The organism is Thalassospira lucentensis, assembly GCF_050516545.1.
In the GTDB taxonomy this organism is placed as follows: Bacteria; Pseudomonadota; Alphaproteobacteria; order Rhodospirillales; family Thalassospiraceae; genus Thalassospira; species Thalassospira lucentensis_C.
This window is the reverse complement of the sequence record NZ_CP191544.1, coordinates 617,843-675,513: the sequence shown is the minus strand read 5'-3', so window position 1 is coordinate 675,513 and position 57,671 is coordinate 617,843. Positions and strand designations below refer to the sequence as shown.

51 protein-coding genes and 1 other RNA gene (2 of these 52 running past the window's edge) are annotated in these 57,671 nt (G+C 51.8%); 25 read left to right on the top strand and 27 right to left on the bottom strand.

Annotated elements, in window-relative coordinates; all coding sequences use genetic code 11:
• The 5 genes from ACQ0MK_RS02940 to rodA form a co-directional block, all read left to right on the top strand.
• Positions 1-167, top strand: partial view of a rod shape-determining protein gene (locus ACQ0MK_RS02940; protein WP_350044042.1) — the end only. Its footprint begins 874 nt before the window's first position; 167 of the gene's 1,041 nt are visible here — the last part of the coding sequence; the start codon falls outside the window, past its left edge; it ends in the stop codon at positions 165-167.
• Positions 168-292: 125 nt separating this feature from the next.
• Positions 293-1,288 (top strand): rod shape-determining protein MreC, encoded by a 996-nt coding sequence (mreC, locus tag ACQ0MK_RS02935; protein WP_430474755.1) that lies wholly within the window; start codon positions 293-295, stop codon positions 1,286-1,288.
• Positions 1,285-1,800, top strand: a complete 516-nt coding sequence (gene mreD, locus ACQ0MK_RS02930) for a rod shape-determining protein MreD (RefSeq protein ID WP_430474754.1) — start codon at positions 1,285-1,287, stop codon at positions 1,798-1,800. Before mreC ends, mreD begins: the two co-directional genes overlap by 4 nt.
• A gap of 197 nt (positions 1,801-1,997) precedes the next feature.
• Positions 1,998-3,884, top strand: coding sequence for a penicillin-binding protein 2 (gene mrdA, locus ACQ0MK_RS02925; protein WP_430474753.1), 1,887 nt, complete (start codon positions 1,998-2,000; stop codon positions 3,882-3,884).
• Between the two features lie 3 nt (positions 3,885-3,887).
• Positions 3,888-5,051 carry a rod shape-determining protein RodA gene (rodA, locus tag ACQ0MK_RS02920; protein ID WP_430474752.1) on the top strand — a complete coding sequence of 388 codons (1,164 nt, stop codon included), beginning with the start codon at positions 3,888-3,890 and terminating at the stop codon, positions 5,049-5,051.
• Here the strand turns inward: rodA and ACQ0MK_RS02915 are convergent.
• The 3 genes from ACQ0MK_RS02915 to ACQ0MK_RS02905 form a co-directional block, all read right to left on the bottom strand.
• Positions 5,048-6,526, bottom strand: a complete 1,479-nt coding sequence (locus ACQ0MK_RS02915; protein WP_430474751.1) for a diguanylate cyclase — start codon at positions 6,524-6,526, stop codon at positions 5,048-5,050. The genes rodA and ACQ0MK_RS02915 overlap by 4 nt on opposite strands.
• A 53-nt stretch (positions 6,527-6,579) precedes the next feature.
• Positions 6,580-7,632 carry an ABC transporter substrate-binding protein gene (locus ACQ0MK_RS02910; protein ID WP_430474750.1) on the bottom strand — a complete coding sequence of 351 codons (1,053 nt, stop codon included), beginning with the start codon at positions 7,630-7,632 and terminating at the stop codon, positions 6,580-6,582.
• A 325-nt stretch (positions 7,633-7,957) separates the two neighbouring features.
• Entirely contained in the window at positions 7,958-8,158 is a 201-nt protein-coding gene (locus tag ACQ0MK_RS02905) for a hypothetical protein (protein ID WP_430474749.1), read from the bottom strand.
• 290 nt (positions 8,159-8,448) lie between these two features.
• Between ACQ0MK_RS02905 and ACQ0MK_RS02900 the strand changes: the two genes are divergently transcribed.
• The gene (locus ACQ0MK_RS02900; RefSeq protein ID WP_430474748.1) at positions 8,449-9,600 is read left to right on the top strand and encodes a M24 family metallopeptidase; all 1,152 of its coding nucleotides are present in this window, start codon (positions 8,449-8,451) and stop codon (positions 9,598-9,600) included.
• A gap of 135 nt (positions 9,601-9,735) precedes the next feature.
• On the opposite strand, the gene ACQ0MK_RS02895 is transcribed toward ACQ0MK_RS02900, so the two are convergent.
• Together ACQ0MK_RS02895 and ACQ0MK_RS02890 are read right to left on the bottom strand one after the other, a co-directional pair.
• Positions 9,736-12,270, bottom strand: a complete 2,535-nt coding sequence (locus ACQ0MK_RS02895) for an ATP-binding protein (protein ID WP_430474747.1) — start codon at positions 12,268-12,270, stop codon at positions 9,736-9,738.
• 31 nt (positions 12,271-12,301) lie between these two features.
• Positions 12,302-13,192: a phytanoyl-CoA dioxygenase family protein gene (locus ACQ0MK_RS02890; RefSeq protein WP_430474746.1), complete on the bottom strand. Its 891-nt coding sequence runs from the start codon at positions 13,190-13,192 to the stop codon at positions 12,302-12,304.
• A 126-nt stretch (positions 13,193-13,318) separates the two neighbouring features.
• On the opposite strand from ACQ0MK_RS02890, the gene cobD reads away from it, so the two are divergent.
• Positions 13,319-14,419, top strand: coding sequence for a threonine-phosphate decarboxylase CobD (cobD, locus tag ACQ0MK_RS02885; RefSeq protein ID WP_430474745.1), 1,101 nt, complete (start codon positions 13,319-13,321; stop codon positions 14,417-14,419).
• An 11-nt stretch (positions 14,420-14,430) separates the two neighbouring features.
• Here the strand turns inward: cobD and ACQ0MK_RS02880 are convergent, their stop codons facing one another.
• Entirely contained in the window at positions 14,431-16,029 is a 1,599-nt protein-coding gene (locus ACQ0MK_RS02880; RefSeq protein ID WP_430474744.1) for a sigma-54-dependent transcriptional regulator, read from the bottom strand.
• Between the two features lie 168 nt (positions 16,030-16,197).
• Here ACQ0MK_RS02880 and ACQ0MK_RS02875 point away from each other — a divergent pair, with 168 nt between their 5' ends.
• Together ACQ0MK_RS02875 and ACQ0MK_RS02870 are read left to right on the top strand one after the other, a co-directional pair.
• The gene (locus tag ACQ0MK_RS02875) at positions 16,198-16,503 is read left to right on the top strand and encodes an STAS domain-containing protein (RefSeq protein WP_430474743.1); all 306 of its coding nucleotides are present in this window, start codon (positions 16,198-16,200) and stop codon (positions 16,501-16,503) included.
• A 4-nt stretch (positions 16,504-16,507) separates the two neighbouring features.
• Complete coding sequence (locus ACQ0MK_RS02870) at positions 16,508-18,571, top strand: SpoIIE family protein phosphatase (RefSeq protein ID WP_430474742.1); 2,064 nt, start codon at positions 16,508-16,510, stop codon at positions 18,569-18,571.
• 22 nt (positions 18,572-18,593) lie between these two features.
• Here the strand turns inward: ACQ0MK_RS02870 and ACQ0MK_RS02865 are convergent, their stop codons facing one another.
• From ACQ0MK_RS02865 to ACQ0MK_RS02855, 3 genes are all read right to left on the bottom strand, one after another.
• Entirely contained in the window at positions 18,594-19,205 is a 612-nt protein-coding gene (locus ACQ0MK_RS02865) for a tetratricopeptide repeat protein (RefSeq protein WP_430474741.1), read from the bottom strand.
• Positions 19,206-19,372: 167 nt separating this feature from the next.
• Positions 19,373-21,235, bottom strand: a complete 1,863-nt coding sequence (locus ACQ0MK_RS02860; protein WP_430474740.1) for a putative bifunctional diguanylate cyclase/phosphodiesterase — start codon at positions 21,233-21,235, stop codon at positions 19,373-19,375.
• A 396-nt stretch (positions 21,236-21,631) separates the two neighbouring features.
• Positions 21,632-22,336, bottom strand: a complete 705-nt coding sequence (locus ACQ0MK_RS02855) for a helix-turn-helix transcriptional regulator (protein WP_350046272.1) — start codon at positions 22,334-22,336, stop codon at positions 21,632-21,634.
• A 124-nt stretch (positions 22,337-22,460) separates the two neighbouring features.
• Here ACQ0MK_RS02855 and ACQ0MK_RS02850 point away from each other — a divergent pair, with 124 nt between their 5' ends.
• Complete coding sequence (locus ACQ0MK_RS02850) at positions 22,461-22,898, top strand: VOC family protein (RefSeq protein WP_430474739.1); 438 nt, start codon at positions 22,461-22,463, stop codon at positions 22,896-22,898.
• A 36-nt stretch (positions 22,899-22,934) separates the two neighbouring features.
• Entirely contained in the window at positions 22,935-23,330 is a 396-nt protein-coding gene (locus ACQ0MK_RS02845; RefSeq protein ID WP_350044023.1) for a VOC family protein, read from the top strand.
• A gap of 66 nt (positions 23,331-23,396) precedes the next feature.
• Here the strand turns inward: ACQ0MK_RS02845 and ACQ0MK_RS02840 are convergent, their stop codons facing one another.
• Entirely contained in the window at positions 23,397-24,032 is a 636-nt protein-coding gene (locus tag ACQ0MK_RS02840; RefSeq protein WP_430474738.1) for an alpha/beta family hydrolase, read from the bottom strand.
• Entirely contained in the window at positions 24,022-24,981 is a 960-nt protein-coding gene (locus ACQ0MK_RS02835; RefSeq protein ID WP_430474737.1) for a glycosyltransferase family 2 protein, read from the bottom strand. The genes ACQ0MK_RS02840 and ACQ0MK_RS02835 overlap by 11 nt, the downstream gene beginning before the upstream one ends.
• Before the next feature lie 258 nt (positions 24,982-25,239).
• On the opposite strand from ACQ0MK_RS02835, the gene ACQ0MK_RS02830 reads away from it, so the two are divergent.
• On the top strand, positions 25,240-26,367 hold the full coding sequence (locus ACQ0MK_RS02830) for an AbrB family transcriptional regulator (protein ID WP_430474736.1): 1,128 nt from the start codon (positions 25,240-25,242) through the stop codon (positions 26,365-26,367).
• A gap of 13 nt (positions 26,368-26,380) precedes the next feature.
• On the opposite strand, the gene ACQ0MK_RS02825 is transcribed toward ACQ0MK_RS02830, so the two are convergent.
• The 5 genes from ACQ0MK_RS02825 to ssrA all read right to left on the bottom strand — a co-directional run bounded on the left by ACQ0MK_RS02825 (position 26,381) and on the right by ssrA (position 31,995).
• On the bottom strand, positions 26,381-27,814 hold the full coding sequence (locus ACQ0MK_RS02825) for a methyl-accepting chemotaxis protein (RefSeq protein WP_430474735.1): 1,434 nt from the start codon (positions 27,812-27,814) through the stop codon (positions 26,381-26,383).
• A gap of 239 nt (positions 27,815-28,053) precedes the next feature.
• The gene (locus tag ACQ0MK_RS02820; RefSeq protein ID WP_430474734.1) at positions 28,054-28,974 is read right to left on the bottom strand and encodes a DMT family transporter; all 921 of its coding nucleotides are present in this window, start codon (positions 28,972-28,974) and stop codon (positions 28,054-28,056) included.
• 172 nt (positions 28,975-29,146) lie between these two features.
• Positions 29,147-30,763 carry a fumarate hydratase gene (locus ACQ0MK_RS02815; protein ID WP_430474733.1) on the bottom strand — a complete coding sequence of 539 codons (1,617 nt, stop codon included), beginning with the start codon at positions 30,761-30,763 and terminating at the stop codon, positions 29,147-29,149.
• A 173-nt stretch (positions 30,764-30,936) separates the two neighbouring features.
• Positions 30,937-31,542: an SspB family protein gene (locus ACQ0MK_RS02810; RefSeq protein WP_430474732.1), complete on the bottom strand. Its 606-nt coding sequence runs from the start codon at positions 31,540-31,542 to the stop codon at positions 30,937-30,939.
• Positions 31,543-31,628: 86 nt separating this feature from the next.
• Positions 31,629-31,995: a transfer-messenger RNA gene (gene ssrA / locus ACQ0MK_RS02805) on the bottom strand.
• Positions 31,996-32,387: 392 nt separating this feature from the next.
• Here ssrA and ACQ0MK_RS02800 point away from each other — a divergent pair.
• From ACQ0MK_RS02800 to ACQ0MK_RS02780, 5 genes are all read left to right on the top strand, one after another.
• On the top strand, positions 32,388-33,182 hold the full coding sequence (locus ACQ0MK_RS02800) for a thymidylate synthase (RefSeq protein WP_430474731.1): 795 nt from the start codon (positions 32,388-32,390) through the stop codon (positions 33,180-33,182).
• A complete protein-coding gene (locus tag ACQ0MK_RS02795) occupies positions 33,182-33,709 on the top strand; it encodes a dihydrofolate reductase (RefSeq protein ID WP_350046280.1) in 528 nt (175 codons plus the stop codon). Before ACQ0MK_RS02800 ends, ACQ0MK_RS02795 begins: the two co-directional genes overlap by 1 nt.
• Positions 33,710-33,842: 133 nt before the next feature.
• Positions 33,843-34,424 carry a TetR/AcrR family transcriptional regulator gene (locus ACQ0MK_RS02790; RefSeq protein WP_430474730.1) on the top strand — a complete coding sequence of 194 codons (582 nt, stop codon included), beginning with the start codon at positions 33,843-33,845 and terminating at the stop codon, positions 34,422-34,424.
• A 172-nt stretch (positions 34,425-34,596) separates the two neighbouring features.
• Positions 34,597-35,220 (top strand): class I SAM-dependent methyltransferase, encoded by a 624-nt coding sequence (locus ACQ0MK_RS02785; RefSeq protein WP_430474729.1) that lies wholly within the window; start codon positions 34,597-34,599, stop codon positions 35,218-35,220.
• Positions 35,221-35,353: 133 nt separating this feature from the next.
• Positions 35,354-35,911, top strand: a complete 558-nt coding sequence (locus ACQ0MK_RS02780) for a peroxiredoxin-like family protein (protein WP_430474728.1) — start codon at positions 35,354-35,356, stop codon at positions 35,909-35,911.
• Positions 35,912-36,003: 92 nt separating this feature from the next.
• On the opposite strand, the gene ACQ0MK_RS02775 is transcribed toward ACQ0MK_RS02780, so the two are convergent.
• The 6 genes from ACQ0MK_RS02775 to cyoA all read right to left on the bottom strand — a co-directional run bounded on the left by ACQ0MK_RS02775 (position 36,004) and on the right by cyoA (position 41,943).
• Positions 36,004-36,642 carry a glutathione S-transferase family protein gene (locus ACQ0MK_RS02775; protein WP_430474727.1) on the bottom strand — a complete coding sequence of 213 codons (639 nt, stop codon included), beginning with the start codon at positions 36,640-36,642 and terminating at the stop codon, positions 36,004-36,006.
• Positions 36,643-36,802: 160 nt separating this feature from the next.
• Positions 36,803-37,603 carry an SURF1 family protein gene (locus ACQ0MK_RS02770; protein ID WP_430474726.1) on the bottom strand — a complete coding sequence of 267 codons (801 nt, stop codon included), beginning with the start codon at positions 37,601-37,603 and terminating at the stop codon, positions 36,803-36,805.
• A gap of 91 nt (positions 37,604-37,694) precedes the next feature.
• A complete protein-coding gene (locus ACQ0MK_RS02765; RefSeq protein WP_350046285.1) occupies positions 37,695-38,078 on the bottom strand; it encodes a cytochrome o ubiquinol oxidase subunit IV in 384 nt (127 codons plus the stop codon).
• On the bottom strand, positions 38,075-38,695 hold the full coding sequence (cyoC, locus tag ACQ0MK_RS02760) for a cytochrome o ubiquinol oxidase subunit III (protein ID WP_350046286.1): 621 nt from the start codon (positions 38,693-38,695) through the stop codon (positions 38,075-38,077). Before cyoC ends, ACQ0MK_RS02765 begins: the two co-directional genes overlap by 4 nt.
• A 10-nt stretch (positions 38,696-38,705) precedes the next feature.
• Positions 38,706-40,712, bottom strand: coding sequence for a cytochrome o ubiquinol oxidase subunit I (gene cyoB, locus ACQ0MK_RS02755; protein WP_430474725.1), 2,007 nt, complete (start codon positions 40,710-40,712; stop codon positions 38,706-38,708).
• 91 nt (positions 40,713-40,803) lie between these two features.
• A complete protein-coding gene (cyoA, locus tag ACQ0MK_RS02750) occupies positions 40,804-41,943 on the bottom strand; it encodes a ubiquinol oxidase subunit II (protein ID WP_430474724.1) in 1,140 nt (379 codons plus the stop codon).
• 442 nt (positions 41,944-42,385) lie between these two features.
• On the opposite strand from cyoA, the gene ACQ0MK_RS02745 reads away from it, so the two are divergent.
• Together ACQ0MK_RS02745 and ACQ0MK_RS02740 are read left to right on the top strand one after the other, a co-directional pair.
• Entirely contained in the window at positions 42,386-43,726 is a 1,341-nt protein-coding gene (locus ACQ0MK_RS02745; protein WP_350046288.1) for an MFS transporter, read from the top strand.
• A gap of 218 nt (positions 43,727-43,944) precedes the next feature.
• Positions 43,945-45,804 carry an autotransporter domain-containing protein gene (locus ACQ0MK_RS02740; protein ID WP_430474723.1) on the top strand — a complete coding sequence of 620 codons (1,860 nt, stop codon included), beginning with the start codon at positions 43,945-43,947 and terminating at the stop codon, positions 45,802-45,804.
• Between the two features lie 195 nt (positions 45,805-45,999).
• Here the strand turns inward: ACQ0MK_RS02740 and ACQ0MK_RS02735 are convergent, their stop codons facing one another.
• Positions 46,000-46,692 (bottom strand): glutathione S-transferase family protein, encoded by a 693-nt coding sequence (locus tag ACQ0MK_RS02735; RefSeq protein WP_430474722.1) that lies wholly within the window; start codon positions 46,690-46,692, stop codon positions 46,000-46,002.
• Between the two features lie 154 nt (positions 46,693-46,846).
• Between ACQ0MK_RS02735 and ACQ0MK_RS02730 the strand changes: the two genes are divergently transcribed.
• Entirely contained in the window at positions 46,847-47,545 is a 699-nt protein-coding gene (locus ACQ0MK_RS02730) for a glutathione binding-like protein (protein WP_430474721.1), read from the top strand.
• A gap of 62 nt (positions 47,546-47,607) precedes the next feature.
• On the opposite strand, the gene ACQ0MK_RS02725 is transcribed toward ACQ0MK_RS02730, so the two are convergent.
• Positions 47,608-49,299 (bottom strand): cache domain-containing protein, encoded by a 1,692-nt coding sequence (locus ACQ0MK_RS02725; protein ID WP_430474720.1) that lies wholly within the window; start codon positions 49,297-49,299, stop codon positions 47,608-47,610.
• 270 nt (positions 49,300-49,569) lie between these two features.
• On the opposite strand from ACQ0MK_RS02725, the gene ACQ0MK_RS02720 reads away from it, so the two are divergent.
• The 3 genes from ACQ0MK_RS02720 to zigA all read left to right on the top strand — a co-directional run bounded on the left by ACQ0MK_RS02720 (position 49,570) and on the right by zigA (position 52,652).
• On the top strand, positions 49,570-50,784 hold the full coding sequence (locus ACQ0MK_RS02720; RefSeq protein ID WP_430474719.1) for an alpha/beta hydrolase: 1,215 nt from the start codon (positions 49,570-49,572) through the stop codon (positions 50,782-50,784).
• A gap of 22 nt (positions 50,785-50,806) precedes the next feature.
• Positions 50,807-51,322, top strand: coding sequence for a TspO/MBR family protein (locus tag ACQ0MK_RS02715; RefSeq protein WP_430474718.1), 516 nt, complete (start codon positions 50,807-50,809; stop codon positions 51,320-51,322).
• A 118-nt stretch (positions 51,323-51,440) separates the two neighbouring features.
• A complete protein-coding gene (gene zigA, locus ACQ0MK_RS02710) occupies positions 51,441-52,652 on the top strand; it encodes a zinc metallochaperone GTPase ZigA (RefSeq protein WP_430474717.1) in 1,212 nt (403 codons plus the stop codon).
• Between the two features lie 112 nt (positions 52,653-52,764).
• On the opposite strand, the gene ACQ0MK_RS02705 is transcribed toward zigA, so the two are convergent.
• The 3 genes from ACQ0MK_RS02705 to ACQ0MK_RS02695 all read right to left on the bottom strand — a co-directional run bounded on the left by ACQ0MK_RS02705 (position 52,765) and on the right by ACQ0MK_RS02695 (position 55,546).
• A complete protein-coding gene (locus ACQ0MK_RS02705) occupies positions 52,765-53,604 on the bottom strand; it encodes a DUF3750 domain-containing protein (protein ID WP_430474716.1) in 840 nt (279 codons plus the stop codon).
• 101 nt (positions 53,605-53,705) lie between these two features.
• Positions 53,706-54,470, bottom strand: a complete 765-nt coding sequence (locus ACQ0MK_RS02700; protein WP_430474715.1) for a hypothetical protein — start codon at positions 54,468-54,470, stop codon at positions 53,706-53,708.
• Positions 54,471-54,559: 89 nt separating this feature from the next.
• On the bottom strand, positions 54,560-55,546 hold the full coding sequence (locus tag ACQ0MK_RS02695) for a helix-turn-helix domain-containing protein (RefSeq protein ID WP_430474714.1): 987 nt from the start codon (positions 55,544-55,546) through the stop codon (positions 54,560-54,562).
• 316 nt (positions 55,547-55,862) lie between these two features.
• Between ACQ0MK_RS02695 and ACQ0MK_RS02690 the strand changes: the two genes are divergently transcribed.
• Positions 55,863-57,080, top strand: a complete 1,218-nt coding sequence (locus ACQ0MK_RS02690) for an amino acid ABC transporter substrate-binding protein (protein ID WP_350162543.1) — start codon at positions 55,863-55,865, stop codon at positions 57,078-57,080.
• Between the two features lie 80 nt (positions 57,081-57,160).
• Positions 57,161-57,671: the 5' portion of a branched-chain amino acid ABC transporter permease gene (locus ACQ0MK_RS02685; protein WP_350043055.1), read on the top strand. The gene runs 362 nt beyond the window's last position; only the first 511 of its 873 coding nucleotides appear in the window; its start codon is at positions 57,161-57,163; its stop codon lies beyond the right edge, outside the window.

Genomic DNA, 57,671 nt, shown 5'->3' with positions numbered 1-57,671 from the left:
TTACCGGTGGTGGCGCATTGCTTGGCAATCTTGATTATGTTCTGCGCCACGCGACCGGCCTTCCGGTTTCGATTGCAGACGATCCTCTTTCCTGTGTTGCACTGGGTACTGGCCGCGCACTGGAAGAGAAAAAGATGCTGCGTAACGTTCTGCACACAGCTTATTAATAAAATCAGGCTTAAAATAACTTCACCGGGTCGTATCCACTCTGGACGCGACTCGGTGATTTCGTTATGGTTGAATATCCCCATCGGGATATAAGACAACCTTCTGGGAATTAGCGGGGAATACATTGGCACAGCATGGCGGTCCGCAGCAGCGAATATTTTCGCCGTTACGCACGGCGGTTCACCGTTTCGCTTTTATATTGCTGATTTGTTCGGCCTTCGGACTGATGTTGCTGGGCAAAGCTGATACAGTTTTAATCGAACGTATCCGCGCCGCATCTGCCGATCTTGTTTCCCCGGTTATGAACATCGCTTCCCGCCCGGCTGCTAGTATCAATGAAATCACCGACCAAGTTTACAACCTCGCCCATCTGTATGAGGAAAATGAACGTCTGCGTCGGGAGAACCACCAATTGCTGGCATGGCAGCAAGCCGCACGCAATTTGTCACATGAAAATGCCCGTCTGCGCGACCTTGCCCGTTACACGGCCCCCCCCGTTCTGCATCTTGTGACGTCACGTGTTATTGCCGACATGGGCGGAGCCTATGCCCACAGTGTAATGATTTCCGCTGGTTCGCGTGATGGTGTATCCAAAGGACAAGCTGTTATTTCGGACGAGGGCCTTGTTGGACGTGTTGCCGAAGCCGGTTATCAGGCGTCCCGGGTTCTCTTGATCACTGATATCAATTCACGCGTGCCGGTCATTGTTGAAAATTCCCGTGATCGCGCGTTTCTATCGGGTGACAATACCAACCGGCCGCTTTTGACATTCCTGACCGCCGATGCCGCCGTCGCACCCGGTGATCGCATTTTGACATCCGGCCATGGCGGCGCATTTCCACCGGGCATTCCAATCGGGGTTGTTTCATCGGTTTCGGAAAATTCGGTGCGCGTCGCACCATTGTTCCGCCGTCATCAACTTGAATATCTGCGTGTTGCCGATTACGGCCTGCAAGGTATTCTAAGCGATAAGCGCATCCGCGAAAGTCAGGCACCGGTCAATACAAACGACACCCAACTTGCGCCAGATATCCCAACCGGCGTTGGCATCGTCCCATCCGCGCCAGCAGATGTAGATACACATGCAAAACCGCAAATGCCGGCAGGGGAACTTCCGTGAAACCCGGCGTCTGGCATCGAATGGACGTTATCGCACGCGGTTTACTTCCGGCATTCAGCGTCTTTATCCTTCTTCTGATCAATTTGTTGCCGGTCAGCATTCCGCTTCTATCGACCGCATCACCGGCCCTTTCCCTGATGGCGGTGTTTTACTGGTCTGTGAACCGGCCTGACCTTTTAACAGCCGTAACTGCCTTTTTCCTTGGCCTGTTGCAGGATCTTTTGATGGGCTTGCCACTTGGCGTCAGTTCGTTGGTCTTATTGCTGGTTCAAACCGGATCCGCCAGTCAGGGGCGTTTTTTCCATAACAAGCCGTTCAGCGTCATGTGGTGGGGATTTGCCTTGGTCGCGATACCAGCCCTTTTGGTTCAATGGTTGCTGAGTTCAGCGCTGATTGGTGCGTTTTTGCCGATCAAGGCAACCGTGGTCAGCTATATACTGACCGCCGTTTTATTTCCCATTGTCGCCTGGGCCTTGGCACGCGCACAAAATAGCCTTCTGCGCTATGTATAAGTCGGCTCACCACCCCGAAAATCATTGCAAAATTGATGTTTTGGCAACAGCTATCGGCTATGCTTGAACAAGATGGTTTCCAAGTCCAATCAAGACAGATAAAACGGGCCGAAATCAGCGAAATTTAACCGCATCGGTTAAAGAGACAAGACAGGTATTCTTCGCCCATGTGGCATCGTGATTCAGACAGGTTCAGAATGTTCACCCGACGTGCCCTGATACTGGGTGCTGGTCAGGGTGTTTTACTGACCGGTTTGGCTGTACGGATGTATTATCTACAGGTGCTTGAAAGCGACCGCTATCGCACCCTTGCCGATGAAAACCGGATTTCTCACCGTTTACTACCACCACCACGCGGATTGGTAACGGATCGGTTTGGCGCACCTTTGGCCGTAAACCGGCAGAATTATCACATCATGATTGTGCGTGAGCAGACACCAGATGTCCGCCGCACACTCGAAATCCTTGATCAAATCATTGAACTTGGCCCCGATACAATCGAACGTGTTGAACGCGATGTTGAACGCAGACGTTCCTTCGTTCCTGTCACCGTGCGCGACAATCTGACATGGGATGAAGTTGCCCGTGTTGGCGTAAACGCCCCTGACCTTCCCGGTCTGATCATTGATGCCGGACGGTCGCGCGACTATCCCGAAGGCCCGCATCTTGCCCATACGTTGGGATATGTTGCGGCTGTCTCGGAAAAAGAACTGACAGGCGACCCTTTGCTTGAACTGCCGGGCTTTACCATTGGCAAAAGCGGTGTTGAAAAGGTCTATGACCTTGCACTGCGCGGATCAGCCGGGACAAGTCAGGTCGAAGTGAACGCCCTTGGCCGGGTTATTCGCGAACTTGAACGTGAAGAAGGCGAAAGCGGCAATACCGTTGTCATGACGCTTGATCTTGAATTGCAACGGTATGCCAACCAGCGCCTTTCTGATCAGGAAAGCGCATCAGCCGTGGTTATGGAAATCCATACCGGTGAGGTGTTGGCACTGGCATCGCACCCTGCTTATGACCCGAATGCCTTTACCACCGGCATTTCACACAAATTATGGAACAGTCTGGTCAACAATCCTTATGCGCCTTTATCAAACAAGGCGGTAAACGGAACCTATGCCCCCGGCTCCACTTTCAAGATGTGTGTCGCCCTTGCCGGGCTTGAAGCCGGGATTATCACCCCGGGGCAACGGTTTTTCTGCAATGGTCATCTTGATCTGGGCACATCGCGATTCCACTGCTGGAAACGTGGCGGGCATGGCTGGATGAACATGCATGACTCGCTCAAACATTCTTGCGATGTCTATTACTACGAAATATCGCAAAAAATTGGCATCGACCGGATTGCCGCCATGGCTAACAAGCTTGGTCTTGGCGAAGATACCGGAATTGATCTTCCCAATGAACGCAGCGGCCTGATCCCGACCAAGGACTGGAAGGAAATCCAGCTTGGTAAACGTTGGCAAGGTGGTGAAACCCTGATCGCATCGATTGGTCAGGGATACGTTTTGACAACCCCGCTTCAGCTTTGCACCATGACCGCACGTCTTGCATCGGGCAAAGCTGTGCGCCCGCATCTCACACGTGATCATGTCACCCCCGATGGTGTCACCACGCGCGAGGCCGAAGAATTCCCGGAACTTCAAGTCAGCCGGGCAAGCCTTGCACGCATTCGCGATGCCATGAATGGAGTGACCAACGAATTGCGTGGCACAGGTCATGGTTCACGCATCTCGGCCAAAGGCATGGAAATGGCTGGCAAAAGTGGTACCAGTCAGGTGCGCCGCATTACCATGCGTGAACGCCAAACGACCGGGGTTCTCGACAATGATGATTTACCGTGGAAATACCGTGATCATGCATTGTTTGTTGCTTTTGCCCCGGTTGAGAACCCGCGCTATGCCTGCGCAGTCGTGGTTGATCATGGTGGTGGTGGATCAAGTGTTGCCGGCCCGATTGTGCGTGACCTGCTGCTAAAGGCCCAGGAACTGCAATCTGCCCGTCAGGGTATTTCTGCAGCCAACCAGCCCAATAGCGCGCAACGACGTTCGGAAGCAGCCCAAAACAATGAAGACGAGGGCTGATCAATGGCCATGAGTAAATACCGCATTGGCGAAGATCCGGATTACGTCCCGATTGGCCGACGTTTGTTGTTGCTAAACTGGACTTTGGTCCTGTTGATCGCAGCCTTGTCGGGTATCGGCTTTGCCATGCTTTATTCCGCTGCCAACGGATCGTTTGAACCATGGGCTGAACGCCAAATGATGCGGTTTGGTGTTGGGGCAGCCTTGATGATTATCATTGCTGTGACTGATATACGGGTCTGGCTAAAGCTTGCCTATTTTTCCTATTTCGTCGCACTGGTCTTGCTTGTCGGGGTTGAGATCAAAGGCGATATCGGTATGGGCGCGCAACGCTGGATCAATCTTGGTTTCTTCCAGCTCCAGCCATCTGAGTTGATGAAAATCTCCCTAGTATTGGCACTGGCGCGCTATTTCCACGGCTTGACGGTTGAAGATTCCGGGCGCATTCCGCTTTTGATCCCGCCGCTCTTGATGGTGCTGGCACCTGCTGCCCTTGTCCTACGCCAACCTGATCTTGGTACTGCCTTGTTGCTGATTGCCGGTGGTGGTGTGATTTTCTGGCTTTCCGGGGTACGGGTGTGGAAGTTTGCCCTTATCCTTGGCAGTGCCTTGGCAGCTATCCCAATTGGCTGGCAGTTTCTGCGGGACTATCAAAAGAACCGTGTTCTGACGTTCCTTAACCCGGAAAATGATCCGCTCGGGGCGGGGTATCACATCACCCAGTCAAAAATCGCATTGGGGTCCGGGGGGCTATTTGGCAAAGGCTTCATGCTTGGTTCCCAAAGCCATCTGAACTTCCTGCCTGAAAAGCAGACCGACTTTATCTTTACCATGCTTGGCGAGGAGTTCGGTTTAGTTGGTGGATTGGCCCTGCTATCTCTTTATACGTTGGTGATCGCCTATGGCTATATTATCGCGCTTAGATGCCGCAACCAGTTCGGTCGTCTGGTCGCGATTGGCGTGACCTCGACCTTCTTCCTGTATGTCTTTATCAATATTGCGATGGTGATGGGTCTGATCCCGGTGGTTGGTGTGCCATTGCCACTGGTATCGTATGGCGGAACGGTCATGATGACCATTCTGGTCAGCTTTGGCCTGTTGATGAGCGTATCAATCCACCGCGATATCCGAATTTCCCGTCAGGGCAACGACGACGGTCGGAATTAATCGTCTGCTAAGATGTCAGACGACACAGCGTTTGTATGTTCCCGCAATTCATGGAAATCGGCCACTTCACAGCGATTACGCCCGCTTTCCTTCGCAAGATACAGCGCGCTGTCCGCCATCGAATAAAGCGTTGCCGAGATTTCCGAAATCTCCCGGTTTTTCAGGGCATCGAACTGACGGATCACGTCATCGCTAAAATCTGCCATTCCGGATTTTGATGGCAAGCTGGAAACACCAAAGCTTGACGTGAATGAAAGGGTGTTGCCGCCAAACTCAACGCGGGTTTCTTCAAAGGCAACACGCAGGCGTTCCGCAAGCTTCATTGCCCCGTCAAATTCTTCCCCGGGCAGCAAAACGGCAAACTCTTCCCCGCCCAACCTTGCTGGCATATCAATCGTGCGTAAGGTTCTTTCCATTGTTTTGGCAAGTTCAACAAGCACAGCGTCGCCTGCTTGATGGCCGTATGTATCGTTAAAGGCCTTGAAACGGTCAATATCGAGAAGAATGATGGAAACGGGTGTATCCCGGCGACACCAAATCGAAATGGCTTCTTCCTGACGGCCAAGATATGCTCGCCGGTTTGGTAGTTCCGTAAGGGGGTCTGTCGATGCCAGAACTTCAAGTTTTTGCATCGCTTCGTTCAATTCTTTGGTGCGCTGTTCGACACGCGCCTCCAAATTAATGTTGGCACTTTGCAGTGCATCCCGTGCTTTACGCAATTGTCCCACTTGCCCACGGATCATACCAAACAAACCAACCGTCACAGAACCCAACAACTGAACTTCATCGTCATAACGATGATGGGGCGGCATTTCCAAAGGCCTCTTGTCATCTGTCGGGTCCGACTTCACCAGATAGTTGCCAAGACGCACCAGCGGACGGGAAAAGACAAAATAACTCATCCCTGCAAAGACAGCGGCCATAAGCACTGCCAAAACCATGGTGGACAAAAACGACAATGACAAACGGCTCATATATGCTGAAACAAAGACTTGCGGGTTCAGGTCTACGACCATTTCGCCGATGGTTGTTGCTGGTTGCTTATTCGGGTCGCGGACCGGAACAACGATGGTTTGCAGCCCGCCAAACATTTTTTCGGCCCATCGCGATGTCGGTATTTCACCGGCAGGCCGTTTTGTTTCAAAAAAGATCCCGTCTGCTTCATTAAGCAAAGTAACACGGGCGATTGAACGATTGTTCATCATGCCACGCGCCATCACTTCAGCCAACTCGAGGTCGCGGTTTGTAAGTATCTGGTTTGCAACAGCAATGCTTGAGGCTATCGAACGTTGGGTTCCCTGCTGATATACATCTTCAAGCCATTCGTAGTCCTGATAACCACGAACACCAACAATGATGAACCCAAGTATGGCCGCAAGAAACAATGAATATTTAAGCTGACGTGCGGCAATGGTACTGCCCAGCTTCAAGCCGACGGGCACGTCATCATGCTTTTGATCCGACTGCTTTGCCACCGTTTCTCACCTCATCTTCGTCATCTCAATACCGACAAACATAACAATGAAGATTATCGGTCGCTCGGGGGATGCAGTCCAAATTCATATTCGGCTCCTGACGGCGAATTGGCAAGACTAAACCGGGTAAAATCGATTTTGCGCCAATCTCGCATCACCAGGACTTTTTCAAAGTAGGCTATGTTTTCCCGCGTGATCGCCTCCATCTTGAAAGACACTTCAGGATGATCTTTGAGCGTTTGAATCCCATTGATATAGTCATGCAACAAAACCATGACCCAGGCCCCCGCGAAGAAATGCCCGCCATGGGTTAGGGTCATTTTTCCTGCGGCAACGTTTTGCACCCCATCGGAAGACCAGTTCAAACCACCAACGAATACGTCTTTCCCTGGCATACGTCGTGCTTCTTCAAGGGCCGAAATCGCCCCAAGCGCAATGTCATCATTCGCCGCCCAGACCGCATCAACACATTCCCCACGGTTGAGCCAGGCAGATGTTTGACGATATGCCTCGTCAAAAGACCAGTTTGCGACAAGCCGCCGCTGTTCTTTGAGATTCGGGAACTGACGTAACGCACGATCCAAACCGTCAAGCCGCTGTAAGGATGCCGGCGTTTTGCGATCACCGACGATCGATAACAAACACACTTCATCAGGCGACTGGCTGTTATTGGCCTTCTGGGCAGCATCGATCAGTGATTTTGCAATTTCAAAACCGGCACGCTCATTGTCCGGTGTCAGGGTCAATATCCAGTTTTCAATGTCTTTGACGGGGCGCCCAAAGGCGTTCTTTTGTGCCTCCGTCAAATCATTGAGCAACATGATCACGGGAATGCCACGCGCGTTGGCTTCAAGAATGATGCGCGTGCCTTGCTGGTGTTCATTCACAGCAATGATGTAATCAGGCAAAGGCTGAAGTGCGAATGCCTGTGTCGCACTTTCAGCCATCATCTTCCAGTCGCGGTCACTGTCAAATACAATAAGTTCATAGCCAAACTGATCGGACGCCGCCTGCATCGTATCGCGCACGTCTTTCCAAAAACCGCGATCACCATATCCCGGATTGATAAAGGCAACCCTGACCGGCTCCTGTGCATTTTCAGCCATGACGGACTGTGCATGAACAGGTAATAGCACCAAGAACCACACACACAAACCCAGCAACCACGCCCCGTAGCTTCGCAACTCGCATACCCCAAAAGACAGACTGTTCGACGACAAAGGTATTTTACAAAAACCTTATAATCAGCCGGGATAAACAATTGAACCTGAAAGGTCAAATTGTGCGATCATCATTGCAACATGCTTTAGCGTCCAGCCACGCAAAAAAGCCCGCAGTCTGGCCAATTTCACAATTGTCCTATGACCGCTGACGGATACATCAACAGGGTGATCTGGATTATTCCTATAAGGGTTTCACAGGTTGCGTATTTTACGGCGAACCTGACTGAGCACGGCTAAGGGCACGCGCCAGTTCTTCATTGGTCATATTCGCGCGGTCTTCAATACCGTGCTGCTGGGCCAGATGATAAAGATCATCCCGACGCCATTTGTCAAAACCGGGTTTTCGATGCTTGCGAAACGCGGGTTCTTCCCGTTCGATCTCGCCAGAGAGTCTTTTAAAGCTCGCCACTCTTGCCTCCTGTATGGGACGGTCACAAGCGATTGCGGCACAAATCTCTCCCCTGAATGTAAAAGTGCCGGAACATTTCATTTAGGGCCGTTTCCTGGAATTTCTATTCCCCGTCCTTATTTTTTAGTCCTGCTTTCGAGTAAGCAACTGGGCAGCAACAAAAAATAAGTTCCTCCCCACGCATCACAATTACATTTTACCGTCAATTTGTCGTTGAATTGATGTTTTTTCTATTTGGTTCAGAATATCTCTGATAGCATCGCGCGAAAGACAATATCAGGGGGCCTCAGATGGCACTACATTTTGACCGCGAAGAACTGGCAACCCGCCGCGCGCGTACCATCAAGAAACTTGAACAGGCCGGGCTAGATGGACTTTTGATGTTTCGTCAGGAAAGCATGTTTTACCTGACGGGCTATGACACATTTGGCTATGTGTTTTTCCAATGCCTGTATTTGGGTGCAGATGGTCGTGTTTCATTGATCACCCGCGCTCCGGACCTACGTCAGGCACAGCATACTTCTGACATTGAAGATATCCGCATCTGGATCGACGGCCCGAATGTGAACCCGGCTTTTCAACTGCGCGATATGCTGGCTGAACTTGGTTGTTCGGGTAAAAAGCTTGGCGTTGAATATGATGCCTATGGTCTGACCGCTGCCAATGGCAAAAAACTTGACGCTGCACTGGATGGATTTTGCACGTTAGAAGACGCTTCTTGTCTGGTTTCTGAACTACGTGTGGTCAAAAGCCCGGCTGAACTTGACTATATCCGAAAAGCCGCCGGATTAGCTGATGACGCATGGGATGCAGCCCTTGATACTGTCCATGCCGGTGCGTTTGAAGGTGACATTCTTGCCGCCATGCAAGGTGCGATCTTTGCCGGTGGCGGTGATTATCCCGGGAATGAATTCATTATTGGCGCCGGGCGCGACGCGCTTCTATGTCGGTATTTCTCCGGCCGTAAGAACATTGCCCCGAACGATCAGATTACGCTTGAATGGGCGGGTGCCTATCGTCACTATCATGCCGCCATGATGCGTACGATCCCGGTCGGCAACACCCTGCCCCGCCATGTCGAAATGCATAAGGTGGCAACGGATGCCATGGCCGCCTGCCGAGAAGCCCTTCGTCCGGGTGAACCTATCGGCAAGGTCTTTGATGCCTATGCCCATACCTGTGACCAAGGTGGCATGTTTGCCCATCGTCTGAATGCGTGTGGCTATTCCATGGGGACGACCTTTGCCCCGAACTGGATGGATTGGCCGATGTTTTACCATGACAACCCGGTTATTGCCGAACCGGGCATGGTGTTCTTCCTGCATATGATCCTGATGGATAGCGAAAATGGCGTTGCCATGTGCCCCGGTCATTCGGTGATTGTCACCGAAAATGGCAATGAATGTGTTTCACGCCACAGCCTTGATCTGATCACACGATAAAGCCCATAAGATGTTTAGAACAAAGAACGGGCCGCCACATAATTGGCGAGCCCGTTCTTTTTATATTGCGCTATGGGATGGGTTATAGTCACACATACCACATTGCTGCACTTCTTCCTGATTCTGAAGCCAGCCCTAACGCAACGCGGCTTGCATCGCGGCCACCGTGTCCTCGGCCAACTTATCAAGTGCCGTTATCTGTGCGAGCAATTCCTCGCCAAAATTGCCTTCATATGTTTCTAGCTTGCGTGCTTCTGCTGCAAGTTTCCGCCCTGCCATATTTGCGGCCATCCCCTTTATGGTATGACCAGCCCGATGCAGCATTTCGCTGTCACCATTGTTTACGGCTTCAATGAGCCTTTCTCGCTCCTCCTGATAGGAAGCAGGGAGCAAGCCAACCAACATGGCAAGCTGTTCCTTGCCAAGGGCTGCGCATACTTCGTCAAACCGATCTTGATCAATCAAATCCATGTTCATCTCTTTCGTCGCAGATGCGTTTTCAATATCGTAGGTCTCTGCAACTTCCTCAACCAAAGCAGGTTTATTCAGTACATCTATATCACCGCCCAGTACCTGATCACTGTGATTATCATCCCGATCAGCAACTACTTTGAATTGCTGTGTGGCCGTTTCCAATGGCTTGGCATTTATGTATAGCTCCGCACTTTGATCTTCATTGTTCTGGCTCACGCCGTGCACCCGACCGCGTAAGAACCGCAATAGCGTACTATAAAGCTTTCGTTCTTCGACCGGCTTGGTCAAAACTTCGTCCATGCCTGCTGCCAAAAAATCGCGATGGCGCGTAGAAGATGCCTCTGCCGTCAGACAGACAATAGGAATACGTAAACCACCATTAAACCGTTCAATTTCACGAATGTGGCGGGTTGCTCCTTCGCCATCAAGAACAGGCATATGGGCATCCATCAAAATAAGATCAAAGTCCCCGTCGCGAAAGGCGTGAACTCCTTCACGCCCATTAGCGACCAATGTGACTTCCACACCATGTCGCTTAAGCATACCGCCAACAACGTTGGCGTTGATCTCGTTATCTTCAACAACAAGGATTTTTGCACCGGCAAGAACTGTCTCCCCACTGTCATCGGCTTCTGCGATATTGCCTACAATGTGGCCCTCGGTATGTTCAAACTTGAATGGCAGCCAGACATCAAATCGCGTCCCTTGATGTTCGACGCTGCTGACCGTCATTTTACCGCTCATCAATTCCGTCAAACTAAACGCAATCGACAACCCCAACCCGGTGCCGCCATATTCACGCATTGTCGAATTGTCCGCCTGGGTAAAAGGCGCAAAAATCTGCTTCTGCCGCTCGTCGGAAATACCGATCCCCGTATCAATAACAGCAAAGTGAAACAACATTTCACCATCGCGTAAGGCGCGGAAATCTTCAAGTGATGGTGGACTTTCTTCGACCATCGCAACTTCAAGCGTGACAGATCCCTTTTTGGTGAACTTCACCGCATTTGACATCAAATTCCATAATATCTGACGCAGGCGAACCTCATCGCCGATCAACATCAGATCATTAAACACCCCGTCATCGACGACGACAGCAAGGTTCTTTTCTTTGGCGACAGCACCAACAAATTGTTTCAGATCATACATGATGTCCGATGGGTAAAACTGGCGGTTCTCAAGCTCAACCCGGCCAGCTTCGATTTTGCTCATATCAAGGATATCGTTCAGCAAAGCCATCAGGGTCCGGCCCGAAGACAAGATACCATTCACCCGTTCCAGCTGCATTTTTGTCAGGTCACTTTCGCGCAACAACTGCGCAAGCCCCAAAACGCCGTTCAACGGTGTTCTGATTTCGTGACTCATGGTTGCCAGAAATTCGCTTTTTGCCGAACTTGCCTGATAGGAACGCAGAAAATGGCCGCGCATCGACAGCAAAATGTAACAAAGGATCAGGCTGTAACTCAGCATTCTTGATGGAATGATGAAGCTTGCGGCCAGTTCAGCACCATTCGGCGCCAGATAAAACAAAGCCAAATGATTAAACACACCAATCATCATGCTGATGCACAGCAGGGCTTCCATCATCGAACGGCGGACAAAACAACGCACGAGATACCCTGCGGCCCCAATAAACGCCATAATCAGGCCTGGCATCAAAATCAGAGTGGAAATATCCTGAAAAACATATTCAAACCCGAAATTCACATTTGGTAAAAACGATATCACCCCTCCCATCGACAAGGAGGCGACGGCAAAGACGGTCAAGCTCGCAACAATCACCTGCTCCTGTACGAAAATCTGATCATCCTTGTTCGCGTAATGCCAGCTTAGAACAAACATCAAAGAAGCCATTACCCGTGCGACCAGAACCAAAAGTCCGGTGAAAGTACCAAGCGCCTGTTCGCTGCCCAACATATCATCGGGACCAAATAACCGTGGTAGTCCGACCGAATCACCCAACAGCAAAAGCCCCATCATAATCACGAGGCAGACATATTGGGCGCGACGCGTCAGCTCATAAACCATCCAGCCAATGGCTACGGTTAACAGCGCAATGATTTCGACCACGGCAATGACTGAGAAGGTGATTTTGCCAACAATTTCGTCGGACAAAGAAGAATAGAAAATGAAAATAGGCGTAATCGTCAGGAAAGTGATCAGAGTAAACCCTGCATAGGCCAATAATCGGACCATATATTCGTCTTCCCTCGCCCCCGTCGGGATTTTAACCACCCCGACTTACTGAACAATATTCCAGAACTGCCTTCGCCCAATTTACAGTATCGGCGTCTATGGACTGCATATGCTGGTATTTTTCGAACTGGCTCGCAATCAAGCTCAACCGATCCAAAAATTTCGGTGCTGTCTCCAAGCTCAGAAGTTGATCCGCCAAAGGATCAAAAACTGCGTTCTGGAATTCAAGTGACAAACTTATCCGCGGTTCCGACGCATGTTTACTTGCACGTCCACCCCAGTGGTATAAATCCTGCCGCCATCCCATCACCGCCCCCGGTCCGGTGGGTAGCGCCCTTACATCCTGTAAAAAAACATCTTCTGGTTTAGTAATATCTAAACCATAACACTTTTCAAAAGAACGCGGCAACACGTACATGCATCCGTTATCTGGGCTCGCTTTGCTCAGCGGGACCCAAAGAGACATGCTGATCAGCATGTCGTCATCAACAACACTTTCGCCCTGATAGTCACGGTGGGGAGGCCAGCCACGGCCATCTTGACCGGGATCGACATGCCATGCCCAAAAATGCGGAAGAAGCGCAACACGGTCACCAAGAAAGTGGCTGAGCAACGGCTTTAAACGCCTAAACACTTGCCATGCCTCATCATATAAATAGATCAAGGCTGGCGACAGCCCCTTGGAAACAAGGGTCTCAACGCCTTGGCGCAGCTTTGCCAACTCATCCTTTGGCAAAATATCTTCGATCAGAAAATACCCCTCATCCCAAAACCGATCTGACAGCTTCCCACCATCAAAACCACCATCGTCGGCACCGATTTCGTCAACATCCACAACTGGATCAATCCCGGTGGAAATCGTCAATTGGGGATTAAGCCGCTGCCATATCTCGGGCTGGGTGGCGTTTTTCGGTGTGATCATCGGTCAATGTCCGGTATTGAAAGTGGCCGGACGATACGCAGTGCGCACATTGATGGCAAGTCCCCTTCGATCTCCCGGTACACTGCGCGGCACAATGCACGACACATACTGAGCTTGGCAGCAATCATGGCAGACAACACGCTTACACCGCTAAAAACGGCTCCGATCAATCACGGCGGCGCAATTGATGCCGCGGCAGAAAAATATGGAATTCCGTCCACCGAATGGCTTGATCTGTCGACCGGGATCAATCCGTTGGGTTACCCCGTGCCCCAAATAGACCTTGCCCATTGGCAACGACTGCCACTGGCATCAGAACTCGACGGATTAAAACGCGCTGCTGCACACTATTACGCCCTGCCGGGCCCCGATTATCTTGCCTGCACACCGGGCACCCAGTCGCTTATTCAAACCATTCCATTCTGGCTCAAAGATCAGACGACGATTAGTAAGGTCCATATCATGGGACCAACCTACGGCGAACATGCCCGATGCTGGCAACGTGCAGGACATGATTGCGCGATTGATGAAACCACGCCCGGTAAACGTCTTGCCCGTGCGACTGAAATTCTGACTTCCGCTGAAAATGGTAGCGTTGTCATTCTGGTCAATCCAAACAACCCTGACGGCGGCATCCTTCCGCCATCTGACATTGCGGATCTGTCCCGTCTTGCTCAACAACGCGATTGCTGGTTGATCGTCGATGAGGCATTTATGGACTGCCAGCCCGATTTATCGCTTTGCCCGATGATAGACGACCTGCCCAGAACGATTATATTACGTTCGTTTGGCAAGTTCTTTGGGTTGGCGGGCGCACGTCTTGGATGTGCGGTTATGGCACCTGATCTGGCGCGTGATCTTGCCGAACGCGTTGGTCCTTGGGCAATCCCCGGCCCAACGATCGCGATCGGGACAAAGGCCTTTGCCGATGATATTTGGCAGGAAGAAACCCGTATTCGTCTTACGACGGACGGTCTTCACCTTGATGAATTGATTGCAAATAAAACCGCGCTCACGCTATTTGGCGGAACGGATTTGTTTCGATATTATCACGGGACAGATTGCCAAAAACTGGCCGAATATCTTGCCCTGTGCGGTATTCTGGTTCGATTGTTTGATCATGACCGGGAAAAAGTTCGTTTTGGCTTTCCCGGCACCAAGCAAGACTGGCAGCATCTTGAAACCGCCCTGACAGATTGGGCCGATATTCAATCAAGTCAATGCTGATCGGGTTGCCCCTAATCGCCGCCTTCTTCCCAAGATTGTTTCTTGCGATAGATTGTCGATGGACTGACACCCAATGCATCGGCTGCACGCGGGATTGATCCACCGCATCGTTCTATTGCTTCTTCAATCGCTTGTTTTTCGACCTGCCAAAGTGGGCGTATTTCAGAATACCCCAACCCACCAGCGCCCAGCATTTGGGGTGATGTCGCAACGCCGTCATTTGATGCCGCCCCGACACCGACAAGCTGATTGGTTTTGCCAGACTGGTGGTTTTCAACGACCTTGCGCATTTGCCGCGCACCCGCAAGAAAGGCCAAGGCTTCTGGGTCACCTTCCCACAACCGTCCCGTACCGCTGATATCTCCTGAGACCACGGGATGAGGTGGTGGTGCTTCGATCGTCGCCGATCCGAACTTATCATCGTCTGTGCCGCTATTGACCGGTCGGGGCACCATCGAAAGTGTGACTTCCGTACCGTTATTCAGAACAACGATATTACGAATGATATTTTGCAACTGGCGAATATTTCCGGGCCAAGCATAGCGGGCAAACAGGGCCGAAACTTCCGCACTGAAACGTTCGAAATCACGGTGTTCTTCGCTGGTATAGCGTTCCAGATAGAAATTGGCGATCTGCAGTATGTCTTTATCACGATCGCGCAAAGGCGGCATATGCAGCGGAATTACGTGCAAACGGTAATAAAGATCTTCGCGGAACCGGCCGGTTCGAACTTCTTCAAGTGGGTCACGGTTGGTTGCACAAACAAACCGTACGTCAACTGATTCAATCGAACTGCCTCCGACCTTCTGAAAGGTCCCGGTCTGAATGAACCGCAAAAGTTTGGTTTGCAGCTCCAAATCCATCTCGCAGATTTCATCAAGAAACAGCGTACCACCTGCGGCACGGTGTGCTGCCCCTTCCCGGTCAGCGACCGCCCCGGTAAACGCCCCTTTGACGTGCCCGAAAATCTCACTTTCCATCAGGTCTTTGGGAATAGCACCGCAATTTAGCGGAATAAACGGGTCCTTCGTTCTTTCAGAACGCCGATGGATGGCTTCAGCCGCCAGTTCCTTACCTGTCCCGGATTCCCCGGTGATGAATACTGTCGCCCGGCTAGGGGCTGCATTTTCAATGATGCGATAAATATCACGCATCGTGTCCGACCCGCCGATGATGTCGAAATACATCTCGTCCGCATCAGCACCGTCCTGTTCCACATCAGAGGCATCGGGAACCGCCGGGGCACCGGCCAACGCATTTGATACCGTTTCACGCAGCTTGTCGGCTGTGAAAGGCTTCAAAAGAAAATCCCAAGCACCCTCGCGCATTGCTTCAACGGCAACATTGACCGAACCATGGGCCGTAATCACAACAACTTTGCATTTCGGGCATATTTGGGCTACGGTTCGAAGTACTTTGCGGCCATCCATATCGGGTAAAATTAAATCAAGAACAAGCACATCTGGCGGGTCTTGCCGCAAGAAATTGATCGCATCTGTGCCGTTAACCACATGATCAACCAAATGGCCATCTGCGCGTAGATAGTCCTGATACACTCTCGCAAGCGAAAGTGTATCTTCTACAATTACAATGCGTGCCTGCTCTGGCATTTTTGTGTTCTTGCCCCGATATAGCCACTATGACCCAACATACATATAGAGCTGTGCCTGTCACAACTGCTAACAGTCTTGCAGTGGCTGCCTAAACGATACACAATCAGAATATGATTAAAAAAGGCATAGTTTAACGACGTTATATGCTGTCAGGAGTACCAGAACTTGAACTACAAGACAGAATTTGCCAATGGTACAACCTCGGTTGAGCTAACCGGTCGCTTTACATTTGGTGACCATTCCAGTTTTCGCAAACTGATTGAAGAAATCCGTGCCCACCAGGCAGAGACCCATATCCTTGATGTTGCTGGCGTGGAATTTATTGATTCCGCTGGACTTGGGATGTTGCTGCTTGCACGCGATGAAGGTGAAAAATCCAATACCACCGTTATCCTTCGCGGCGCGCAGGGGCAGGTAAAGCGCATGTTGGAAGTCGCCCGTTTCGACACATTGTTCAAACTGGAAGACTAAATTGATGGCCGTTGGCAGCGAAAGCCACACAAACCATTGGATTGCCCTTGCGCAATCTCTTGCGCAAGGCGATGTGGCACAAATGCTTGCCAGCGGCACCATCTGGGAGCAGCCAGATCATGTTTCCGTGAAATATGCAGTCGGCCAATCCCCTGAAGACTTCCCGCAAAACAAACATTACTCAGCTTGCTTTTTACCGTCACAGGTGAGCCGCGACTGGCTTGGCAGCTTAATCCGTTTAAATTGCGAAATATTCGTCGAATGCTCGCTTGAAATGGATCTTGACGATCTCACGCCCCTTGTATCCCCTAAGAATGCCCCCAAAAGTGCACTAACGGTGTGCCTGTCAACACGAAGCGCCTATCATCTGCCTATTGCGCGCAAATTCGTAACCGCACTGCGCCACCGCGGCTTGATTGGCGAAAAAAGTGCCCCAACAGTTGAGATGGCGGTTCAGGAATCCTTTGCCAACTCACTTATTCACGGCAGTCTTGAACTGGATACAAGCGGTCACTTGTCGATGGACAGCTTCACGGAATTAGGCGAAGAAACCGAGCGGCGCCTTGCCTCCAAGCAGCATGGTGCCCGTGCAATGGTTCTCACGGCACGCAAACGGAAAAACGGCCACATCCTTATCTCCATTCATGATCAGGGCAAAGGCTTCACCCCGCCAAACAAGAAAGAGATAAAGGATGTTGCAGCCCATGAATCGACATTCGGGCGCGGTCTTCCTTTGGTCCGAAGCTTATGTCATTCAGTGAATTTTTCACGTGGTGGTCGTACGATTGAACTCGAGTTCGACCATGATAACACCGACATATTGCCTGCCGATGCCAATTTCCTGGCAAATTTGGAAGAACGTGATCGTCACGGTCATGATGTGGAACTTCGCAATCCACAGAATGCGACCATTCTGATTGCAGATGACACAATGTTGTCACGTGAAATTATTGCATCCTATTTGCGAGCAGATGGCTTCACTAATCTTGTTTTTGCCAAGGATGGCGAAGATGCACTGGACCAAATCAAGGCACATTCCCCTGATTTGATCATCCTCGACATCATCATGCCGAAACTTGATGGCTATGGTGTCTGTAAGGCCGTTCGTGCAGATCCTGCATATGCAGAAATACCCATCATTGCCCAAACAGCGCTTGAAGAAAATGAAGGTCGGACACGGATATTCAATGATGGCGCAACCGATCTTATTTTAAAGCCATTGAACAAGGCGGAATTGATTGCACGTATAAGAATTCATCTTGAGAACCGCTTGCTGGTCAAACAGTTACAAGCTTATCAGGAACGAACGCAATCCGAGCTTGAACTTGCCCGTGACATGCAAGAAAACCTTAACCCTGCGCCAGAACATTACCGTGGTACGGGCATCGATTACGGCTTGCGCATCAGCGCAACTTTTCAAATGTCATCGGAACTCGGCGGAGACATGTGGGGACTGGTGCCAATCAATTCACATCAGCTTGGCGTTTACATCGTTGATTTCGCCGGACATGGATTGGGGGCGGCACTTAATACATTCCGTCTACATTCGCTGATTTGGTCGGAACAAGTGCGTGATAGAAACCCAAGCGAATATCTTGAGGTCCTTAACCGTCACCTCAAGGGACTTTTGCCCATTGGTCAATATGCAACCATGCTTTATGGCATCATTGATTGTCATGAAAATACATTCACCTATGCCAGTGCTGCCTGCACCTCGCCGGTTCTTGGCAACAGTTCCACGGGTGAAGCACGCTATCTTGATGGGACGGGCGTACCACTCGGCGTTATCCGCGATGCGCGCTATGAAAACCGCAAGGTCCCCTTCGACAAGAACAGCTTTTTGTTACTGTACAGTGACGCATTGATCGAAACCACCCTTGATGACGGACAGTTCCTAAGCGAGGAAAAACTTCTTTCGATGCTGCGCGAGACCGTGCTGGAAGGTGGGAAAGAAGTGGACTTGGCTGCACAGATCGCTGACCAATTTATGGATCGCGCCCCTGCACAGCTTTCTGACGATTTCACAATCGTATCACTGCAATCTGCCGCAGTTCCAAGCGCGACCTAAATACGGCGCACCAGAATTTTCCCTAGGAAATGTAGCTCCCACGGGCAGGTGATGAGCGAACAATATCGCCGAATGGCTCTGCATCGCCCCAGACAAATGTCGAATGATCGACAATGACTTCCGCGCGATCCTTGACCACGATCTCACGTTTGGCGGCAATCCGTCCTGAGATCACCGTGCGCACCAAATTGGCAAGCCCTTTGCGAGCACCCGCATGCTCGGGATCATGGCTAAGAACCGTGCCCAATTGATCAAGGGCGCGCATTTTATCGCAGCACCCGACAAGATCTGCGGCCAAGACGCGTAATTCACGGGCATCCGGACGCAAGCTGATCGCGATTTCAAGATGTTCAAGTGCCGTTTCACGCCGCCCTGTCTGGGTATAGGTGCGCGCCAGCCCCAGATGGGTCGCAGCATCAAGATCATCAAGCAAAAGAGCCCGACCAAAGGCGTTCAACGCCAATTCGCTTAAGCCCAGATCAAGCAGGACATGCCCCAAGACCCGAAGTCGTGCCGGTTGGCCGGGTAAACTGTCAACCAGATGCCGCAAGCGATTTCGAATTTCAGGCGCAAGGTCAATCTCGCTTGTGATGGCCATTTCAAATGGCTGCGAAATCTGTGTCTGCGATGACATTGCCGAATGTCCCGTTCCCGCCAAAATTCGGGACCGATTAACGCATCAAGGTGAACGTATTGGTCCCGCGGAACATAGATTACCGCCATCTGGTTGCAGGAAGATTAACCGAGTCGTAGCTTCTGACATCTTGCCAAGAAAAATTACAAACCGGTTTGGGGATCAAATCAAGATTTAAGTGTTTGATGCAACGGCGTAAGTACGGCCTCGCGGTTGGGACGGGCAAACAAATACCCCTGCATCAATCGGCCGCCCAATGCATGGATAGCATCGCGCTGACTTTCCGTTTCAATGCCTTCAAGCACACACTCGATGCCAAGATTGGCACACATATCAATCACTGTCTTAACAATGCGGCGGCTGCGTTCATTGACCGGTAAGGGGGTGACGAAACTTCGATCAACCTTAAGCGTATCGAATTCCAGTTCATGCACATAGCGCAGGCTGGAATAGCCAATCCCGAAATCATCCAGCGCAATCCGCGCACCATGTGTGCGCAAGTAACGAATGCTGGTACGGGCTGCGGCGAAATCACGTAAGAACGCGGTTTCCGTCACCTCGAATGTCAACCGTTTTGGATCAATGCCATGCTCTTTGATTTCATCAATCAGCCATTCCACCGTATCCGATAATACGATATCGCGGGCTGAAAGGTTGAACGACACCGAAACATCCGTCGGCCATGTTGCCATATCGACCAACAGTTTTTCGAACAAAACGCGGGTCAGGAACCCGACCTGACCGGTCTTTTCAGCAACAGGAAAGAATGTGCCCGGCGACACGCGGCCCATCAAACCACTGTCCCACCGCGCCAAGGCTTCGACCGAATTGACCTTCCCCGTATCTGTGTCGAAAACCGGTTGATAATGAAGGGTCAATTCTTTGGACAGATCCGCTTTGCGCAAGGCCTGTTCAATCTGGGAATCATGGCGGATCAGAGTTTCGTGGTGGGCTGCAAACAACACGGCTTCACCCGGACAGTTTTTCTTGGCGTGATACAACGCAAAATCTGCCCGTTCAAACAACCCGTTTGAACTGCGCGCCACCGTCGGATAGGTCGCAAGCCCCAAGGATGCCGAAACCTGAACCGTCACACCACTTAATGCAAAGGGGCGGTTTAATGCCGCACAAAGCTGCCCGCCCATTTCGATCAGATCAATTGCATCTTTATACTCGGTCAGGAGGATACCGAACTCATCTCCGCCCAATCGGGTTAAAAGCGTATCTTCCCCCAAAATGCGCCGCAGACGTTCGCCTGCCTGCATCAAAAGTTCGTCGCCGATCGGGTGACCATGCACATCATTGACCGGCTTGAACCCGTCAAGATCAATCATCGCCACAGCAAACCGATCTGTCGCCTGTGCCCCTTTGACGGTCTTATCAAGGGTCACGAAAAAGGCACGCCGGTTGGAAAGCCCGGTCAAAGGATCAATCAACGCCAATACTTCGTTCTGGCGCGACAATTCAATTGTTCTCTGGTGCTGATTTTCAAGATCAAGCTGCGTATCAACCAGACCGGAGAAGTTGGCATAATAACTTCTGATGATTTGAATAATCATCAGCGACACCAGCGCCATATTGACGGCAATCGCGACGTAAACTTCGTTGCCACTAAACCCGAAAAACAGAACGAATGTACCAAGCACAATCACGACAACCAACAAGGCCGCTGGTGGGAAATTCACCAGACAAAAGATACAGCCGACAACCGTAATCGAGATAAAATATGCAACATGACCCTGCTGATAAGGATCACCATATCCAAACATCGTGATTGCCCAGGTCGTAAAGAGTATGGCAATGACCGCAGCCATTACTCTAATTCGCTTCAGGTTGCGGACGCAGGCATCAATATCGTCAACAACCACACTGGCCCGGCTCCAGGAAATAGCCCGCACCACACAAATCACGCCAAGAATGATCACGGCATAAACAGTCAACCAGTCTGGCGCGATCCCATAATGGGTGTAGGCAAGTGCCACTGCGTTGGCCAGCAACAGCATGTATAGAACCGGAATCAAACGTGACAACGCCTCTACCTGAGCACGGATCAGCTCAGGTTTTTCGGTCTGTATCTTGATTAAGTTGGCAAATCCTTGCCAAAAAGAACCGGAAGCCACGGTATCAAAAACCCAATGCGTTCATTACCATAGCAAAAGACTACACAGAAAACGCGGCAGAGAACATACCTTCATCACCTATTCGTCATACAAAAGGTAAATTTTCCATATATCGATGGATATAAAGGCCAGATTGATCTCTTAAATCGCGCAGAGTCCGGCAGAAAGTTATTTTATTACCTGACGTAATCTACCCCAATGGGACAATAAAAGCGCCATCTCGATAAGGGCAAAACCGGCCCAATATTCACCGGGCAGGGCATACCACAAAGGGATACGAATTTTTCTACCAGCAAAAACAACGTATTAGCGCCCGATATTATTCAGTATCTCGCCCTCGACCCCCTCGGAGATCAGATAATCGCGCAATGAACGCCCCGGAACGGGCCGGAATTTACTGGTTGAAATTTCCATGATGACAATCCGGTCGGCACGAAAAACACGGAATGCTTCGCGCAACTCACACCAACACGCCAAAAGCCACGTGCTGCCAAAAAACAACATCCCCAACGGCCAGACCCGGCGTTTGGTATGATCCCCCTTGGCATCGGTGTAATCGATATCAATAAGGTTGCGTTCACGGATCGCACGGCGCAGATCGGGCATGGATATCGCAATCGGCTCCTGTGCGATCTCGGCCACCGCAATCGGCACGCCGCCAATCAGTCCGCGCATTTTTTCCGGCAAAACCGCCTCGATCTTGGTCAGGGCATCGCCCGCGGCACGCGCCATTTGCGGATCGGTCCAGCTTTGTACCATCCGGGCGGCGACCACCAATGCTTCGATCTCGTCAGCATCAAACATCAAAGGTGGCAGGTCATAGCCATCGCGCAGGATATAGCCCACCCCCGCCTCACCTTCGACCGGGACACCCGATGCCGCAAGGTCGCGAATATCGCGGTAAATCGTGCGTTCGGAAACTTCAAGTTCCTCGGCCAAATCACGCGCACGGCACAGTTTGCGGCGGCGCAAGATTTGGACAAGGCGAAATAATCGGTCGGCCCTTCTCATGATCGCTCCTTCGTCATCCTGCCCTGATAATTATCATAACGCTCCTGACAGGCTCCTGTCAGGAGGGATGTGCAATCATGAAGAAATCGGGACAGGATTAATCACAAACGTCAGGAGCATGACGATGAAAGTTACCAACTCATATCCAATCATCATCACCGAAAAATTCGCCCAAAGCCGCGCCTTTTATAAAAAACTCGGCTTTACCCCGGTCTTTGACGGCGAATGGTATTGCCAGCTTGTCTGGGCAGATTTTCCATCTGTCCAGTTGGGTCTGATGAAACCGGGTCATGATACCCAGCCTGCCATTTTCCAGTCCGCCACCTTGGGCGAAGGCAGTGTCATGTGCCTTGAAGTCGAAGATGCATCTGACGCCGCTGATGAACTGCGTGCTGCCGGTTTTGAATTCGCTGTTGAACTGCGTGATGAACCATGGGGGCAGCGCCATTTTGCCCTGCTTGATCCCAACGGGGTCCGGATTGATGTCGCCAGTCAGAATGGTGAAGTCGCACCGGAATATGCCCAGCACTTTCTCGACGACGCCCAAGCTGTCTTGGCCTAAACCCCTTCGCGCCCAAAAATCACGAAAGAATGCCCCATGATCATTGATCACATTTCCTTGCCAGTTTCCGATTTCGAGAAATCAAAGGCCTTTTATCTAATGGCCCTGGCCCCACTAGGGATTGGCATCCAGTATGAAGAAGATGCCAAAACCACAGGCACCACTGATTTTGCAGGTTTCGGAACCGAACACGGCCCCGAATTCTGGATCGGTGGCCTGATGAAGGCCGACCGGCATATGAGCCACGTCGCCTTTAAGGCCAAAGATCGTAAAAGCGTTGATGCCTTTTATGCGGCTGCCCTTGCAGCTGGTGGTATCGATAATGGCGCACCGGGTTTACGTCCGCATTACGGGGAACATTACTATGGTGCCTTCATTATTGATCTGGACGGGGTGAATATCGAAGCCGTTTGCCATCTTCCCAACGGCTAGGAAAGAACACCCAATTTTCTTCCCCTGCATGAAAACGAAACAGTCCGTCAATTGGCGGGCTGCTTCTCATTTCACCATGACATTGGCGAAGTCCGAAATCGCCTTGGCGGCATCGGTTATGTTCTGGCTTTGCGTTCGACCTGAACTTTTGCGTGGTTTGAAATCATGTTCCCCATCCTCAACCCAGTGAAGTTTGATGGCATCAGATAAACCATATCCTGCCACTTCATCGGGATTGCCAAACGGATCGCGAGTGCCATGGCAAATCAGCGCCGGTGTTTTCAAGCCCTGCAGATGTTCGGTGCGCAATTTTTCAGGCTTCCCCGGCGGATGAAACGGATAGCCAAGGCAAACAAGCCCCGCCACCCCAAGGTCATCCGCAACCATGCTGGCCATCCGCCCGCCCATCGATTTGCCGCCAATGATCAGATGGTTGGGATCGCCAAGCTGGCGCACAGCCTCACCAAAGAATTCCAATAAAACCGGCCCACGATCAGGCCCGCGTTTTTTGCCATCAATCCGGCGCTTGGCCATATAGGGAAACTCAAACCGCGCAACCCGCCACCCATTATCGGCAATAGCTCCCGCCATTTCATTCATAAACGGACTGTCCATCGGCGCCCCCGCCCCATGGGCAAGAACAATGGTCAGCTTTACGTTTTCATCGCCATCAAACAGGAATTCAATCCGATCATGGTTCATGGCTGATGTCTTTCAATTCTGGCAGATCGGTTTTTTGTGGAATGCGTAAAACACTTCCTTCGCCAAAGGCAGAACAAAGTGAAACCAGTACATCACCGCTAACCGGCACACCAAGCCGCGACAGGACATATTGCTTTCCAGCCGGGCCCAACCCGCCCTTGCCCAGCTTTTTCTTCTCCCATTTCCGCACCCGGGAAAGCACCTTCTTGGCGATCAGTTTTCGCTTGGATGCAGGCAAATCAGGCTGGTCTTTAAGGAAATAGGCCAATGCAATGCTGGCATCATGAATGACTTGCGCCTGATTGTTCATGATACGGCCCGGCTCATCCTCTGGCCCCAGACAGACAACATGCTTGATCTGGCCAAGCTTGCCCAATGCAGCCAAGCGGATAAACAAACTGTGGTCTTGCGAAAAAATCCGCGGATCGCAGCCACCTGCGCGCTCAAACACTTGTCTTTTAAACAAACAATGGCTGACCCGGGCAAACCCGCGGTCAAGAACGGTGAAAAGCGGATCGTCAAACAGGATGGTTTCAAGCGAAGCAAGGTCGGTTTGGGGAAACACCGGCCCGGTTTGCATATCGTAATAATCTGCCGATCCAAAAATGAAATCCAGATCATCGGCAAGCGCCCGGCTCAACAGAAGTTCGGTGCAATAAGGGGCAAGCACATCGTCTGAATCAACCAGTTTGATCCAGTCCCCTGTGGCAATCGACACCGCATTGTTGGTGGCAATCGCCGGGCCGTGATTTTCCTGTGCAACGATGCGGACATTCTCAAGACCGGCCGTTTCACTGCGAATGATCTCAACCGAGCTATCGCTTGACCCATCATCAATAAAGATGAATTCACGATCAAACGCGCCTGTTTGTGCCTTTAACCCGTCAATCACGGCGGGTAGAAACGGTGCCTTGTTAAAGACCGTTACGACAAAGGATATCTTCGGCACACTTCCCCCTTGGCTTTCTCTGAACACCCGGCACATTCGATCCTGTTACACATACGAAACTTGCCATCATCTGTCCAAGCGCAATCATTAGCGCAGGGCTGTTTTGCGTGACCGCCTGTTCGCAAAGTCTCGATTCCCAAATGATTATAAGGTTATAATTATCAAACCTGCCCCGCCGACACGCCCCAACCGTCGGCACACCACCCAATCGCGCCACCCGCGATAATCCGCCTTCCTTCTTTGCAAAGGCCAACATTCGTGTCACCAGATCATATAGAACCCCCTGTTTTTCCGCCAAAAGAACGCCTAGGTCGCCTGCCCAAAGCCGCCCAATGGTTCCTCATGGTTTCGGTATCCTTGGCATTTTCGGTACTGTTGCATCACTGGAACGTTCCGGCGTCCCTTTTGGTCGGGCCCATGATCATTGGTATTTTCATGGGTACGAATGGCGCGACCATCACCCCGCCCAAGCCGCTTTATCTTGGTGCGCAGGCCATTCTTGGCACCATGATCGGTGGATCAATGACCATTGGCATCCTGACATCCTTTGCCCAGGACTGGCCGTTGATCATTGGTGTGACGACCATAACCTTGCTGGCCAGCAGCTTTCTCGGCTGGATCCTGTGCGTTAAACAGGTTTTACCCGGAACAGCAGGCATTTGGGGATCATCGCCGGGGGCTGCATCGGCAATGGTCATCATGGCAGAGGCCTTTGGCGCCGATGCCCGCCTTGTCGCCTTTATGCAATATGTCCGGGTGGTGATTGTGGTGGCTGTGGCCTCAAGTGTTGCCAATTTCTGGGTTGATCCCGCCCTGCTCGCCGCAATGGGGCCGCATGACTGGTTCCCATCGTTTGATCTTGGCGGCTTTGCCATCACACTTGGTCTTGCAGCGGTCTGTTGTTTTATCGGCGAAAAATCACGCCTGCCGTCGGGACCACTGTTGGTTCCGATCATTGTCACCATGATCTTGCATGTCAGCGGCGTTCTTGACGTTGTTTTACCCGAATGGTTCCTTGGCCTGACCTATGCCATGATCGGCTGGGTGATCGGGCTCAAATTCACCCCGCCCGTGCTCCGCCATGCTGCGCATGCCTTTCCCAAGGTTTTGCTGTCCATTGTCGTTTTGATCGGATTTTGCGCCGGGATTTCCGCATTGCTGGTGGTTTTTCTGGACGTCGATCCGCTTACGGCCTATCTGGCAACAAGCCCCGGCGGACTTGATTCGGTCGCCATCATTGCCGCCAGCACCAATGTCGATCTGTCCTTTATCTTGGTCTTACAGGCCACAAGGTTCTTTATGGTTCTGGCATTTGGACCACCCCTTGCCCGATGGGTAGCAAAGCGCACAGCCCACCTGCCCTCAGTATCCAAAAGCGACCTATAGGGGCGTAACGCCCCTACATCACAAGGATCTTGCCAACAAATCCCTCGACCCGGGTGCTGAGTTCCGCCCCTTGCGCTTCCAGGTTTTTGGCAGCATACCCCAGTTCGTTTGAAACGGTATCGGTATGCTTGATCGCACCACTGATTTCGACAACACTTTCCCCGACCAAGCGGGCTTCGCCGACGGCGGCATCGGCATCCGAAGCCACGGAAATACAAATCCCGGCCTGCTGATCGGTTTGCGTCGCCGTGGCTTCTGCGCGGGTTTGCAGATCATCCATGGCAACAGCGATCTGTTCAATATCACCGCCTGCCTGGGTGATCGCATCAAGCATCGAACTCATCCAGCGCGATATTTCATCCGTCGCACTCGCCGATTGTCCGGCAAGGGCTTTGACTTCCTTGGCAACGATCGCAAATCCCTTGCCAGCTTCGCCGACACGTGCGGCCTCGATCGAGGCATTAAGCCCCAGCATCTTGGTCTGTGCGGCAATCGCAGCAATGGATGACAACATCTTTTCGGCATCCGCTGCCCGATCCTGCAAGGTAGCAAACCCATCGCGCATATCGCGTGCCTGACGGCCAATCTCATGGGTGGTTTTAACCGTTTCGGCGGCATCCGCCCCCACCACAACCAATTGACCTTTCAGGGTTTCCATCTGATCTGCGACATTTTCAATACGCGAAAGGGCACGACGAGCTGCCTGATCAATACCATCGCTGCATGTTCGGGTCTGTTCGGTACTATCGCCCAAAACATCCAATGCACTGCGCATCTGACTAACCGCAGCACCCAGCATTCCAACCGTGCCCTGAACCTGACTTTCGAAATCAGATGCCAATTGTTCCCGCGATTTTAAAACCTGTTCACGTTCAAGCACACGCGCAACCTGCCCACCGACAAAGCCAAGAAGTTCAAGCAGCTCGTCATCAAGTGCCGCAACATCCGGGCTGAAAAATTCAATCACCCCTTCGGTACGTCCCGAAAGTTTGACCGGCAAGGCAAAGCAGCCACGCAGCCCATTGCGCGCTGCAGAACCGGCACGTAAGAACCCATCCTTTTGCGTAACATCGCCAATGCAAACTGCCGTGCCATTTGCCGCGACCGAGCCAATAAGACCCTGCCCCAAGGCAAAGACGGTTTGTTCCGACTGCATGCGAAACTCGGCGATTGTCGATTCCGCGATTGTAGAGCTGATTGACCAGATACCTGCCGATGATAATTGATCACCGTCACGCAAATAAGCGTGGCCCACCGGCCATTCGCAATAATCACAAACAGCATGCAGAATATCGGAAATCGCATCGTTTCGTGCGCTTGCCTCATCGGCAACCGAACTTACCTTGCGCAACAGCCGCAAAATATCTGCCAGCCCCGTGCTTTTTTTCGCACGACGCATATCTAGATCGTTTTCAGGGGAAATAGAACGAATAAGACCGGCAATCATATTAGGTACTCCGAGGCTAAACAGTTCGGCATTCCATCAGGAATTCCAAACAAGTTGCGCAAGCCTCGTTGCCTGCCGATCAATATTGGAGGTGAATGGCTTCGTTGCCTTCACATTTCGCTATATTAGCGCAATACCGCACACGCGAAAAGTCCCTTTCGCATGCGCGGTAAAGTTTACCCCGGCACCTAACGCCCGCAAACGGCACTCTGTGCGGAAATATGTTTGCTGTGAAAGGCTTAACTCTTTTTCCGGCGAAAGACACCAGATGCCGTCATCACGCCAAGGATCACCAAAACCACCGCAAGAACCAATGGAAGGTTGCCATCTTCCCCCAACAGAACCACACCGCCAAGTGCGGTTAAGGCCGGTGTCATCGCACCAAAGGCCGACGCCCCGGTCGATCCGATATGGCGCACGGCAAGACCATAGGTAATCACGGCAACACAACCGGCCAAAAGCCCCTGTGCGACAACCAACATCATCACATCCCCCGTTGGGGCATCTGCCAATGTCGTACCAGTGAAAAGCGCGATGATCGCCATTATGACAAAAGACCAAAAACCAACAAAGGATGCGGCTTCAAGTGCACCCAAGCCACTTTGGCGCATGGCATGGGTATAACACGCCCACATAAACGCCCCGGCCGAGACAAGCCCATAGCCAAGCAGCATATCACTGCTGACCTCGCCTGCCGGTTTGAGCGCAACCAATGACAAGACGCCAACAATCACCGCGCCATATCCCGCAATGCGGGTTTTTCCCGGACGTTCACCAAACAGGACAACTGCTATCAGAACCGCCCAAACCGCCATCACACCCGGCAATAAAATGCCGACATGGCTGGCTGGTACGAATTGCAACGCACTGGCCACCATCAGGGTATAAAACGCGCCCGAGCCAACCAGCATCATAAGCCCGTTAATCAACGATAATCCTTTGGGCCAGATGCCTTTTTTGATCCAGATGGGGGATAACAGGACAAACGGCACGACAAAGCGTAAAAGGCCGATATCAACGGCTGTAAAGCTTGACGTCATGGCATAGCGGGTGGCAATCAGCCACCCCGCCCAGATGCAGACAGTGGCAAGAGCAGATGTCACACCGACAAAGCGGCTTTCCGTCGCACTGGTGGCACGAAGCGCGGAAGTTTCAGACATATCGGGTTATCCAGTAAGGAGTTGATTTACTTTAGCCTAAATCAGAGCATGTGCCCCAAATTGACGCAAGCCCCTTGACCACGGGTCAGCTATGCATAAGCTCTGTGCCCAATGAAAAACGGCGCAAGGTTTCCCCTGCGCCGTTTTCGTCATATTGGCAATCAAACTGAAATCAGATGCCGAATTCAGAGAAGAAATCATTGCCCTTGTCATCGATAACGATGAAGGCAGGGAAATCTTCGACTTCGATTTTCCAAACGGCTTCCATGCCAAGTTCAGGATATTCGTGAACTTCGACCTTCTTGATGCAATCTTGGGCCAGACGAGCTGCCGGACCACCGATCGAACCAAGATAGAAACCGCCATATTTGTTACAGGCATCTTTGACCTGCTTGGAACGGTTGCCTTTTGCCAGCATGATGAACGAACCGCCAGCGGCCTGGAACTGTTCAACATAGGCATCCATACGGCCCGCCGTGGTCGGACCAAACGAACCAGAAGGCATACCTTCAGGGGTTTTGGCCGGACCGGCGTAATAGACCGGATGGTTTTTCAGGTATTCCGGCATTTCTTCACCGGCATCAAGGCGTTCCTTGATTTTGGCATGTGCAATGTCACGGGCAACGATGACGGTCCCGGTCAGCGACAAACGGGTTTTAACCGAATACTGTGAAAGCTGCTTGCGGATTTCATCCATCGGACGGTTCAGGTCAACCTTGACCACTTCGTCTTCAAGATGCTCGTCCGTAACATGCGGAAGGTATTTCGCCGGATCATGTTCGAGATCCTCGATAAAGATACCGTCTTTGGTGATCTTGCCCAAAATCTGACGGTCAGCAGAACACGACACACCCAGACCAACCGGACAGCTTGCACCATGACGCGGCAGACGGATCACACGCACATCGTGGCAGAAATACTTGCCGCCAAACTGCGCGCCGATGCCCATTTCGCGGGTCATCTCAAGAACCTTCTGTTCCCATTCAAGATCGCGATAGGCCTGACCATGTTCACCGCCTTCGGTCGGAAGGCTGTCATAATAACGCGCCGATCCCATTTTAACGGTCTTAAGGCAGGCTTCGGCAGACGTCCCGCCAATCACAATCGACAGGTGATACGGCGGACAAGCCGAGGTCCCCAATGTGCGAATTTTCTCATCAAGAAACTTGCGCAGGCTTTCAGGGTTCAAAAGCGCTTTGGTCTGCTGGAACAGGAAGGTTTTGTTGGCCGACCCGCCGCCTTTGGCCATGAACATGAATTTATATTCATCGCCCTTGGTCGCATACAGATCGATCTGGGCTGGCAGGTTCGACCCGGTGTTCTTTTCTTCGAACATATCAACAGGGGAAACCTGCGAGAAACGCAGATTATGTTTCTGATAGGCCTGCCAGATGCCCTTGGAAAGCGCTTCTTCATCGGAACCATCGGTGATGACTTTGCCACCGCGCTTGCCCATGACGATTGCCGTTCCGGTATCCTGACACATCGGCAGAACCCCGCCCGATGCGATCGATGCGTTCTTCAAAAGATCCATCGCCACGAATTTGTCATTCGGGGTGGCTTCGTCGTCATCAAGGATTTTGCGAAGCTGTGCAAGGTGGCCCGGACGCAACAGGTGCGAACAATCAAAAAACGCCTGAAGGGTCAGTTTTTCAATCGCTTCGGGTTCGACTTTCAAATAGGTCTCGCCATTAACGTCAACGGTCGAAACACCTTCATCCCCGATCTTGCGATATGGGGTGGTGTCCTTACCCTGTTCGAACATGGGTTTATAGACAAAATCACTCATGGGAAGGCTCTCGTCTCTCTCAAAAACAAGGTGGGTTTGTTCTTTATGTGGCTGTTCTTAGCGCCAAACGCTTCGAATTTCCATGATACATTAGGGTCAGGACCAGAATGCGGGAAAACACCTTTGCCTGCGCACAAAAAAGGGCGGAATAAACCCACCCTTTTTAAAAATCGTTATTTTTTGCGGAATGCATCCAGTGCAATGACCTCGCCGGTTTCACTCGAATCCGGTTTGGATTTTTTGCGTGATTTCGAAGGTTCGGCAACCAGGGTCGGTGCGATTTCATCCCCGTCAAGCAAATCTGCATCAAGATCGTCATCTTCGTCATAGGCGAAATCGTCGTCATCCATTTCTTCTTCAACGCTGAAGGTCAGCATGAAGTTGGCGGACGGATCGACAAAGGCCAGCATCGCATCAAACGGAACAACCAAAGTCGTCGGCATGCCATCAAAGCTCATGCCGACTGAAAAATGATCGTCTTCAGACTTCAGATCCCAGAACCGGTGCTGCAAGACAACAGTGATATTGTCAGGATGCGCTTTGCGCTGATTTTCAGGCAACATAACGCCGGGATGATTGGTCTGGAAGGTGATGTAATAATGATGCTCGCCGAAAAGGCCTTCTTCGGCCACACGCGCAAGAATGTCTTTCACCACGCCGCGCAGCGCTTGATCGACCATAAGATCGTAACGGAATTCTTCCGGGTTCTGCATCAGTAATCCTGTATCTGGCGGGCACACCGCCAATGTGCGGTCCAGCCCGTCATTATAATATAGCATTTGATCACGCTGTTTACATCACAACGCATTCGATCAGGGTTTGATCCCTGAACTCTATTCATAACGGAGCTGGAAAGAAATACAAGAGTGGGGCGTTCTGTTGCTAGGTGCCCCGTCCCCCACCAAATTACCGCTCCCGGCAACCGGAATTTCGCTTTGGTGCTAGTACCGCTTACGCAGCAACAGCAACCGGAGCATTGTTGTCGTTTGCATTTACAAACATTGGCCCGATGCGGTGGTACCATGCCGAGCGCCCACATTGACTTTTACTGCTCACGTCGATCCTATTTCGGCCCCACGAAGTTTGCCTGAGTCGGACAAACAAAATAATGGTGGAGCCGCCGGGTACCGCCCCCGGGTCCGTAAAGCCTATTCTGTCACGCAGTTTAGCGCCGTAGACGGGTTGCCCCGACAGGCCCTATATAGGTCAAAACCCACCCGTTTCACAAGGGGAATTGGGAAAAAGTTTTTACAAAGCCCTTAGGATCCAAACTCATTCACATGACCGCCCCGGCAACTGATATAAGAGAAAACACTCGGAAAAGACCGCCGAGCGGGGTGATCCCCGGTCAAGGAATTTGACACAGAGTTTTCTCTTATATCAGTTGTCCTTCGGATCACCCGGATTTGCACGGCCTGCTTTGTCGCAAAACCTTGAAAGATGTATATCTTCCTGCGGTTTTGCTTCGTGTATCCGCACAAATCCGGGTGACCGGGGCGATTTATGTGAATGAGTTTGGACCCTAAATCCACAGCACTTTTGAAAGCGGTTCTGCACGGCTTGCCCACATCTTCCGACCTGACTATGCTGCGACAAACACGATTCCAAAAATGCAGGACACAGCATGCAGCAATATCTCGATCTGATGCGCTTGGTGCGCGACACAGGTACGCGCAAGGAAGACCGCACCGGGACCGGAACCGTATCGGTTTTCGGTCATCAGATGCGGTTTGACCTTGCCAAGGGCTTTCCGATGATCACCACCAAAAAGCTGCACTTAAAATCGATCGTTCACGAATTGCTGTGGTTCCTTGATGGCGACACCAATGTCAAATATCTGCAAGACAACGGCGTACGCATCTGGAACGAATGGGCTGATGAAAACGGTGACCTTGGCCCGGTGTACGGTGGACAATGGCGTTCATGGCAAGGGGCCAATGGCCAAACCATTGACCAGATCACCGGCCTGATTGATCAGATCAAAACCAACCCTGATTCGCGCCGCCTGATTGTTTCTGCGTGGAATGTGGCAGATGTGCCAAACATGGCGCTGCCGCCCTGCCATTGCCTGTTCCAGTTCTATGTCGCTGATGGCAAACTATCGTGCCAGCTTTATCAACGCAGTGCGGATATCTTCCTGGGTGTTCCGTTCAATATTGCCTCTTATGCACTTCTGACCATGATGATTGCGCAGGTTTGTGATCTGGGGCTTGGTGATTTCGTCCATACCCTTGGCGATGCGCATCTTTACACCAACCATCTTGAACAGGTGGAATTGCAGCTATCGCGTGAAACCCGGCCGCTTCCGATCATGAAGATCAACCCGGATGTCAAATCGATCTTTGATTTCAAATTCGATGATTTCGAATTGGTCGGCTATGACCCGCATCCCCATATCGCCGGTAAGGTTGCTGTCTGATGCCAGCCAACAATAACGACCGGATCGAACGTGTTGCCGTGGTTGCATCGGCCGAAAATGGCGCGATTGGCAAAGATGGCTGGATGCCGTGGGAACTGCCCGAAGACCTTAAACGGTTTAAGGCATTGACCCTTGGCAAGCCGATGATCATGGGCCGCGTCACGTTTGAGGCGATTGGAAGGCCGTTGCCAAAGCGTGTGACCATCGTTGTCACCCGCGATAAAGACTGGTCATTCGATCATGAAAATGTCCGCGTGTGCCACGATGTCGAAAGCGCGATCAAACTGGGCGATAAAATTGCCGCGACTGATGGTGTCAATGAAGTGATCATTGCCGGCGGGGCACAGATTTATAAGCTCGCCCTGCCCTTCACCACCCGGTTTGAAGTAACCGAAGTCCACGCCGAAATTGATGGCGACACTTTCCTTGATCCATTACCGTCTGATCAATGGACGGAAAGCGCCCGTCAAAAGATTACGAACCCGGATGGCCCGGATTACAGCTTTGTCACGCTTGATCGCCGCTAACGCATAGGCTGCTCGCGATCACCACACGATCACGTGACACTGCAATAGTTGATTTTAGTAATCATAACCGCCATCTTTAGATAAGTTACAGAACACTCGTTCCAGATATCTGATAAACATGCAAGGAACTGCCATGTCCCGGCCACGCGCATTTGATGAAGAAAGCGTTCTTGATAACGCCATGAACATCTTTTGGAGCAAAGGGTTTGAATCCACCTCCGTTCAGGATCTGGTGAATGAAACCGGGCTCAACCGCGCAAGCATGTATGCAAGTTTTGGCGATAAAAAGGCCCTGTTCCTGCGCGTTCTGGATCATTACAGCCTGAAAATCAGCACCAAGCGCTTTGCCGATCTGCGTGAAATCGAAGATGGCCGCAAGGCCATCGAAAAAACCTTTCGCGATACGGCAAAAACCGGCTGCAAGGAAGGCCGTCACAAAGGCTGCCTGATTGTCAATTCGGGTATGGAACTGGCCCCGCATGATCCCGAAACTGCTGCCATTGCGCATCAGGCGTTTCGACGTGTTGAAGATATGTTTGTCGCCGCACTTTCGCGCGGAATTGCCCATGGATCGATCAGCAGCGACAAAAACGTGCGTGCATTGGCCCGGTTCTTTGCCGGATCGATCCAGGGTGTGCAACTGATGTCGCGCCGTGGTGCGGATCAGGAAACACTTGAAGATTACACCGAAACCATTCTCGCCGCCCTTAACTAGGGCGTGCGGCATAAGCTTACCGTTTCGTTCGCGCACACCCACATCCCGCCTTTATCAATGGTTTTATTTCCGCCAAATTCGATTATTTCGGGTTGCGTCGATCTGTGCCCTCGTCAATAGTCTGTGCCGGTTCAATCAGCCCAAATGATCGGGCATAACAGGCGGCCAAGTGATGAAACGCAGTGACACGTTCTGGGACTCCGCCGCAGATAAATATGCCCGCAAACCTGTTGGCGATGAAGCCGCCTATGCCAAAACGCTCGAACGCACCCGCGAACATCTGTCGCCAACCACGCACATTCTCGAAATTGGCTGCGGGACCGGCACAACCGCCCTGAAACTGGCCGCCGATGTCGCAGAAATTACCGCCACCGATATCTCCGGACGTATGATCGAAATTGCGCAAGGCAAAGCAACCGGTCAAAAGATCGAAAATGTCACCTTTCGCAAAGCAACACTTGATAACCTGAGCCAGGATGACACCCGATATGACGTCGTCGCGGGCTTTAATGTTTTACATCTGATCGATGACCCGAAGGCCGCAGTCGGTTCTATTCACGCTCTCCTGAAACCCGGTGGGCTTTTCATTTCCAAGACGCCCTGTCTGGCTGAAAAAATGCCCCTGCTACGCCCTTTGATCTGGTGCATGCAGAAAGTCGGACTGGCACCGCTTGTCCATTTCATTGGTTATGTCGAACTTGATGACATGATCCGCGATGCCGGGTTCGAAATCATCGAAAGTGGCGTTTACCCCGCCAAGACCGGTTCGCGCTTCATCGTTGCCAAACACCACTAAAACTTGAATTTCAGCCGTTTTCTGACGTCTTCAAGATCACGGTTGAGTGATTATGGTCTTTAGTTCTTGATTTATAGAACGATCGTTCCATATTAAGTCTCATCGACCCATATACAAAATCATGAGGAATACAATGTCCGCAATCACCCCATTGATGCCCCGCCAAAAAGTCCCGTCCCTGTCCTTCCCGCTGGTCGGCGGTGGCACGTGGTCACTTGCAGATCAGACCGCAGAAAACTTCACCATGATCGTGTTTTTCCGCGGCATGCATTGCCCGATGTGCAGCAAGCAGCTTAAGGACCTTGAAGCCAAGATCGACGATTTCGCCAAACGTGGTGTCAATGTCGTTGCGGTATCGTCGGACACCGAAGAACGCGCAATCGAGTCCAAGGAAACATGGAACCTTCCGCATCTTGACCTTGGCTATGGTCTCAGCTTGGACAAGGCCCGTGAATGGGGTCTGTATATTTCGACCTCAAAAGGTGAAACTTCTACCGGCCACGAAGAACCGGCAATGTTTTCCGAACCTGGCCTGTTCATCGTACGCCCTGATGGCACCCTGTATTTCGGTTCGGTCCAAACCATGCCGTTTGCCCGCCCTGCCTTTGCAGAACTTCTTGGCGCACTTGATTTTGTCATTGCCAAAAACTATCCGGCACGCGGCGAAGTGATTGATCATACAAAAGCCTGATCCAACAGAAGAACGACGTTAAAAATACAAAGGGCCGATTCCATGTCGCAGGAACCGGCCCTTTTATTCTTCATACAATTACGTTGATGAGATCACCCCGCCATTGCCGCTGCAAAATACGGTGCGTCCAGTTCCTGCGCACGCTGATATGCCGGACGGGCATCAATCCGGGCGATATAGGTCTCAAAGACAGGATCTTTTGGCAGAATGCCAAACATGCACCCAAACCGGATCGTTGCGCCTAATACAACATCAACCGTCGTGAATTTCTGTCCCAGCAACCACGGGTCGGCTTTCCCCACAACATCACGCAGAACCGGCATTAGCGTTTCCCAGTTCCGATAGGAATTCTGACTGGCGTCTTCTGCTTCATACTGACGGACCCGATCTATAAAGGCCGGCTCAATGGTCGACGGCGAAAAGAACAACCAACGCAGATATTCCCCGCGGATCGGATCATCAATCGCCGGGGCCAATCCGGCCTCTGGATACGCATCCGCAAGATAACAGCAAATTGCGGCCGCCTCGGTCACGACCGTATCGCCATGCACGATGGTTGGCACTTTCCCCAGCGGGTTAATCGCAAGATATTCTGGCGTCTGTCCTTCGCCCTTAGGAAGGTCGAGTACCTTGGCATCAAACTCAATGCCAAGCTCGTGCAACATCCAGTGCACCGTGCCACCACGTGACGGGACAGCGTGATAAAATGTCAGTTTGCGATCTGCGACCATTCCTAAAGCTCCTGCTCATATTCTCGGGTTTATACGCGATGTGCTGGCCGCATATTGCCGCCCGTTCAACCGCAATGTAAACGCGTTGGAAAGCAGGTTCCTGACAGGTGTATGTCAGGAGGATATCAGGAACGCATGGTTTCACGCCCCCAAAGAACAATCAGTGATTTGTTTCGTCCAGATCGGTGTCATCATCATCGCCTTTGCGATGGCGCAACACCAGCCATGCCCCGACCAGCGTCAGGATTGCCAAGCCAAACCATGTCAGTGCATAGGTCACATGGTTATTGGCGAAATTAATCTTGGTCAGGCCGCCCACCGGAAGCTTTGCCGGATGACGCGCCCCGTCCCCATCAATGAAATAGGGTGCCACGTCATTGGCATCCACCCCCCGCTTGATCGCCATGGCGCGCACATCCCGGGAATACCACCGGTCATCTTGCGGCACATTATCGCGCATAAACGTTCCAACCGGCTCGTCCATACGCAATAGGCCTGTGATCGTTACCTCCCCCTCAACCATCCCATCACGGCGGGTGTCGGGATCGCGGTGATCGGTTGGGACAAAGCCGCGATTGATCATGACAATGCTGCCATCACCACGCACAAGCGGGGTCATCACCCAATAACCGGCACCATAATCCGTGGCGGTATAAACTTGGCTTTCGAGATCGTTGCGAAACGTGCCAGTAACCATAACCTTGCGATATTCATCACGCGCCCGGCTCACATTGGCCCAGTCATCGCGCCCCGGTGCTTCGATTGCATCGCCATGCACCCGTGCATCAATCCGTTCAATCAGATCAAGCTTCCAGGCCCGGCGTTCGACCTGCCAGTATCCAAGGCCGCAAAACCCGGAAAACAGAATGATGGCGAGCAACAACACAACAATCCGTGTCGTCATGGAAGGCCCGGTTTTCTGAGTATCGGTTGCGGTTTGTCGAACGCTGTGGTCGGTCATCCCGGTGTCTTTCAAGAACGGATTTTCGTCAAAAAAAAGGGGCGCGATACCAAAGTTAAGTATCGCGCCCCCTTTAAATATCAAGCCAAGCCTAGCCGAAGCTTGGGATCATTTCATGATCCATCTGCGGCATCATGTTGGTATTAAGGTGATACATAACCCATAGTGAACCGGCGATGGCAATCGCAACGATCACAAGGGTAAAGATCAGCGCCAGCATGTTCCAGCCACCTTCGGATTTGGTGTTCATGTGCAGGAAATAGACCATGTGAACAATGATCTGAACCACACCAAGACCCATGACCCAAAGGGCGGTTGCAATCTTGCTGTCAAGGGTCCCGTCCATCACCAGCCAGAACGGGATCGCTGTCAGAATGACCGACAGGATGAACCCGATCAGATAGCTTTTGAAAGTACCGTGGGCGGCACCGCCATCGCCGTGATGGTCATCATGTGCGTGTGAATGTGCACTCATCCCAGAACTCCCAGCAGATAAACAACGGAGAAAACACCGATCCAGATGACGTCAAGGAAGTGCCAGAACATCGACAGGCACATCAGGCGACGCTTGTTTTCCGGGATCAGACCACGTTGGGACACCTGAACCATCAAGGTCACAAGCCAGATGATACCAAACGTCACGTGAAGACCGTGGGTCGCAACCAGCGTATAGAATGCTGAAAGGAAACCACTGCGCATCGGTGTTGCACCAATGCTCCAGAGGTGATGGAACTCATAGATTTCCAAGCCCACGAACGCGATCCCGAACAGACCGGTAATCGCCAACCACAACTGGGTTCCGGCAATGTTGCCTTTTTCCATTTGCAGCATGGCAAAACCATACGTGATCGACGAGAACAGCAGCATCGACGTATTGATCGCCACCAGTTCCAGATCAAACAGATCTACCGGTGCCGGTCCTGCGGCATAGTTCTGGCCAAGAACGGCATAGGTCGCAAACAGGATCGCAAAGATGAGGCAATCGCTCATCAGATAGATCCAGAAGCCAAGCATCGTCCCGGTTTCCGGGTGATGCTCTTCTTTCAGGTAAAAGACCGGCGTTTCGGTCTGCGCGGCAGTATTATTCGCCATTGTCATTCCTTTACGCCTGCTGCTTTGCCAGAAGGGCAGTTCGTTCGTCTTCGGTCTTCACAACTTCGTGCGCCGGGATGTGATAATCGCGGTTGTAGTTGAAGGTGTGCGCAATCGCGCCGCCGACCAGGGCAATGAAGCTTGCAACCACAAGCCACCAGATATGCCAGATCAACGCAAAGCCAAGAACGAGCGAGATAGCTGCCAGGATAAAACCAGCACCGGTGTTTTTCGGCATGTGGATATCAATGAACTCGGAAGTCGGACGGACATAGCCGCGCTTCTTCATATCAGCCCATGCATCAAGCTCGTGAACAACCGGGGTAAAAGCAAAGTTGTAGGCTGGCGGCGGCGATGAAGTCGACCATTCCAGCGTACGACCGCCCCACGGGTCACCGGTTTCATCACGAAGTTTGTCACGTTTGATCACCGCAACAACAATCGACATGATGAAGGACCCGATACCACCGGCAATCAGAAGCGCACCAAAGGCCGCAATAACAAACCAGATCTGAAGCGACGGATCGTCAAACTGGTTCATACGGCGGGTAACGCCCATCAGGCCAAGCACATAAAGCGGCATGAAGGCGAAATAGAACCCGATGGTCCAAAGCCAGAACGACATCTTGCCCCAGAAATCATCAAGCTTGAAGCCGAACGCCTTCGGGAACCAGTAAACGATACCGGCAAACATCCCGAACACCACGCCACCAATGATGACATTGTGGAAATGCGCAATCAGGAACAGGCTGTTGTGAAGCACGAAGTCAGCAGGCGGAACCGCAAGCATGACACCGGTCATCCCGCCGATCACAAAGGTCAGCATAAAGCCCATCGTCCACAGCATCGGGACTTCAAAGCTGATGCGGCCCTTATACATGGTGAACAGCCAGTTGAAGACTTTCGCACCCGTCGGGATCGAAATGATCATGGTCGTGATGCCAAAGAAGGCATTCACACTTGCACCCGACCCCATCGTGAAGAAGTGGTGCAACCAGACGACATAGGACAGGATGGTAATAACCACGGTGGCATAAACCATCGAGCTATAGCCAAACAGTCGCTTGCGGCAGAAGGTCGACACAACTTCGGAAAACACACCAAACGCTGGCAGGATCAGGATGTACACCTCCGGGTGGCCCCAGATCCAGATCAGGTTGATATACATCATGGCGTTACCGCCAAGATCGTTGGTGAAGAAGTTGGTATCTGCGTAACGGTCAAGACCCAGCAGGACCAAAACGGCGGTCAAAACAGGGAATGCTGCAACAATCAGAATGTTGGTGCAAAGCGATGTCCAGGTGAAGACCGGCATTTTCATCATGCTCATGCCCGGTGCGCGCATCTTGACGATGGTGACAATCAGGTTCACACCCGAAAGCAACGTCCCGACACCGGCAATCTGCAAGGCCCAGATATAATAATCGACCCCGACCCCCGGACTGTAAACACTGTCAGACAGCGGCGGATATGCCAGCCAGCCGGTCGTGGCAAACTCGCCGATAAACAGCGACACCATGATCAGCGCGGCACCACAGGTGGTCATCCAGAAGCTGAAATTGTTCAGGAACGGGAAAGCAACGTCGCGCGCACCGATCTGCAGTGGCACGACAAAGTTCATAAGCCCCGTCACCAGCGGCATGGCCACAAAGAAGATCATGATCACGCCATGGGCGGTAAAGATCTGATCATAATGGTGCGGCGGAAGGAAACCTTCCGATCCACCAAAAGCCATCGCTTGCTGGGCACGCATCATCAAAGCATCGGCAAAACCACGCAACAGCATGATAATCGCCAGAATGATATACATGATGCCGATTTTTTTGTGGTCAATCGACGTGATCCACTCGTTCCAGAGATATCCCCAGAGGCGGAAATAGGTGATACCGCCGACAACAGCGATACCGCCCAGAACCACCGCCGCAAACGTCACCACAAGGATCGGTTCATGGAACGGAAGTGAATCAAGTGACAGCCGGCCAAATATAAAATGTAAAAGGTCCGGATTAGAGAACATCGGATTACTCTTCTTTCAAATGCAGAAATGCACCGGGGGGCCGATGATTAAACTGCGAAGGGCCGGTTGGCTTTCACCAACCGACACTGCTTCAGAAACCTGTCGAAACACCTTCGGGTGCGACGCTCATGGCGGATGCTACCTTCCCATTATCAAACAATGGCAGGTTCGCGATCTCGCCACTCAAACCACCTTCCGGGGTGGTGCAAAGCGACGCCACATAGGATTTGCTTTCGGGTAACGGCTGGCTGCCACGCATCTGCGGCACGTCATAGGTCAAAGACATGACGTTGTGGATACCGGCAAGTCCGCCACCACCTTTCGCATCGATCGACATCATCTCGTTCATGCACATTTTCGACTGATCGACGCACATATTGAGAATCGCGGTATAGAGTTCCGGGTCCACAGCACTAAAGTGGTGAACCGGCTCATCGATGCTTGGTTTTTCAAGCTCAAGATACTGGGAACGACCAAGGAAGTTCTCGTCCGCCTTCACATCATTGACCCAGTTATCAAACCCTTCCTGACTCAGACCGTGGAACTTGAAGCGCATATGAGAGAAACCCTCACCGCTATAGTTCCCCGAAAAGCCGTCATAAATGCCTTCTTCGTTGATCACGGCGTGGAGTTTGGTTTCCATGCCCGCCATCGAGTAAATCTGGCCCGCAAGAGCCGGAATAAAGAAGGAGTTCATAATGCCCGAAGAGGTAATCTTGAACTGGATCGGGGTATCAATCGGAGCAGCAAGCTCGTTAACGGTTGCAATACCCTGTTCCGGATAGACAAACAGCCATTTCCAATCAAGGGAAACAACTTCCACCACCATCGGCTTGTGGCCTTTGGGCAGCGGACGTTCGGCATCAATGCGGTCAAGTGGACGATACGGGTCAAGCGTATGCGTCGTTACCCAGGTAATCGCGCCAAGTGCGATAATGATTACCAATGGTGCAGACCAGATGATGACTTCCAGTTTTGTGGAATGGTGCCATTCGGGATCGTATTCCGCATCCTTGTTGCTCTGACGGTATTTCCAGGCAAAGAAAACCGTAAGTGCCATCACCGGAACGATGATCAGCAGCATCAAGATTGTGGACACAATAATCAGGTCGGACTGCTGTGACGCAATATCACCCGACGGGTCGATCACAACCAGATTGCAACCGCCCAGAAGCGAAAACATCGAGGCAACAGCCACGCCGCGTACAAGTTTTGAAAGCATGCGCTTCATACTTTGTCTGTTTCTGGAAGATGTTCTCACAGACAACCATATGCCTGCAAGCCGCATGAACGATCCATCGGAGACCGCCACACGTCGTACCCCACCGCATCGCATATAGGAATGAACATCCTAAACATCCACGGAAAAGGCACAATTTTGGCAAATTTTTTTCAATAATCTACCAGATCGTAATTTCGCGGAAATTGCTATAGCTGCGATGCAGCAATGTCAAGGTATGCGCCATGCATAGCAGGGTCTCAATGACAATTATCATTACAACGTAAACCATACGTTGTGCGGTGCGGGGTGATAATTGACACTGACGTTTTGAATTCACATGTTTATACTCAAACTCGATCCCAAAGTCGTATCGCCGAGCGATCCGGTTTTGTGATCCAATCAAAAGCAGTTAGGACCGAAAAGGTCCGACCAGTGAATTCGGGAGAACGGCGTGAACCAAACACCAGAAAACTACGCGACCGCCACCTCTTCAGGTTTGGAACGCGATGCGCGGCATCACAATGCCGACGCCACCAACGATCCGGGTCAAATTGCGCTTGGCGTGATTATTGGCCGGACATCGGAATTCTTTGACTTTTTCGTCTATTGCATCGCATCGGTACTGGTCTTCCCGCAATTGCTGTTCCCCGGCGAAACGGCACTCGTGGGCACCATGTATTCCTTTGCCATTTTCTCCTTGGCTTTCATCGCCCGCCCTGTCGGCTCCCTCGTCTTTATGACCGTAGACCGGCATCATGGCCGTGGGGTGAAGCTCACAATTGCGATGTTCATGCTCGGTGGATCAACCGCGGCCATGGCCTTCCTGCCAAGCTTTGAGTCAGCTGGCATTCTTGCGATTTATCTGCTCTGTACCTTCCGCTTCCTGCAGGGTCTTGCATGGGGTGGTGCATGGGATGGTCTGTCATCCCTGCTCGCCCTTAATGCGCCGGACAACCGCAAGGGCTGGTATGCGATGATCCCGCAATTGGGCGCACCGCTTGGCTTTATGCTGGCATCGTCGTTGTTTGCCTATCTGATCCTGACCTTGCATCCCGATGACTTCCTTGCCTTTGGCTGGCGCTATGCGTTCTTCGTGGCCTTTGCCATTAACGTGGTGGCCCTGTTTGCCCGCCTGCGCCTTGTGGCAACCTCGGAATTCGGTCATCTGCTTGAACAGAATGAACTCGAACCAGCCCGCGTGATCGATACCCTTAAACATAACGGTCGCACCGTTGTTCTGGGTGCCTTGGTCCCGATGGTCAGCTACGCACTGTTCCATCTCGTCACGGTCTTTGCGCTCAGCTGGGTCTATCTTTACGCCAATGGCAATGCCGGGCAGTTCCTTTTGACCCAGGGCGTTGGCGCTGTGCTGTGTGCCTTTGGCATCATTGCATCGGGCTTCATTGCCGATCAGCTCGGCCGTCGCCGTTTGCTGGGATACAGTGCCGGGATCATTCTGCTTGGTGCCATCCTCACCCCGCTTCTTTATTCCTTCAACATCATCAATGAAGGCATGATTGTGCTGGGTGGCTTTGCTGTTCTTGGCCTGTGCTTTGGTCAGGCTGCCGGAACGCTGGCATCAAACTTCAAGCGCGAATACCGCTATACCGGTTCGGCCCTGACATCGGATCTGGCATGGCTGCTTGGTGCCGGTTTTGCCCCGCTGATCGCACTTTATCTGTGTGACAAGTTCGGCCTGCCCGGTGTGGGTGCCTATCTGATGTCCGGTGCAGTTGTCACCTTGGTAGTCCTGCAATTCAACAAACAGTTCGGTGCCAAAACCACCGACTGAGTGCGAAAAACATCTGGAATTCAAACACCCCCGATCATTGGTCGGGGGTGTTTTTGTTCAAAAGGAAATATAGCGAACACAACGCGAAACGATGGTCAATCCTGACATATTCTGGCAACCAGGTTCATTTCGTTGTTCGCTTCGGAACATTCTGTTACCGCTATTGCCAACAGACACACTATCTATCTGTATAGCGTCACATGATCGGATGAAAACGAGTGTTCAACACAAAAAACAATAACCGTATTCTGCCTGTGGCAGGCATCCTGACAACAGCAGCACTCATCGCAGGTTATGGCAGTAACAGCGCCCACGCAGCTCCTTTGGGCGGGACGGCCGTTTGCACAGAATTCAGTGGATCGACTTTTACGGTAAACAACGGCGATACACGTCTCTATACAAACATGTCTGCCGTGGCCGGAGCGACCCCCGTTTTCTCCATCTCTGCAGTCGGCGGCGGCATCAATTACACATTCACCTATACAGACAATAACGACACATCAAATAACCGCACCAAAACCGGCTCCTTGTCCAATGCCGGAAGCACGACGGTATCCTTTACCGCCAACGCGGCAACATCCAACGCCACCATTCAAATTGCCAATACAGGTCCCGGCAACATGTCCATCACGGCAACATCGTGCTCGGTCGTCAGTGTCGCCGGCTCTGGTGCGACAACGTCTTCTGCGGTTGTCGGGGCTGTTTCGCGTTCACAAACGACAGTTGTTCAACAAAATATCGGTGCCCGCGCCTCTGTGGTTACCGGATCGGTTGGCGCCGGTCCGACAGGTGGCGTCGGTGGCGCTTCCGGTGGCGCTTCCGCTGGTGGGGCAAGTGGATCAACCGGTGGCACCGGTGGATCAAACAGCAATAATTCTGACAATCCAAGTTTTGCCGATGACAGCAGCTATCGCCAAAGCACGATGAACCAAACCAGTACCGGCCTGCGACAGCTTGCCTTGATCGGTGACTTTGACAGCTCCCTTATCGCGGCCCAAAGCGCCCAACAGCAGGCGCTTGGACTGGGCCCAACAGATCAGGGCGATATTGGCGGTGCGGCTGGAACCGATGGCAGAACCGCCCTTTCATCAAGTTCGCCGATTACGGTTTGGGGACATGGATCCTATACCAGCGTTGACAACGACTATGTCAGTGGATCAACCGACAGCCGCTATGACGGTGATGTCTGGGGATATAATATCGGGATCGATTACCGTGTTGCGGAAAACCTGACCACCGGCGTTTCGCTGGGCTACAGTGACACCGAACTGACCACCACGTTTAATACCGGCACATATGACGAAGCTGGCTGGGTGTTTTCCCCTTATGCCATCTATAGCCCGATTGCGGGCTTAAACCTTGTTGTTGAGGCCGGTTATGGCATGGGCGACATTGACGTCACCCGCAGCAACGGATCGATTTCCGGCAAGACAGATTCCGATCTTTGGTATGGCGCATTGTCCGCATCTTACCGCTATCGCCCGGTTGACGAGACCCCGCTTTCGGTCTCGCCAAGCCTTGCCGTCCTTGCGGCGCGCAAGACCGTTGATAGCTACACCGAAAGCGGTGGCACGGCTGTTGGCGAAACCCGTTCGAACACCCGCCAAGTCAAACCCGCTGTCGAAATGGCCTATGATGTTTATCAGGGCAGCCTGACACTCAGCCCGTTTGTCGAAGCTGGCATGACCTATGATTTCACCGACGAAATAAACGACGATGCCACGGCCTTCAATCTTGGTGGTGGTGTGCGTTTGTATGACAGTGAAACGGGATTGAATGGATCGCTTGAAGGAAACTATCTGATCGGGCGAACCGATTACACCGAATACACCTTGGCAGGAACGATCACCTATGGCTTTGCGCTAAGTGACGAAAACGGTCAGGATCTTGGTATCGTCAAACCGTTCTTTGGCAGCAATCTGAATGAATATGGCAATCAGCGTCTTCGCGGCGGACTGGGATACAGCTTTGGCGATCTTAGCAGCGAACTCGCCCTTTCGCACATGATGTCGATTGCCAATGACAATGATCAGTCCGATGAAAGCGCGATAGAAGTAAGTCTTTCTGTACCGTTCTGATCAATTCCAAGCTCACCACCCAAAAACAAAACACCCCGGCCATACTGACCGGGGTGTTTTTTATGCAGCGGGTGATTACGGCAACCTCAACCAGACAGCGTCAAAAGACCAATTCTGTAGCATGCCCCCCGACATACCTTGAAAAGTCACGACCGGTTAAGGCCGCGAAACGATCTGGTGAGGTTGCCGCCTCCCTTAAACGTAATTGGACGGGAACATCGCGCGTTTGGCGTCTTCGTCCATTTCGGTCTTAAAGCTGAGGCCTTTGCCAACGTCGCGTGCGCTGATCGCTGCCGGAAGCTTGTTGACGGCATCAAACCAGCGTTTGATGTTCGGGTATTTGTCCATCACATCCGGGTTCTTATGAACAAAGGGTGCCTTGTCGATCCAGCCCCATGCCGAAATATCAACAATCGTCAATTCGTCACCAACGATGAAATCGCGCCCCCCAAGGTGATCTTCAAGAACCTGATAGTGACGGGCGATTTCATTGCGATAGCGGTTTACGCCATATTCGCTGCCTTCGGGTGCGACATGCTGAAAATGCACAGCCTGACCGGAAAACGGACCAAGACCGGTGGCAATGAACATCAACCATGACAGAAACTCGCCGCGGTCTTCTGCCTTGCCAAGGAATTTGCCCGTTTTTTCCGCGAGATAAAGCAAGATAGCGTTCGAATCAAAAACACGAACTTCCTTGCCACCCGGGCCATCAGTATCAACAATCGCCGGCAATTTGCCATTCGGATTGATCAAACGAAACGCCGGATCGTGTTGTTCGCCTTTGCGGCTATCAACCGGCAGCACTTCATATTCAAGTCCGGATGCTTCAAGCATCATCGAGATTTTCTGCGGGTTTGGCGTCGGATGAAAATAGAAACGGATCATAAATGGTCTCCTTGCAGGTCAACGAATTTACACAAAACCGTGACCCGGCATTGCTTTCTGGAATGATCGTTTTAAATTGACCGATAACACAGCAATTGGCAAGCTTCGTTTATTAATATTGCCACCAGACAAGAATTAAAGGAGCCTCTGGCCCATGATCGACCTTTATTACTGGCCAACCCCGAACGGTCACAAAATCACCCTGTTCCTTGAAGAAACCGGACTGGATTACAAAATCTTTCCGGTCAATATAAGTGCCGGGGACCAGTTCAAACCAGATTTCCTGGCCTTCTCACCCAACAACCGGATGCCCGCAATCATTGACCATGATCCGGCCGACAGCGGTGCCGCCATTACCGTTTTTGAATCCGGCGCGATCTTGCAATATCTTGCAGAAAAGACCGGCAAGTTCCTGCCAACCGATGTGCGTGCCAAGAAAACCGTGATGGAATGGCTGTTCTGGCAGATGGGTGGGCTTGGACCGATGGCCGGTCAGAACCATCATTTTGGCACCTACGCCCCGGAAAAGATCCCCTATGCGATCAACCGGTATGTCAATGAGACCAACCGTCTTTACGGTGTGCTAAACAAGCGCCTTGAAGGCCGTGACTTCATTGCCGGTGATGATTACACCATTGCCGATATGGCGTCCTATCCGTGGGTTGTCAGCTACGAAAAGCAGCAACAGGATCTCAATGATTTTCCAAACCTGAAACGCTGGTTTGAAACCATTCAGTCTCGCCCGGCCACGATCGCGGCATACAAAGCAGCCGAACCATATTCGGCCACGCCTGCCGTGACCGAAGAAGGTAAGAAGATCCTGTTCGGACAATCTTCGAAATCAAAGACCTAAACACACATAAAAAAAGCCCCCGCTCTGTCATCAAAGCGGGGGCCAAATCAAGATTGTGCAGATCAGGCGCTACGAACTTCTGAGAGGAAGGATTCCACAGCCTTGTTCAAGACTGCGGCTTCACGTCCAAGTCCCTCAGCCAGGCCAAGAACTTCGTTCGAAAGCCGTTCTGCATCACCAGCAGCCGACGATACACCCGTGATGTTTTCTGATACATCGCGGGTACCATGGGCGGCTTGTTCGACATTTCGGGCGATTTCCTGCGTTGCCGCCCCTTGTTCTTCCACCGCAGATGCAATCGTTGTTGTCGACCCGTCAAGCTGACGGATGGTTTCGGCGATTTCACTGATTGCCGTTACCGCATTCGATGTAGCGACCTGGATATCCTCAACCTGTGACCGGATATCTTCGGTTGCCTTGGCCGTCTGGTTGGCCAGATTTTTAACTTCGTTGGCAACCACGGCAAAACCTTTGCCCGCATCCCCGGCACGCGCGGCTTCGATCGTTGCGTTCAGGGCCAAAAGATTGGTCTGTTCGGCAATGTTGGTAATCAGTGAAACGACTTCGCCAATCTGGTTTGCGGCATCGGCCAGCATTTCGATTTTCTGATGGGTTTCTTCCGATGTTCGTACGGCACCATTGGCAATGGTCGAAGACTGCGCTACCTGATTGCTGATTTCAGCAATCGAAGCACTCAGTTCTTCTGCAGCGGAGGCGACGGTCTCAACATTGTTCGACATTTCCTGCGACGCGCTGGAAACTACGCTTGAACGCTCACCAACTTGCTTGGCTGTACCCGTCATCGCATCGGCAGATGTCTGCATCTCACCCGATGCTTTGATGACCTGAGCAACAACCTGTCCCACGCTGGCTTCGAAACTGTCGGCCATTTTACGCAAGGCATCGCGTTTTTCCGCATCGGAACGGCGTTCCTGTTCCTCGCGCTGGGTGCGCATTTCTTCCATTTCGATGGTTTTCGCCTTGAAGATATCCATCGCGCGCGCCAAATCGCCGATCTCGCTTTTCTGGTCGGTATATTTGACCTCGATATCGTGATCGCCCTGCGACAAGCGCAGCATGTTTTCAGAAATCGCCAGCAACGGGCGGGTAATCCCCCGGCTGATCATCAAGGACATGCCAACAACGGCGACCAGAATTGCCAATGCAACCGCGCCCATTACCAGCATGCTTTTCATGAACACGGCATTCACATCATCCATGTAAATGCCGGTTGCCACGATCCATCCCCAGGGCTTGAATTCTTTTACAAATGAAAGCTTGGGACGGAGTTTGTCCGATTTCGGCACCTGATAGGTGTAATCGACAAATCCCTGCCCGCCAGAACGCGCAGCTTCGACCATTTCGCGGTATAGAAACTTACCCGAACCATCAACCGCTTCACCCACATTCGACCCGACGCGCTCGGGCTTGACCGCGTGGATCACAACGACCGGGGTATAATCAAATGCAAAAAAGTAATTCGTTTTATCATAGCGCAAGGACCCGACGGCCTTTGCCGCAGCCGCCTGTGCCTGTTCGCTTGTCAGCTCGCCCGATTGCGCCATCTCATGGAAATGCCCGATCAGGCTGATCGCGGTTTCCACCAGATTCTGCGTCTTTGCCTTGCGATCCTCGACCATGTTGCTGCGCATTTCGGTAAGACCGAACGCACCGACCAGCAACACAGCAAAAATTGCCCCTGCAACAATGATCAGCATACGCGTGCTGATTTTCATAGAATTCAAATTGAACATTTTCATCCCCATAACCGGTATCCAAGCACATCGGACAAATCGGTAACTTATTGATATTTTTTGTATTTTATCAGGAAGAGCAGCTATTCAGAATTGCGTTCCCGCAAGAACATATCAACCGACAGATAAATAATTTTATAACATTCGGCATATGCCTTATCTGTGATTACAATCACTTATAAGCACATTTCTGAACGGCAAAATAAGACCCAAAATCAAAGGATTGCCGTACAAGAACCAAAGCAGAAAGACATCCGCAAAGGCACATTCATGGACGATACCGGAACAAGCAGCAACAGCACGAAAAGAACGCTATTTAGTCCCAATCAACGCACCACCCTGCTGGCCCTGATCCCGGCACTTTTTCTCGCGGCGTGTGCCTTCCCGCCGGAAAACGCGCTTTATGAAAAATCCCCCGATATCCCGCCCTATATGCAGGATGAATTTGCCGCTTACGTCTCAGAAACACGCGAATGGGTTGCAACCCACCGCGTCTTTCTGACCGACGATCACGACATGGAAATCACGCGCAACAGTCCGTTTGAAGTCCGCCCAAAAACCACCTCCAATGATCAACCAACGCGGGGGGTGCTGTTTGTCCATGGCCTTGGGTCAAGCCCGTGGTATTTCCACGACATCGCAACGGAAATGGCCCGCAATGGATGGCTTGCAAGGTCAATGTTATTGCCCGGCCACGGCACCCGCCCGGGTGATCTTAACCTGCCCGACTATGCCGACTGGACGCAGTCTGTTGCCCATCAGGTAGCCCTTCTTGAACGCGACGTCGATGAAGTCTGGCTTGGTGGTTTTTCGACCGGCGGCAACCTTGTGACCAGCTACGCTGCCCAGAACCCGGAAATCGCCGGATTGTTGCTGTTTTCGCCGGGAATTGAACCAGACAGCGATTTGCTGTTTCTTGCCCCCCTGGTCCAATATCTGTGGGACTGGGTTGATGTTGATCCTGAGAACAATGTCATTAATTACCAATCCCTTTCCACCAAGGCATCCGCACTTTATTACCACAGTGTCAGCGAAGCCCGCGAAAGCCTTGATGCAGTACCTTTTGACCGTCCGGCTCTGATAACCATAAGTGCCGATGACAGTGTCCTTGATCCGCTTGAAACGCTGCGAACGTTTGAAACCGACTTCACCCATCCGTCATCACACCTAATCTGGTATGATGACGCCCCCGCACCAAGCAGCGACCCGCGGGTTGAAACCCGCAACAGCAACCTGCCCGATCAGCAAATCAGCAATTTCTCGCATCTAAGCGTGCTGTTTTCGCCCGAGAACCCATATTACGGTGTGAAGGGAAGTTTTGTTTTTGTTGAAAATGGTCAGGAAAACATGGCACTGCCCAGCGATCTATCGACAATCTGGCGCAGTGGTTGGGGCTATAGCGAACCGGGTAAATACCACGGTCGGCTGACCTGGAACCCTTATTTCGATGAACTGATCGAAACCATTCAAGACGTCACAAACTGATCGCCGGGGATTTAACTTCGCCATGATGAACAGCACCGATGACCTCACCCCGCCAAAGACAAACCATCGCACCCGTGTCTTTGCGCTGATTGCCTTTATGGTTTTGTGCCTGATCATATCGGCCTTTGGTGGTGCGGTGACCGCAACCAGTGTCAATGACTGGTACGCGACATTGCAAAAGCCGTTCTTCAATCCACCCAACTGGTTGTTTGCGCCGGTCTGGACGGTGATTTATTTCATGATCGCCTTTAGCGGCTGGCGCGTTTGGCTTAAACGCGGCATTGGCAATGCCAAAGGCCCGTTTGCGATCTATGGCGCGCAACTGGCCCTGAACCTTTTGTGGTCGTTTCTGTTCTTTGGGGCGCAATCACCCTTACTCGGCCTGATTGATATCATCGCCCTTTTGGTGCTGATCATGGCCAATATCGTGGTGTTTATGAAAATTGACCGTCTGGCGGGAATCTTGTTGCTCCCCTACGGAGCCTGGGTTGGGTTTGCCTGTCTTCTCAATAGCGCAATACTTCACCTGAACAGCTAAGCTCCAAAACCGCTCAAAAGACCCGCGTGCAACACAAGTTTAAATTTTTGATTGCGTTGCACATCACGCCCGATTAAATGTTATGTTATAACATAACATTTAATAATGAGGTTAGTTGATGCGGCACCTTCCCGTAACTGTTCTGTCCGGCTTCCTCGGAGCAGGCAAAACCACCCTACTTAATCATGTTCTCAATAACCGGCGCGGCTTGCGGGTTGCGGTCATTGTCAATGACATGAGCGACGTCAACATTGACGCCGATCTGATACGAAACAATGGATCGGAACTCTCGCAAACGGATGAAAAGCTGGTCGAAATGACCAACGGTTGTATTTGTTGCACGTTGCGTGATGATCTATTGGCTGAGGTGCGCCGCCTTGCCGAAGAAGAACGCTTTGATTATCTGATCATTGAATCAACAGGTATTTCCGAACCGCTGCCCGTTGCCGCCACCTTCGATTTCCGCGATGAAAATGGACAGTCGCTTGGCGATATTGCCAAGCTTGATACAATGGTCACCGTCGTTGATGCCGCACGCCTGATTACCGATTACAGCTCGACCGACCTTCTGTCTGACCGTGGCGAAAGCCTTGGAGATGCCGATGATCGCAGCATTGTTGATTTGTTGGTTGAACAGATCGAATTTGCCGACGTGATCGTGATGAACAAGCTTGATCTAATTTCCGATGGCCAACGCAAAACAGTCCTTGCCATCATCAAGGCCCTGAACGCGGATGCCGAGGTCATTGAAACGACCAACAGCGTCGTTGTTCCTGAACGCATTCTCAATACTGGTCGGTTTGATTTTGAACGCGCTCAGGATCACCCGCTCTGGGCCAAAGAACTATATGGCTTTGCCGATCACATCCCCGAGACCGAAGAGTACGGCATTACAAGTTTCACCTTCCGTACTTCTTTGCCATTTCATCCAGAACGATTCCACGCCTTTATCAACAGTGAATGGCCCGGCGTCCTGCGTGCAAAAGGACATTTTTGGTTGGCCTCACGACCAGATTGGGTCGGGGAACTCAGTCAAGCCGGCGCGGCAGTCAAGACAGAGGCACTCGGGACCTGGTGGTGTGCTGTGCCACGTGAACAATGGCCTGATAATCAGGCTTGGCGTGACATCGTGCTGTCAAAATGGGACCCGATCTTTGCCGATCGCCGTCAGGAAATCGTGTTTATCGGTCAGGAAATGAATGAAGCAGCCCTGCGTGAACGCCTATCTGAATGTCTGGTTGACGATACAGACGATTTTCTTTCAATCCGTTTCGATCCATCCCGTTATTCAGACCTTCCCGATCCATTCCCGCGATGGGCACGCAATTAAACCAACCCCACTGTCCTGAAATGTAAAAAAACGCTGCCCCAACCTCGGGCAGCGTTTTACCATTACGCCAACTGCTTACCACTGGATGGCCTTTTACCAATGGCAGGCTATATCAGCCGCTTGGCTTAATTGATGGCTGCACACCCATAAGAGAACCACTCTTTTCCGCAGCCACACTATCTGGATTGTCCTGATCCACATTATCCATACCCAGCCGCCCGACAGATGGCAGGCGCAAGGCAGGCCGGTTAAAATCAATGCCGATATTAAGACCAAGCAAGTTCAACTCGATCCCTTCTTCCAGACCAAGCGAAAAGCCAAACACACCTAAAATATTGGCTTGAATGCCCTGCCCGCTTGACGACAGCCCGACCGGATTTGTAATTGCGCGGAAATCCTTACCAATCGCATTGGCGGGCATATCAAGGTTCAGCCCGGATACCTCGCGCCCGATATGGGCAATAAAGGTATTGCTGTTCGGCCCCGGATAGCTGCGATATTCACGCGGGAAAGGATAGCTTTTAACCGCGGCCTCAACCTGATCAATCAACCCTTCGGCATCGGCACCGCGATGATCGGCAAGGATTTTGGGTTTGGAGCCAAACCACAATCCATCAGGGATCGCATAATTCTTGCGCACAACATTGCCACCACCCCACCCGACAACGTCATAGCGGGTATAGCTGGTGTCGCCAGCACGCTTGTAAATGATCCACGGATGCACAGCGAAATACCCACGCCAGCCAAACGTATCGGCTGCCATGACCATGACAATCGCCTGATCTGCATGGCTCGCGGCATCAGGGGCCACCCCTGATGAACCACGCGGGGCATTGCGCCACGTGTACCGTTCTTTTGCCTTTTCACTTGGCGGGTTTTCGGCAAGGCTCATCCCAAACGGCAAGATAATGGCGGCCAGAAAGCCAAGAAAAAAGGTTTTACCTTTGCGCAACGTATCGATCCTGTCTGAATTCGCATTTGTATAATATTACGAGTAAGCGAAGAAGTAGGATCAAAAAAAGGCATAGCAAGGGCCACACGCCATGCAGAAAATCACTCCGCGGGCAAAACTGCCGCTTTCTCTCCGGGGGGCGGCATCATCAATCCCATCCAAACACTCGATATCCATAATTGGGTATCGTCTACAGAAATCTCCTCCCTAATTTTGAAGTCCCTAGTTTCCATTATAATTTCGAACGAAGAGAACCTCCTCCAGAACAGTGGCAAAGATAGACCTTTGATCTGATCACCCGCCTGATGCCCGGACTCGTTGGGGAAAATCGCATAAAGATCAAATGTGGCTTCTGGGGAGATTCTAACACCGTTTGCTCCTGACGGAATACGCTGCTGCCCGAGAGCCATTTCAATTTTCTCGCCAGTTACTAGCGACCTAATATAGGCGGCTATAATCACAACTTCTTTTGATCTCAAATTTGTAGCACGAAGATGTATGTGCTCAACCAAACACAAAGAATGCGGTCTACTAATAATATACCCAAAAGAATGAACCGACTTAGGAGATTCAACCCAACGAAGACCTGAGCGCAACTCAACGTAACGCGTTCTTACCTTTGTCAAGAATTTGGCCATACGTGACTGAACTGAGTCGAAGCCAACAATCCAATACCCCCAAGAAACTGACATGCAACCTAGAGCAAAGAATGTCCAATTTTGGCTGTTTTCTAAAGACAGAAAGCCCAGAACATCCGGATACCTTAACCAGACTTTATCCAGATCGTAATAGGCTAAAATGCTCTCGAAATTTGCAAGAACAGTGAGGGTTAGAAATGTTCTAATTACCCAGCCGATGCACTTCATTCCTGCCCCTAAACCAATGATAAATTTCCCCGTTGATCAAACTACCAGAGAACTCTCACAGCGCCATTACGTCATTAAATTTATACACTCTACGGCCAGGCGGCAAAAGTATCATCACGCACGCGCTCGGCTGCCCGACGTAACCGGCGATATCCCCCCGGCGCCTCGCCCATATAGCGTTTGAAAAACCGGCTGAAATAGGCCGGATCACGGAACCCCAAACCATAAGCAATCTGCGCCACACCAAGCGGGGATTGTTCAAGCCGCATACAGGATTCGCGCAAGACACGATCATGAATAACACTGAGTGGCGGCTTACCTGTCGCACGCAAAACAGCCGACCCCAATCGACGTTCACTGACCCCAAGGGCCGTTGCATAATCGGCAACATTCCAGTGTTCACGAAAATGCAGTTCAAGAACCTGTAAGAAACGCTGGAACGTGATCGATCCCGGTCGGTGTTTGTCGCGCTGTTCCATCACCCCTTCGCCAAGGCGCAAAACCATGGTCAGGATGATTTGCAAATGCGCACCAACCACAAGGCTGGCCCCAAGCGCATTTTGCATCAGCTCGGTTCGGATGGCGGCAAAGCTGCGCGCCAGAAGCGATAGATTTTCGCTATCTTCTGCCGGGGTGACATTGTGAACAGTGTCCGCTGCAAATCGAAGCGGCAAACCACCGCCGACCGGACTGCCCCCCGGCGCACCAAGACCACCGGCCCCATCCCCGCAATGACGGGCCACCAAATCATCCGCCACCGACAGCAAATAACCTTCGCCACCGGCCGTTACAGAAAAGCTTTGCGTTTCACCCAGCGGCATCCACACCAGGGCGGGTGCCCTGCATTCAATGGTTCCCTGTCGCAACCCGATCCGCGCCCGCCCGCTTAGCAGCAAAACCGCATAACACCGATCCCGCCGCCCCGGATCATTCATCACCCATTCTTGCGCGGATAACGGATGATCAAAATGATCCATCATGGCCTGTGCGGTGACAGGAAGAAGATCTTCGAACGGGTTTTCAACCAGCGGTGCCGGGCTTGAAACCGGGATATGTCGGGATGAATACTGAGGCATGCCTTTTTGTCGATCATCTATTCCAAATGGTTATATGTATAAAAATACAATTTTTCGTCCTAAAATGTCAATTTAGCTATCTTTACATCGGAAGCGTTCCGTCGCTTACTAGTGTGACGGTCAAAAGAACCGCAAAAACAACAATACAAATCAAAATTGCGTTCCCGTTATTTTGCAACTGCGAAATAATGGGCAGGAGGAAACGCCGGGGATTTACTTTGCACTGCGAAGTAAATAACAGAATCTCTTTGCCTAAACTCCTGAAATAGCGCGTAAACGGGAAAACCGTCTCTGCAAAGAGATCAGGAGGAAAAGCATGCAAATTTCAGCGAAACTGCGCATCGCGACCATCGCGGCAGCAACCACTGCCCTGATGAGCACCGCGACGCTGTTTGGTGCCAACGCACAAGAAACCTATCGCATTGGTTACGCCATCTCGAAAACCGGCCCCGGCGCACCGGGCGCTGCCACCAGCACCACGCCGAACTATGAAATGTGGGTCAAGGAAATCAATGACGCCGGCGGCCTTAAAGTCGGCGACAAACAGATCCCGATTGAAGTCGTTGAATATGATGATCGCTCCAGCTCCGAAGAAGCTGTCCGTGCGATCGAACGCCTGATCAATCAGGACAAGGTTGATTTCATCCTGTCGCCTTGGGGCACGGGGCTTAACCTTGCCGTCGCACCAATCCTTGATCGTGCGGGCTATGCCCATATTGCCGGAACAGCCGTTACCGACAAATCACCGCAACTCGCAGAACGCTGGAAAAACTCCTACTGGCTGCTTGGCACGGGTGAACAATATGCCGTTGAAATGGCCGAATTCCTCAAAGGCCTGAAAGACGCCGGTAAAATCAACGACAAGGTCGCCATGATTGCCGTTGCCGATGGTTTCGGGATTGAACTTTCCAAAGCCGGTCGCACTGCCCTTGAAGATCGCGACTTTGATCTGGTCTATGACAAAACCTATCCGCTGGGATCCCAGGACCTTGCCACCATCGTCAATGAAATCAAATCACTTGGCGCAGATACCTTTGTGGCCTTTTCCTACCCGCCGGGCACCCTTGGCCTGACCGAACAGTCGCGCGTTCTGGGCTTTAACCCGAAAATCTTCTATGCCGGTGTTGGCACCGCTTTCCCGCTTTATAAAAACCGTTTCGGTGAAGATGCACAGGGCGTCATCAGCCTTGGGGGTGCCAGCGAAAATGACCCGAAAATTGCCGATTACATTGCACGCCATGTCGCATTTGCCGATCGCGAGCCGGATCGTTGGGCATCGATTGTAAACTGGGCTTCGCTTCAGTCCCTGCAACAGGCAATCGAACGTGCCGGTTCCACCGACCGCGAAGCTGTGAATGCTGAACTCGCCAAAGGTGGCTTTGACACCATTCTGGGCACCTATAAGCCGGGCGATCAGAATTTCTGGCAGGTTGGCCAGTGGCAGGACGGCAAATTTGTCGGCGTTGCCCCAACCAGCATGGAAGGCGCACAAGAACTTGTCTTCCCGAAACCTGAATGGAAAGCAGCACAATAAGTGCAGCTGACAAGGAAAGCCGGGGTCCCTGCGCACGCACAATCGCGCGGGAACCCCGACACCCCTCTGGGAAGAATTGAATGTTAAGCTACGCAATATTTTCCGGGATCACCCTTGGCGGTATGTATGCACTCGTCGCCATGGGGCTGACCCTGCAATACGGAGTATCGCGCATCATGAACCTCGCCTATGGCGAGTTGGTGATCGTCGCATCCTTTATTGCCTTTGTTTTCATGACCTCGTTCGGGATTAACCCGATTGTCGGTCTTCTGATCATTATCCCGCTAAGCTTTGCTCTGAACTGGGTGATTTATCGCATCCTGCTGACCCCGCTGGTCGCACGGGCAAAGAACCGCGGCATGCTTGAAGTCGACAGCATTCTGGCCACCTTTGGCCTGCTGTTCATTGTTCAGGGCGTGCTGCTGGTCTGGTTTGGCGGTAATTATTACAGCTATGACTTCATGAATGGTGCCGTGAATGTGTTTGGCGCAGCAATTGCTGCCAACCGTCTGGTTGCCCTTGGCTTTGCTGTTGTTATCGGGCTTGGATTTTATGTCATCCTGACCAGAACACGGATTGGCACCGCCCTTC

Coding starts and splice junctions, on each gene's coding strand:
- ACQ0MK_RS02840 (WP_430474738.1), bottom strand. CDS start 24,032: ATGAACCATGATCGGATTGAATTCCTGTTTGATGGCGATGAAAACGTA.
- ACQ0MK_RS02910 (WP_430474750.1), bottom strand. CDS start 7,632: ATGGCTGAAAATGCACAGGAGCCGGTCAGGGTTGCCTTTATCAATCCG.
- cobD (WP_430474745.1), top strand. CDS start 13,319: ATGGCAGACAACACGCTTACACCGCTAAAAACGGCTCCGATCAATCAC.
- ACQ0MK_RS02695 (WP_430474714.1), bottom strand. CDS start 55,546: ATGCCTCAGTATTCATCCCGACATATCCCGGTTTCAAGCCCGGCACCG.
- ACQ0MK_RS02800 (WP_430474731.1), top strand. CDS start 32,388: ATGCAGCAATATCTCGATCTGATGCGCTTGGTGCGCGACACAGGTACG.
- ACQ0MK_RS02720 (WP_430474719.1), top strand. CDS start 49,570: ATGGACGATACCGGAACAAGCAGCAACAGCACGAAAAGAACGCTATTT.
- ACQ0MK_RS02845 (WP_350044023.1), top strand. CDS start 22,935: ATGATCATTGATCACATTTCCTTGCCAGTTTCCGATTTCGAGAAATCA.
- ACQ0MK_RS02810 (WP_430474732.1), bottom strand. CDS start 31,542: ATGCTATATTATAATGACGGGCTGGACCGCACATTGGCGGTGTGCCCG.
- ACQ0MK_RS02735 (WP_430474722.1), bottom strand. CDS start 46,692: ATGATCCGTTTCTATTTTCATCCGACGCCAAACCCGCAGAAAATCTCG.
- ACQ0MK_RS02730 (WP_430474721.1), top strand. CDS start 46,847: ATGATCGACCTTTATTACTGGCCAACCCCGAACGGTCACAAAATCACC.
- ACQ0MK_RS02900 (WP_430474748.1), top strand. CDS start 8,449: ATGGCACTACATTTTGACCGCGAAGAACTGGCAACCCGCCGCGCGCGT.
- ACQ0MK_RS02775 (WP_430474727.1), bottom strand. CDS start 36,642: ATGGTCGCAGATCGCAAACTGACATTTTATCACGCTGTCCCGTCACGT.
- ACQ0MK_RS02725 (WP_430474720.1), bottom strand. CDS start 49,299: ATGTTCAATTTGAATTCTATGAAAATCAGCACGCGTATGCTGATCATT.
- ACQ0MK_RS02780 (WP_430474728.1), top strand. CDS start 35,354: ATGTCCGCAATCACCCCATTGATGCCCCGCCAAAAAGTCCCGTCCCTG.
- cyoC (WP_350046286.1), bottom strand. CDS start 38,695: ATGGCGAATAATACTGCCGCGCAGACCGAAACGCCGGTCTTTTACCTG.
- ACQ0MK_RS02785 (WP_430474729.1), top strand. CDS start 34,597: ATGAAACGCAGTGACACGTTCTGGGACTCCGCCGCAGATAAATATGCC.
- ACQ0MK_RS02715 (WP_430474718.1), top strand. CDS start 50,807: ATGATGAACAGCACCGATGACCTCACCCCGCCAAAGACAAACCATCGC.
- ACQ0MK_RS02790 (WP_430474730.1), top strand. CDS start 33,843: ATGTCCCGGCCACGCGCATTTGATGAAGAAAGCGTTCTTGATAACGCC.
- ACQ0MK_RS02825 (WP_430474735.1), bottom strand. CDS start 27,814: ATGATTGCCGGTCTTATTCGTTCTATTTCCCCTGAAAACGATCTAGAT.
- ACQ0MK_RS02795 (WP_350046280.1), top strand. CDS start 33,182: ATGCCAGCCAACAATAACGACCGGATCGAACGTGTTGCCGTGGTTGCA.
- rodA (WP_430474752.1), top strand. CDS start 3,888: ATGGCCATGAGTAAATACCGCATTGGCGAAGATCCGGATTACGTCCCG.
- ACQ0MK_RS02850 (WP_430474739.1), top strand. CDS start 22,461: ATGAAAGTTACCAACTCATATCCAATCATCATCACCGAAAAATTCGCC.
- ACQ0MK_RS02890 (WP_430474746.1), bottom strand. CDS start 13,192: ATGATCACACCGAAAAACGCCACCCAGCCCGAGATATGGCAGCGGCTT.
- cyoB (WP_430474725.1), bottom strand. CDS start 40,712: ATGTTCTCTAATCCGGACCTTTTACATTTTATATTTGGCCGGCTGTCA.
- ACQ0MK_RS02700 (WP_430474715.1), bottom strand. CDS start 54,470: ATGAAGTGCATCGGCTGGGTAATTAGAACATTTCTAACCCTCACTGTT.
- ACQ0MK_RS02870 (WP_430474742.1), top strand. CDS start 16,508: ATGGCCGTTGGCAGCGAAAGCCACACAAACCATTGGATTGCCCTTGCG.
- ACQ0MK_RS02895 (WP_430474747.1), bottom strand. CDS start 12,270: ATGGTCCGATTATTGGCCTATGCAGGGTTTACTCTGATCACTTTCCTG.
- ACQ0MK_RS02815 (WP_430474733.1), bottom strand. CDS start 30,763: ATGAGTGATTTTGTCTATAAACCCATGTTCGAACAGGGTAAGGACACC.
- ACQ0MK_RS02820 (WP_430474734.1), bottom strand. CDS start 28,974: ATGTCTGAAACTTCCGCGCTTCGTGCCACCAGTGCGACGGAAAGCCGC.
- ACQ0MK_RS02880 (WP_430474744.1), bottom strand. CDS start 16,029: ATGCCAGAGCAGGCACGCATTGTAATTGTAGAAGATACACTTTCGCTT.
- ACQ0MK_RS02765 (WP_350046285.1), bottom strand. CDS start 38,078: ATGAGTGCACATTCACACGCACATGATGACCATCACGGCGATGGCGGT.
- ACQ0MK_RS02770 (WP_430474726.1), bottom strand. CDS start 37,603: ATGACCGACCACAGCGTTCGACAAACCGCAACCGATACTCAGAAAACC.
- ACQ0MK_RS02855 (WP_350046272.1), bottom strand. CDS start 22,336: ATGAGAAGGGCCGACCGATTATTTCGCCTTGTCCAAATCTTGCGCCGC.
- ACQ0MK_RS02690 (WP_350162543.1), top strand. CDS start 55,863: ATGCAAATTTCAGCGAAACTGCGCATCGCGACCATCGCGGCAGCAACC.
- ACQ0MK_RS02865 (WP_430474741.1), bottom strand. CDS start 19,205: ATGTCATCGCAGACACAGATTTCGCAGCCATTTGAAATGGCCATCACA.
- zigA (WP_430474717.1), top strand. CDS start 51,441: ATGCGGCACCTTCCCGTAACTGTTCTGTCCGGCTTCCTCGGAGCAGGC.
- cyoA (WP_430474724.1), bottom strand. CDS start 41,943: ATGAAGCGCATGCTTTCAAAACTTGTACGCGGCGTGGCTGTTGCCTCG.
- mrdA (WP_430474753.1), top strand. CDS start 1,998: ATGTTCACCCGACGTGCCCTGATACTGGGTGCTGGTCAGGGTGTTTTA.